The organism is Flavobacterium tructae, assembly GCF_001853485.1.
Lineage (GTDB): Bacteria > Bacteroidota > Bacteroidia > Flavobacteriales > Flavobacteriaceae > Flavobacterium > Flavobacterium tructae.
In genome coordinates this window covers 57,672-100,171 of the sequence record NZ_MIKE01000002.1, presented here as the reverse complement: position 1 = coordinate 100,171, position 42,500 = coordinate 57,672, and the positions used below count along the sequence as shown (strand labels likewise).

36 protein-coding genes and 1 rRNA gene (1 of these 37 only partly in view) are annotated in these 42,500 nt (G+C 34.2%); 32 read left to right on the top strand and 5 right to left on the bottom strand.

Annotated features, from left to right (window positions below; all coding sequences use genetic code 11):
• A 5S ribosomal RNA gene (rrf, locus tag BHE19_RS00900) occupies positions 1-86 on the top strand; the annotation flags it as partial.
• Between the two features lie 503 nt (positions 87-589).
• Here the strand turns inward: rrf and lpxA are convergent.
• The 4 genes from lpxA to BHE19_RS00875 all read right to left on the bottom strand — a co-directional run bounded on the left by lpxA (position 590) and on the right by BHE19_RS00875 (position 4,032).
• Positions 590-1,363 (bottom strand): acyl-ACP--UDP-N-acetylglucosamine O-acyltransferase, encoded by a 774-nt coding sequence (gene lpxA / locus BHE19_RS00890; RefSeq protein WP_083342433.1) that lies wholly within the window; start codon positions 1,361-1,363, stop codon positions 590-592.
• Positions 1,364-1,427: 64 nt separating this feature from the next.
• Positions 1,428-1,991: a Crp/Fnr family transcriptional regulator gene (locus BHE19_RS00885; protein ID WP_070905597.1), complete on the bottom strand. Its 564-nt coding sequence runs from the start codon at positions 1,989-1,991 to the stop codon at positions 1,428-1,430.
• Positions 1,992-2,209: 218 nt separating this feature from the next.
• Positions 2,210-3,574, bottom strand: coding sequence for a DUF5458 family protein (locus tag BHE19_RS00880; RefSeq protein ID WP_017496374.1), 1,365 nt, complete (start codon positions 3,572-3,574; stop codon positions 2,210-2,212).
• A 2-nt stretch (positions 3,575-3,576) separates the two neighbouring features.
• Positions 3,577-4,032, bottom strand: coding sequence for a hypothetical protein (locus BHE19_RS00875; protein ID WP_026109973.1), 456 nt, complete (start codon positions 4,030-4,032; stop codon positions 3,577-3,579).
• A gap of 158 nt (positions 4,033-4,190) precedes the next feature.
• Between BHE19_RS00875 and BHE19_RS00870 the strand changes: the two genes are divergently transcribed.
• From BHE19_RS00870 to BHE19_RS00725, 30 genes are all read left to right on the top strand, one after another.
• Positions 4,191-4,610, top strand: a complete 420-nt coding sequence (locus BHE19_RS00870; protein WP_017496372.1) for a GPW/gp25 family protein — start codon at positions 4,191-4,193, stop codon at positions 4,608-4,610.
• Positions 4,611-4,618: 8 nt separating this feature from the next.
• The gene (locus BHE19_RS00865; RefSeq protein ID WP_070905596.1) at positions 4,619-6,376 is read left to right on the top strand and encodes a hypothetical protein; all 1,758 of its coding nucleotides are present in this window, start codon (positions 4,619-4,621) and stop codon (positions 6,374-6,376) included.
• Between the two features lie 4 nt (positions 6,377-6,380).
• Complete coding sequence (locus BHE19_RS00860) at positions 6,381-8,813, top strand: AAA family ATPase (RefSeq protein ID WP_070905595.1); 2,433 nt, start codon at positions 6,381-6,383, stop codon at positions 8,811-8,813.
• 3 nt (positions 8,814-8,816) lie between these two features.
• A complete protein-coding gene (locus BHE19_RS00855) occupies positions 8,817-9,722 on the top strand; it encodes a hypothetical protein (protein ID WP_070905594.1) in 906 nt (301 codons plus the stop codon).
• Positions 9,723-9,756: 34 nt separating this feature from the next.
• A complete protein-coding gene (locus tag BHE19_RS00850; protein ID WP_165607894.1) occupies positions 9,757-10,641 on the top strand; it encodes a TssN family type VI secretion system protein in 885 nt (294 codons plus the stop codon).
• An 86-nt stretch (positions 10,642-10,727) separates the two neighbouring features.
• Positions 10,728-11,864, top strand: coding sequence for a hypothetical protein (locus BHE19_RS00845; RefSeq protein WP_070905592.1), 1,137 nt, complete (start codon positions 10,728-10,730; stop codon positions 11,862-11,864).
• A gap of 10 nt (positions 11,865-11,874) precedes the next feature.
• Positions 11,875-12,378 (top strand): hypothetical protein, encoded by a 504-nt coding sequence (locus BHE19_RS00840; protein WP_070905591.1) that lies wholly within the window; start codon positions 11,875-11,877, stop codon positions 12,376-12,378.
• Positions 12,375-12,845, top strand: a complete 471-nt coding sequence (gene tssO / locus BHE19_RS00835) for a type VI secretion system TssO (RefSeq protein ID WP_017496365.1) — start codon at positions 12,375-12,377, stop codon at positions 12,843-12,845. Before BHE19_RS00840 ends, tssO begins: the two co-directional genes overlap by 4 nt.
• Positions 12,835-13,773, top strand: a complete 939-nt coding sequence (locus BHE19_RS00830; protein WP_070905590.1) for a PKD domain-containing protein — start codon at positions 12,835-12,837, stop codon at positions 13,771-13,773. Before tssO ends, BHE19_RS00830 begins: the two co-directional genes overlap by 11 nt.
• A 3-nt stretch (positions 13,774-13,776) precedes the next feature.
• Positions 13,777-16,101 carry a type VI secretion system protein TssR domain-containing protein gene (tssR, locus tag BHE19_RS00825; RefSeq protein ID WP_123923566.1) on the top strand — a complete coding sequence of 775 codons (2,325 nt, stop codon included), beginning with the start codon at positions 13,777-13,779 and terminating at the stop codon, positions 16,099-16,101.
• 10 nt (positions 16,102-16,111) lie between these two features.
• Entirely contained in the window at positions 16,112-16,888 is a 777-nt protein-coding gene (locus tag BHE19_RS00820) for a DUF5457 domain-containing protein (RefSeq protein WP_017496363.1), read from the top strand.
• Between the two features lie 477 nt (positions 16,889-17,365).
• Positions 17,366-17,761 carry a type VI secretion system tube protein TssD gene (tssD, locus tag BHE19_RS00815; protein WP_017496361.1) on the top strand — a complete coding sequence of 132 codons (396 nt, stop codon included), beginning with the start codon at positions 17,366-17,368 and terminating at the stop codon, positions 17,759-17,761.
• A 177-nt stretch (positions 17,762-17,938) separates the two neighbouring features.
• Entirely contained in the window at positions 17,939-19,816 is a 1,878-nt protein-coding gene (locus BHE19_RS00810; protein ID WP_070905588.1) for a type VI secretion system Vgr family protein, read from the top strand.
• 81 nt (positions 19,817-19,897) lie between these two features.
• Entirely contained in the window at positions 19,898-20,674 is a 777-nt protein-coding gene (locus BHE19_RS00805) for a hypothetical protein (protein ID WP_070905587.1), read from the top strand.
• Positions 20,675-20,838: 164 nt separating this feature from the next.
• The gene (locus BHE19_RS00800) at positions 20,839-22,365 is read left to right on the top strand and encodes a DUF2931 family protein (protein WP_083342431.1); all 1,527 of its coding nucleotides are present in this window, start codon (positions 20,839-20,841) and stop codon (positions 22,363-22,365) included.
• Between the two features lie 69 nt (positions 22,366-22,434).
• On the top strand, positions 22,435-24,486 hold the full coding sequence (locus tag BHE19_RS00795) for a phospholipase effector Tle1 domain-containing protein (protein WP_070905585.1): 2,052 nt from the start codon (positions 22,435-22,437) through the stop codon (positions 24,484-24,486).
• 3 nt (positions 24,487-24,489) lie between these two features.
• A complete protein-coding gene (locus BHE19_RS00790) occupies positions 24,490-25,236 on the top strand; it encodes a hypothetical protein (protein ID WP_070905584.1) in 747 nt (248 codons plus the stop codon).
• Complete coding sequence (locus BHE19_RS00785) at positions 25,236-26,633, top strand: DUF4280 domain-containing protein (protein ID WP_070905583.1); 1,398 nt, start codon at positions 25,236-25,238, stop codon at positions 26,631-26,633. Before BHE19_RS00790 ends, BHE19_RS00785 begins: the two co-directional genes overlap by 1 nt.
• 2 nt (positions 26,634-26,635) lie before the next feature.
• Entirely contained in the window at positions 26,636-27,562 is a 927-nt protein-coding gene (locus BHE19_RS00780) for a hypothetical protein (RefSeq protein ID WP_123923564.1), read from the top strand.
• A gap of 126 nt (positions 27,563-27,688) precedes the next feature.
• Positions 27,689-28,390: a hypothetical protein gene (locus BHE19_RS00775; RefSeq protein ID WP_070905581.1), complete on the top strand. Its 702-nt coding sequence runs from the start codon at positions 27,689-27,691 to the stop codon at positions 28,388-28,390.
• A gap of 483 nt (positions 28,391-28,873) precedes the next feature.
• A complete protein-coding gene (gene tssD / locus BHE19_RS00770; protein WP_017496350.1) occupies positions 28,874-29,269 on the top strand; it encodes a type VI secretion system tube protein TssD in 396 nt (131 codons plus the stop codon).
• A 378-nt stretch (positions 29,270-29,647) separates the two neighbouring features.
• Positions 29,648-30,511 (top strand): glucosaminidase domain-containing protein, encoded by an 864-nt coding sequence (locus BHE19_RS00765; protein ID WP_070905580.1) that lies wholly within the window; start codon positions 29,648-29,650, stop codon positions 30,509-30,511.
• Positions 30,498-31,154 carry a hypothetical protein gene (locus BHE19_RS00760; RefSeq protein WP_070905579.1) on the top strand — a complete coding sequence of 219 codons (657 nt, stop codon included), beginning with the start codon at positions 30,498-30,500 and terminating at the stop codon, positions 31,152-31,154. Before BHE19_RS00765 ends, BHE19_RS00760 begins: the two co-directional genes overlap by 14 nt.
• Positions 31,155-31,250: 96 nt before the next feature.
• Entirely contained in the window at positions 31,251-33,020 is a 1,770-nt protein-coding gene (locus BHE19_RS00755) for a type VI secretion system Vgr family protein (protein ID WP_070905578.1), read from the top strand.
• Between the two features lie 9 nt (positions 33,021-33,029).
• The gene (locus BHE19_RS00750; protein WP_070905577.1) at positions 33,030-34,379 is read left to right on the top strand and encodes a hypothetical protein; all 1,350 of its coding nucleotides are present in this window, start codon (positions 33,030-33,032) and stop codon (positions 34,377-34,379) included.
• Between the two features lie 2 nt (positions 34,380-34,381).
• The gene (locus BHE19_RS00745; RefSeq protein WP_083342430.1) at positions 34,382-38,551 is read left to right on the top strand and encodes a DUF6531 domain-containing protein; all 4,170 of its coding nucleotides are present in this window, start codon (positions 34,382-34,384) and stop codon (positions 38,549-38,551) included.
• Between the two features lie 2 nt (positions 38,552-38,553).
• Positions 38,554-39,141: a DUF6707 family protein gene (locus tag BHE19_RS00740; RefSeq protein ID WP_070905576.1), complete on the top strand. Its 588-nt coding sequence runs from the start codon at positions 38,554-38,556 to the stop codon at positions 39,139-39,141.
• A 142-nt stretch (positions 39,142-39,283) separates the two neighbouring features.
• The gene (locus BHE19_RS00735; RefSeq protein WP_070905575.1) at positions 39,284-39,625 is read left to right on the top strand and encodes a hypothetical protein; all 342 of its coding nucleotides are present in this window, start codon (positions 39,284-39,286) and stop codon (positions 39,623-39,625) included.
• Positions 39,626-39,632: 7 nt separating this feature from the next.
• Positions 39,633-39,983 carry an immunity 51 family protein gene (locus tag BHE19_RS00730; RefSeq protein ID WP_070905574.1) on the top strand — a complete coding sequence of 117 codons (351 nt, stop codon included), beginning with the start codon at positions 39,633-39,635 and terminating at the stop codon, positions 39,981-39,983.
• A gap of 62 nt (positions 39,984-40,045) precedes the next feature.
• Positions 40,046-40,600: a DUF6939 family protein gene (locus BHE19_RS00725; protein WP_070905573.1), complete on the top strand. Its 555-nt coding sequence runs from the start codon at positions 40,046-40,048 to the stop codon at positions 40,598-40,600.
• A gap of 92 nt (positions 40,601-40,692) precedes the next feature.
• On the opposite strand, the gene BHE19_RS00720 is transcribed toward BHE19_RS00725, so the two are convergent.
• Positions 40,693-40,974, bottom strand: coding sequence for a SymE family type I addiction module toxin (locus tag BHE19_RS00720; RefSeq protein ID WP_070905572.1), 282 nt, complete (start codon positions 40,972-40,974; stop codon positions 40,693-40,695).
• A 571-nt stretch (positions 40,975-41,545) separates the two neighbouring features.
• On the opposite strand from BHE19_RS00720, the gene BHE19_RS00710 reads away from it, so the two are divergent.
• On the top strand, positions 41,546-42,500 hold the 5' portion of the coding sequence (locus tag BHE19_RS00710; RefSeq protein WP_070905570.1) for a TonB-dependent receptor. 1,442 nt of this gene lie beyond the right edge of the window; only the first 955 of its 2,397 coding nucleotides appear in the window; the start codon lies at positions 41,546-41,548; its stop codon lies beyond the right edge, outside the window.

Below are 42,500 nucleotides of genomic sequence, written 5' to 3'. Positions count from 1 at the left end.
CACCTCTTCCCATCCCGAACAGAGAAGTTAAGCCCGCCTGCGCAGATGGTACTGCAGTTATGTGGGAGAGTATGTCGTCGCCTTTCTTTTAAGAACCCTATCCAAATCGGATAGGGTTTTTTGTTTTTTAACGTTTTTTAAATCCTTGCGCGCTTTGCGGTTAAAAAATAGAACGCGGATGATACGGATTCGTTAGGTGAAAACGCGGATCAGAACGGATTTTTTTTTGATTTACAGGAGTGAAAATTGCTTTTGCCCTTTCAGGGCGATATTTACCGTCCATTTTGGTTCATAGTGCTTTGCACCATGCTCTCTGCTTTTCGGGCTTTCAGCCCTTTTTCCTTGTGTGCTTTGCGTAAACCTTTGCGGACTTTGCGGTTAAAAACTTTAGTCCTTTTTTCTTTGAATATTCTTTTTATCATGGTATGCGTTAGGGATGGAAGCGATATCCTTTTGCGATGCCCGTACATTTAAAAATCCCTTGAAACTTCTATCGCAAAAGATTTAGCGGACAGCCCGACCCAAAGGGGAACGCCATAATAATTGTTGTCTTTAATAGATTTGATGTTTAAATAAAAGATTAGTAGGATTAAATGTTATTTCCTTTTACAATTCCACGGGATGAATTTTTTATAAAATCTAATATTTTATCACGTTCATAAGTTTGCTTCATGTGCTTTTCGATAAAATCTAATGCGTGAGAAGTATTTCTCTTTTGCTGAAAGATAATGCGATATATTTCTTGGAGTTCTTGCATTTTTTCAATCTTAAAACCTCTTCTTCTTAAACCAATGGTATTCAACCCTGCAAAACTTAAAGGTTCACGCGCAACGAGTATATACGGAGGTATATCTTTGACAATACGACTCATGCCGCTAATCATAGTATGCTCTCCAATAATCGAAAATTGATGAATTGCTGTTAATCCGCTGATATTTGCGTAATCACCGACCTTTACTTCTCCTGCCATTCCCACGTTAAAACCTATAATGCAGTTGTTCCCGATGAAACAATCATGTCCGATGTGAGTGTTGGACATGATTAGATTATGATTCCCAATTACTGTTTTTTGTTTTGATTGAGTTCCTTTGTTTATAGTAACAAATTCTCGGATAATATTGTTGTCTCCTATTTCCAGCGTACTATATTCGTTTTTGTATTTTAAATCTTGTGGGGTTCCTGATAATACTGCATTGGAATGTATTTGGCAATTCCTGCCAATTCTCGCGCCGTCAAGTAGGTTTACATTATTGCCGATCCAGGTGTTATCACCAATAATTACATCATTTTCAATAGTAGTGTAATTGCCAATATGAACATTTGTTCCAATAATTGCATTTTTGCCTATAGCTATATTTTTCAATTTGATTGTCTTTATATGAAAAGCAAATGTTGGAAAAATATAATAATTTTTTCTTGATGTAAAATCAATTAATTGAAGATCTGATTCTGCTCAATGTCTCCTGACTTACACCGATAAGCGAGGCAATGTGTTTTAGTTTTGATTTTGCAATAATAGGAGGAAATGAATTTAATAAATAGAAATATTTATCCTGAGCATTCATGGATTTATAAAAATGATGAAACTCGTTCAATTTTGAAAGATAAATTCTAAGCAGCTTAATATAGAATTTAGAAAATAATGGATATTCTAATAGAATTTGTTCATCTGTATGAGATAATGAATAAAGTATGGTGTCCTCACATGCCTGAAAAAGCTCAAATGAGGGTTTCTGTTCAAAAAAACTACTCAATGAAGTAATGAATTGATGATCGGTATAAATCCATTTAGTTATCTCTTCTCCGTCATTATAGAAAAATCTTCGCACTGAACCGGATTTTATAAAGTAAATTTTTTGGCAAATTTGTTTTTCTTTTATAATAACCTCATTTTTCTTGTAGGATTCTTCTTTGAATAAATTTTTTATTGCCTTTTCGGTCTCTTGATCCAGTGGCTGAAAACTGTTTATAAATGCAAGAAGCTCTTCCATTGCCCTTATTTAGTTGGTTTATTTAGTGAAATTAAATCTAATTCAGGTTTAATTAATAACGAATATAGTTTATTTCTCAGAGGAACTATCATTATAAACGTTGAAGAGTGTATTATGCGAATTCTGTTTTGTTTAGATGCCTTTTTTATTTGGATGACCTGTAAAAAAAAGAACCCCAAAAGAGTATTTTTTGGGGTAGATTTTAGGGTAGAAATGAATTAGACCTGTTTGTAGTCACTATGCCAAACAGCTTCTTCAGGACCATCTCCTTTGTGTCCGTCTAACTGAATTACGAAACTTTTAGCCGGGAAGTATGGTGTGATGTGGATATCAAGTAAGATTCTGTCTTTTTGAGTTTTATCCTGCTCAATTTTCATTACTGTAAACTTTTCAATAAGATTAGTAGGTCCTTTGATTCCGTCAAGGAACTTAATGATTTGACTTCTTAAATCGGCTTCAGTTCTGGTAGTCCAGTTCTCGAAAGCTCTTCTGTTTAAGAAATCGAAAAGTACTTTGGTAATATGGTCGAATACACGTACTACAGAGTAGGTTTGTAAACCTAAGTTGTCTCCGTTGAACAATGTTTTAGCCGAGAAAGCCATAATTTTACTGTACTCATTAACCATTGGTACCAATCCCATTTTTTCAATTTCTGAGATTTCGCTTTTCTTTAGGTCAAAACGAACACTTTCTACCTCGTTTAAGCCTCCGAATTTTTTACCGGCAACTACCTGAGACATCAATGTTTTGTATATTTTACCTGCTAAAGAAGTCGATGGTGGTACATAAAGATTGTCCTCTTCTCCAACTTCGTTATTTTTACTTCTTCCTAACAAATAGTTACAAGTCATAATAGTGTTTGATTTGTACACATCACCACCAGTATGATTGGCATTGAAGAAGATATCGATAACATCATCCGGAGTTTCAAGATCCTGGAAGTCAGTTAGTAATACTGTTTTATTCTCGTGAGCTATTTTAGACCATTTTTCTAAAACAGCGTTAGAACCTAAATATCCCGGAACTGAAAGTATAGAGTAGTTTTTTCTCAAATCAAGACGGTCAAAATTTTGCTTTAATTCATTCGAAACATAATCAATAAACAAAGTATTGTCTAAATCTTTTAATTGCGTTATATCAGCGTTTACGATCGTTACGTTCTTGATTTTATCGCTTTCAGCATTTTTGTAGAATAAAGCGACACTACGATAAGAAGTTTCTAATTCTCTTGTAGTGTTTAAGGCGTATTTCAGGTTTTTATTTAATGTTGCATCTGCTGATGTTGCTTTTGCATTGGCTACTTCGATCATTGATTCAACAGAATCATTTCCTTTTAGTAAATCCAGCCACAAATCAAGTCTGTTATTAAGAGTTGTTCTCTCGCTTTCCCATTGAGCATCGTTAAGAAAGATATTTTTTCTGGCTTTTCTGGTTGGGTTTAAGTTTGATAATCCGTCGATTACGTTTTCTAAGAAAGCAAAACCTCCATATTCGTTTAACAGGTTTATTTTGCTTGGGGAGTCTTGTACTAATTGTTCGCTTGAAGAACCTTGAACTTTTTGTTCTTTAGTTTGAGTTGCCATATTTACTGTTTGTTGTTGTTAATTTCGTTCTTAGCGTTTTGAAGTAATTCGATTACTGCCTCTTTAACTGCCGGATCCTGGATCGCTTTTATTAAAGCTCTGTTGCTCGAAAGCTGGCGAACAATTTTATACGCTTGTTCCTTTTCAGTGTTTAATTTATTAAGAAAAGGACTGTTTTCTTTTATAGATTTTGCTCCAAAATCTCCTAAGTTTTGGAAGACCATCGATTCGTTTAAATCGGAACCTTGTTCCGTTGTAAATTCAAAGTCTACGCTAGGTTTGTACTTCTCAAAAACCGCTTCTACAGTCTGCAAATCATAGACAGCTTCGGGTCCTACCGGCTGCTCATTTGTAAGTTTTTGAATTAGTAATGTTCTGTTCGAAGGAATTTCCAAAATTGATTCACTGGCGTCAACTTTTACTTCATTGCCACCAATACCATAATTGAACATGCTCATAATTTTATAAGATTTTTAGTTGATTTTGTAAAACTAGTAAAAAAATACTTTAAAATAATATTGATTTGTAAGTATTTTATTTGGAGTTTTGTAGCAATGTGTTAAAATTAAAAATTAAAGCTTTAGTTTTATAAAAAACAACTTAATTTCGACAAAAGATGAAATACCTGAAATACCCTGTTAATTTTAAGTCTTTGGTGAGAGGTTCACAGGATAATTTTTGTAAGATAGAGGAATCGATTGCTTATAACATTATGATGATTATTACCACTTCATTTGGAGAGATTCCGGAGATCCCAAATTACGGATCTGTCATCTGGGACCTGGAGTTTAATCAGCATATAAAGAAAAGAGATTGGGAGGATTTGGTTAGAAAATCCCTGTTAAAGTCGATTACTGAATTTGAGAGGAGACTAACCTTAAGTGAAGTCACTATTTCGTTAGATGAAATTGATAATACAGAGCTGGGATCAAGCATAAGAAGAAAAGCAAACATAGTCGTAAAAGGTGATATTATCGAAAGTCTGATGCCATTTAGCTTTCACACAAAATTGAATATAAGCCCAATTTCTCAATAGTACAAAATATGAAAGACGTTAAGTTTATTGAAATAAAAAACAGAATACAAAAGAAGTGTTTAGAGATCTGGGGAATTGAAAATATTAACATGGCCGACCCTTTGGTCATGATGTTATTAGACGTTTTTGTTCATGAACTTTATTATTTGTATCACGAAGGAATCGAATCTGATAATAAAATTATTGAACGCATTGCTCAGGAAATTGTGCCAAGTCAATGGAATTTACCTATGCCGGCACACGCTTTAGCAAGTACAGCAGCAACAAATGGTATTGTGGTACTCAACAGTGATGCTGAATTTATTATAAAATCGACTTTCGCAACCAATGTTGATTATGATATTCATTTTACTCCCTTTACCAACGAAAGCATTATAGAGGGTGAGGTCGGTTTTCAGCTCTATGATTCCTTATTGATCGATTCTTTCAAAAATGTGAATCGTTTGCCGGTGCATTGTAAAATTTCTGATCACAGGATGTGGATTGGACTGGATATTTCAAGAGAAAATCTGGAGAAATTAAATTCTTTGAAATTTACATTTGTTACAGAGAATTCCTCGTTAGATGCTTTTTTACAGTTTGTTACGGTAAGAGATACTCACGGAAATACTATTGATTTTGAAAATGAAAGTTTTGCGGAAGTTCAGGACAACAAGCATTACGTTGAAGCGATAAAATCCTACTATAAAAATTTTATTTACAAGTTAAAACTCAATCCCGAGAAGTTGGTTTACGAGTCTTTACTGGATAAATTCAATATTGAAAAAGAAGCATTAAAATCTGCTAAAAAGAATACCGAACTTATTTGGTTAGAGTTCGTATTTCCTGAAATCTTTACCAAACAGGAGCTTGATAAAATTCAGATAAAAATCAACACATTTCCGATCGTCAACCGAAAACTGAACAACAGAGTTCATAATGCTCAGGTAGAAGGACGTCTGTTTCCGATGAAGGCAGAGAGAAACACACACTTTTTGGATGTGATGAAAGTTTTTAACGAAAAAAACATCGAATTCATCAATGGTATCAAGCAGCCTAACGCCATCACTTCAAATACCTATACCGTTTTTTATGGCGGATTAGAGAATTACGATTCCAGAACGGCAAAGTTTTTCCTTAAAAAATTAGCCAGAGCTTTACGTGAAGACATCAGTTCATTTTCGAATATCAATGCCGATTATATTGATGCGACAATGACTAAAATCAATGAAGAAATCAATTCAATTGAAAGTAAAATTACCAGCAGTTACAGTCAGGTGAACGAAGAGGAAGTTTATGCTCTGATTCATGAAACCGATAAATCTAAAATTTTGTACTGTTCGTATTGGACTTCAAATGGTCAGGTGGCTAATAACTTAAAAAAAGGTACTGTTTTAAAACAAACGGTCTTATCTGAATTAGTCCAGGACTCCACTGTTTTTGAAACGACTTCCCTTGGCGGAATTTATAGAAATAACAAAGTCGAGAAATTAATCAATCTTCGATATGGTTTTTTATCCAAAGAGCGACTGGTAACGAAACAAGACATAAAATCTGCGGTTCATTATCATTTAAGAAACATTACAAAAGAGGTACTGATTACAGATGGAGTGGGCATTAGCAATGAAAGAAAAAAAGGAGTATTCAGAACGATTGATGTAAAAGTTATTTTGCAGGATAAGTACGCTTTACAGATAGAAAACAAGCAAAAAATAGGATTGTTTTTAAAGGAAACCTTAGAGAAACAATCCGTGATGAACATCCCATTTCAAATTACCATAAACTAAAGTTATGAATGAATTAGATTACAGCCCCAGCTTACTATCTGCCATTAAATCTGCTAAATCGTTGGCCATTCAGGATGGACATAGCACTTATGGTGTTCCGCATTTAGCCTATGCACTGTTATATGAGCCAACGGGATTGACAGAGGTTTTAAAAACATTATCAAAAGACATAGATTACATAAGAGAATGGTTTGACGTAAGAAAGGAAGTATACACTTCGACTCAAAGCAATGATAATATTATTATTGCCGATGCAGAGATTGAAAATGTCTTTACCGAATCGAATTTCAATAAAATCAGATTAGGATCAGATTCTATCGATGCTTTTTGTGTTTTTATCGCCATTATTAAACCCGGATTGGTGTACAGTGATAAACAGATCGACGGTTTAAATTTAAGTGATAAAGAACTTTTAAAACATTTTGGGCTTCGCAATACTCAAAAAAGTTTTAGTCTCGTCGATAATGACGATAAAGAAGAAACCGTTGATATTAATTATTGTGATACGCTCTACAGAAAAAATATAATCGAAGAGGGAAGTGCCATTATTGGACGAAATAAGGAAGTTAGACTGATACTTGAAAACATTGAACGATACGAAAATCACGGAATTTTACTGATTGGAGAATCTGGTATTGGAAAAACAAGTATCATCAAAAATCTGATTTCCAGTTTACACGAAACAGACCCTAATTTTTTTGAAGAAACGCTGGTACTTTCTTTAAACGTAGCTAAACTTGTTGCCAATTGCAATGGTGAAAACGAGGTTTCGAAGAAATTGATTGAAATTTTCGAAAAATTATCCAAGAACGGAAAGAGCATTCTTTTTATCGATGACATACAGGTGTTGTTAAATTCATCAAGCTCAAAATCAAATGCGGTAATTAACATCATTAATACGCAGTTAACACAGGGAACGATTAACATTATTGCTTCTATTGATTCAGATTCGTATCGAAAATCGATTGAAGGAACGACTATTGACGGAAAGTTTGAAAATATTTTTATCGAAGAACTGGACCACGCTTTATTAGTGGAATGTCTGGGGATTTATAAAAATAAATTAGAAAAACATTATAAAATAGGGATTGACGATGAAATTATAGAAGAAGCTATTCATCTGTCTAAAAGATTTTATAAAGAAAAGAAACTGCCTTACGGAGCCATTGATTTATTAGACCGAACAGCTTCGTCGGTAATTGTTTCAAATGCCAATTCATTAGTTGAAATTGTAAAAATAAAAGAGCAGATAAATGAAGCTGACCCATCCGACGAATCAAGGATGAGTTTGCTGAAAAAAGAAATATTCAACAGAATTAGTTGTGTGGTAACCAGTAAAATTAGTGCTGCCGAAAATTCAAAAAAACAAAAAGATGAAGTAATCACTTTTGAGGAGATCGAAAAATTAGCAGCTGATATTGAAGCCATAGCAAAAGAAAAAATCATCGTGGTTAAAAAGTCTGAGATTTTGGCGGTCGTTTCTAATGCAACCGGAATTCCATTAGGAAAGATAAGTGCAGGAGAAAAGGAGAAATTGCTAACGATTGAAGACAAATTACAAGAGAGAGTAAAAGGGCAGGCACATGCTATTAAAACACTTTCAGAAGCCATAATCGAATCCCGAAGTGGTTTAAGTAACCCGAAACAGCCTATTGGTTCATTCTTCTTTTTGGGACCAACCGGAACGGGAAAGACAGAATTAACCAAAACACTTGCAGAGTTATTGTTTGATGACGAAAATGCGATGATTCGTTTTGATATGTCCGAGTTTAAAGAAGAACATTCGGCGGCGTTATTGTATGGTGCACCTCCGGGATATGTGGGCTATGAAGAAGGAGGGATGCTGGTGAATAAAATCAGACAAAAACCTTATTCGGTGGTGCTTTTTGATGAGATCGAGAAAGCGCACAGTTCGGTTTACGACGTGTTTTTGCAGATTATGGACGAAGGAAAAGTGCATGATAAATTGGGTCGTGAAGGTGATTTTTCGAATGCGATTATCATTTTTACCTCAAATATTGGAAGCCAATGGATTCAGGAGCAGATAGAAAGCGGTCATTTACCCACTTCCAATCAGTTGATTGATATTATGAGTCAGCATTTCAGACCTGAGTTTTTAGGACGTTTGACCGAAGTAGTTCCATTTGCGCCGATCAATATAGAAATCGCCAAAGCTATTTTTAAACTGCATCTTAGCCGTCTGCAGGAACAGTTAAGAACGATCAAAAATATTTCGTTTGATTTATCTGATTCGGCCTTAGAATATCTGACCAATAAAGGATTTTCTAAAAAATACGGTGCCAGACCTATTGCGGGAACCGTACGAACTTATCTAAAGAAAACCATTTCAAAACTAATTATATCCGAAGCTATTTTGGAGAACGAAAGTATTGTTCTGGATATAAAAGAGGATGAATTTATCTGGGAAAAGAAGTAAGATATGGAACAGGATATCGCAGTTTTAAAACAACAGCTTAACTTTAATTTGAGAGGAGAAATTCTTTTTTATGAATTGCAAAATATTCTTAAAAAGGAAACCGAAGTCTTTGTCAGACACAAAGGCCTTTCAAAAAGACACAATTCAAGGGACGCTATTGATCTCTCGTCGATGCTGTATCAGGAAGATTCGAGATTTACCAAAGAGGCGCTGGTGTTGCATTTGGCCAAAAACAGCATCTACCATAATTTACCCGAATTACTTTTTCATCCCTTATCGGTTAGTAATTCTACGATGTCAAATAAGGAAATTGTAGAAGCAGTTAGAGAAAATAAAAAAGCTGAAAATAATGCTTTAGATTTTTTTATGCCTTTTGACAATGAACTTTTTGCAGCAAATTCAAATTTTGCGATCAGAAGTCTTCACTTGTTTAATGATAAGATTGATTTGTTTCTGAAAATAGTAGATGAATTAGTCGCCATTGATTTTGACTTGTCTCATACACAAAAAAAGAATCTCTTTATTTATCTGTGTGAAGCCGATAGACTGAAAGAGAATCTTCCGGAACTGGAGAAAGTACTGGAAACTTTATTGGGTAATGTAGTCAAATTAAAATACAAGAAGCATGTTTTCACCGATTCTCCTTTTTTGGAATTAAGTGAAGGAACATTAGGATTCAATCTGGGACTTTGCGGAGCGGTAGAAAGTGAGATAGACGATGTAGAGGTTGCGCTATATTTTGAAGGAAATATAGATTATAAGATACTAGAACGTAAGATGAACCTAACGCGTAAAGTATTAGAGTATTTTATCATTAGTAACAGAAAAATTGATATCGTCTTTTTTAATAATTATCAGTTAGGCATCAAACTAAACGAGAACTATTTGGGCATAAATACCATTTTATAATTTTTAAACCATAATAATGAGATAACATTCAGATATGAATACAATACTACCCTTTTTCTTAAAATACCTATTAGCTCCGTTTTTGATTTTAATCATAACGCTGATTATGAGCCAGTTTTCAAATGTGAAAATCAAAACAAAAGCGGCCATAATATTTACTTTATGTTTTTCGATTATAGCAGCTTTGCCCTGTTTATTTGCTTTCTTTAACAATGAATTTATCTGGTTTGGCTTATTATTTTCGGTGATCTACTACATCATACTTGGAATCGCACTGGTGTATTTCATGAATACAGCTTTATTTCAAAAAGTAGGGATACAGAATAATGTTCTGGCCAAAGTGTTTATGTTTTTAATAATAGCGATTCTCTCTTCCTGGATTTATTATCTTGTTTTCAACTACATCGCCATATCGAGTTACGCTCACATTAGTATGCTTAATATTTTGTGGCTGTTTGTACCTATCTTTTTTCAGGAATCAAAGAACAAATACCTGCAAATTCCTGAGCCTTTCTACGAATACTGGAGAGTGGGAAAAGAACGCAAGGATTTCGAATATTGGGATAATATCGATAAGTTCCGCCTCATGCAGGTGTCCATACACATCAGAAAAAAAGCGAATTCTGAATTCTTTTCAAAATTTGATGTAAAAATTGCTCAGGACGTCAATCTGGGGAGTTGGTTTGATAAGTTTATAGAAGACCAGAATTACAGATTCCCTAATGATGCTATCGAATCCAGTGCAGAAAATGAAGATACGGGCTGGACTTTTTATACGGCAAAATACTTCAGCTTTCCTTTGTTTATCAAGAATTTGAGTCCTTACAGAACCATTTCTGAAAGTAAATTGAAAAATAAACAGACGATTTTTGCTAAAAGAGTTGCTTTAAACAGACATGAAAACGGTCTGGATGAATAATTTAATACCATATCTTTTTCTTTAAAACCATTTGGACTAAAAAGGGAAAAGAGATTAACAAATACCATAAAACAAACTTCAGGATTATGAAATCAAACATTCATTTACCAATCAACTGGACAGACGGTGTAAAACTTACGAAAGACCATTTTATCAATAATTATTTCAATTACGTAACAATTGTCAGCGATTATAACAAAGTTCAGCTAAACAATTTTAATTATGGCTGTATCCAACCGGCGGGAAATAAATCGATAGACATTGAGATAAAAATTGAGGGAGGACAGCTGGTTGCCTACCTAAAAAAATGCGAAGTAATTGCTAAAAATGGTCACATCATTTCTTTTAATCAGGATATTTATGGCACCAAACTTCCGGAAGTAAGTATTAATGCAAACGACTTAGATCGAAATTCTTTTGAGCATTACTACGTGATTGTTTCCGTTAATCCTTATGATTTAATTCCTGTAGGTATTCCTGATCCGGAAATCATTCCATTGCACCATCCGCATGCCCTTCCGGAAATCAAATTACACATCATCAATAAAAAAGAGGTAAATGATAATTTTTTATCGGGTTACTTTTTAATTGTCAAAAAAATAATATTCCAAAACGGAACTTTTATCGAAGACAACAAGTACATCGCTCCTGTTGTTAAGACTAAAAACAATGAAATCCTGAATCAGTTTATAGCGAAAGTAAACACTGAATTGTATCAGTTAAATGATTTCTCGATTAAAATTCATAAAAAAAATGTGCAAAACTCTTCTAATAACAGACTGGTGTCGAACACGTTTAGTTTATGTACTAAAATAATCGGGTATTATTCAGAAAACTGTTTTTATCTTAAAAATGTCGCTCCGGAGGAATCTCCGGTGTATATGTTTGACAGAATAATTGTTTTGGCGAATCATCTTATTTCGACATTGACTTTAATGGATGACAAAGAAAAAGAGGTGCTGCTGCAGTACTATTATGAATGGATTGATGTAAAACCTTCGGAGTTATTAAGTGTATTGTTTGAAGCAAAAAGTGCCGTATACGACCACAACGATATCGCACAAACACTTGAAAAACTGAATCAGTTTCTAGGAATTTTGAAGCGCTTATGGCAAAAATTAAGTGAACTGGAGTATATCGGAATCAGAAAAGAGAACATTGTAATTAGTGAGGAAACGAAAGTGGCAGCACCAAAGAGCAATACATGGTCAATATTAGATTAAACATAGCGCTATGAAACCACTTAATTCTCCTAAAATAGCGACTCAAAAACGCAGGTTTTTAATCCTCTTTTTTACAACGTTTACTTTTATTTTCGGCTGTCTTTTTATTACGCTGATAACGGCCAATAAAGGTGCTGCCGAGTTAGAGCAAAAACACAAATACTACAATGATATTGCAGTAAAACAGGGCGAAATGAACTTGCTTCTGGGTGAAATCCTGATCGAAATCAATGACTTAAGATTTAAGGACCGAACTTTAAATGAACGTAAAAACCTTCAGTCCCTGATCAACGAAAAAAGATTTGCAATCAATAATGAGATTCAAAAATCAAAAACAAATCTGACCAATTCTTTTGGTTTGTATGAGGAACTTTTGGTTGAATTGCAGCGCATACAAACTAAGATTGATGTTTTAAAAGAAGCAGCAACAAGCTACGAAATCAAAAGTAATCAGCTTAAAAATTGTATTGAAAAACATAAACTCGAAAATAAAAAAAATAGCACCAAATCATGAAGAAGGCAATAATTTTTGACGAAACCTATTGGAAGAAAGCCAAGTTCAATTTATTATTTATCATTAGCGCCTGTGTCATATTTATTGGTCTTACCAAGTTTTTACTGAAGACACCGGATTTTAATAATACGGATATGCTGAACAGAATTAATGATTATGAAAAAATGCAGAAGATTAAGGTAGACTATGCCAATAAATCGAAGTTAATTTTCAAAACCATTGATACGATAAAATACGACATTAATCAGGTACAGCGTATTGATGAAGTAAAAAGAAATATTTCAGAGTACAAACAGCTTTATAAAGACAACGAATTTCATTCGTCCTATAATTTTTGCTTAATCGGCGGGAACTTATTAAATGTTTTTTTAGAGATAAACCTGGAAGAAAGTACGGTAAAAAAGAACGATACTCTGGTACAGACAAGTCTTAACGAATGTAAAGCAGATTTTAAAAATGAACATTAAAAACAGAACAGTAGTTATCCTTTTGTCTTGCATTGCGGTAATTTTAGTGATAGTAGCACTGCTATTTCCTTATAATAAACGATTAAGTAATCTTGATTTTTCAATTGTTGACGACAATAGTAATCACCAGTATGAATTAAACGAGGAATTATCTTTTAAAATAAATGACAGTACTCTAATATCAGATAAAAAAGCCGTTTGGTATTTTGGAAACGGTGATTCAATTGTTAGTAAAGGAAGTGTAAACTACACTTATGACAAAGCCGGAAAATATTTAGTTACCTTAAAAATTGACGACAAGTTTGATTTTTCAAAGCAAATTAATATCGTAAACGGCAGAAGATTGACGGCAAGAGATTCTATCACCAAGATATTTTGTCCGGAGTTTGGTTATGTAGGTGAGGAAATTGTGTTTACCGGATATTCTCCGAGTTCTAATAATTGGTATTGGGAATTTGGCGAAACGGGAACCATAGATTCTTATGAAAAACAAGCCATTTATATTTTTACCCAGCCAGGAATTTATACGGTAAAGCTCGAAACAGACAAAACGAAGTATCCGATAACAAAAGAAATTGAAGTGCTTCAATTGTACGAACCTTTTAAAGAACCGGAGGCTGTAGATTCATCAGGTATTGTATTAAACGATATTAAAAAAAGACTGCAGACCATTGCTAATTTAGGAGCAAGAGATACCAGAACGTACAGAGAACAGGTTAATTATCTGAAAAATAAATACATCTGTAACGATTTGTCTGATGTTGTGGTAGTAGTCAACGAAGAAAAATACAACGATTTTTTAAGTTACTGTCAGGGACTTCACTATCTGGAAGGCAATGAGACTATAATTGAGGATGTAAAATTAGATAATATTAAGTGCTTTAAGCAGATCAATATTACCCAAAAAACTAAAAATAAAACAAAGTAATAGATGAAAAGCAGCATTTTACTTCGATATACGTCTTTAATTTGTTTATTGATCACCAGTACCCTTTTTTCGCAGGTTAAGAACAGTACAAACGTTCTTAAAAAAACAGGAGAAACAGTTAATACTTACGATAACCAGGAGCAAAAAGAAAATAAAAAACCAGAACTAAAAATGGTTTTTTCAGATCGAAATGAGAATAAAATTTACGAGGAACCTTATAGCGCTAAAGTAAAAAACAAGGCCGCTATTTTGACTCCCATGTATGTTATTGATGAAGATAAGAATTACTACGAAGTGGTCGTTGCGGATAAAAAACTGATTGGAAAACCTAAAGGAACATTCTCTGCTTTAAGAAGTAAAGACAACCATTTCTCTAAAGCTAAAGAAGTACAATATCTGGGATGGATTAAAAAAGACAATGTACTGGAATACGGCAGAGCCATTCAGAATCAGGTTAACTTAAAATATGTAAAGTATTTTGTGGCTTGTAATACGCTGGATAATTTAGTAAACAGTAACAATAATGTCAAAAAAAGTACTCTTCTGTTAAAGGGAGATCCTAACTTAGAAACCGCAACAAAAAAGGGGATTAAACTAAATGACTTCGTTTACGTTTACAACATAAACAAAACGGCAAATTCAGCTTTTGTGTCCAATTCTGATGATTTGATGCCAAAAGACACCGCTAATTTTAAGTTTGGTTGGGTTCCTTTACAATATCTGAATCCCATAACAGACAATGTGGTGGTGAAACTGAACCCTGCCGATACGTTGAAGTTTTCGTCGGGTAAAATCAACTTTCATGCAAATGAATTGTACAGGAACACCTTTTTCGTAAATGAAAATCAATCCAGTAATGCTGCCAGATTCGATAATACTACTAAAATTTTATTACCTGTAAATGTATGGAACCACGACAAAAATAAAATTACAAATTTAAAGGGGGATGATATTACCATAAAGACAATTGAACAGATTGATCTGCAAAGTAAGACCATTAACTTTTTTTACGTTTTTGAGAACAACGGCAGTACCAAACAATACCTGAAAAAGACACTTTCGGCATTGCAAAATCTAAAACTAACAACAAGCAGTGATTTGTACGCCAATTATAATTTTACTTATTCGTTTATAGCAAAAGGCAAGTCCAAAAGTTATTATTTGCTCAGAGCATCCTCATTTTCGAAGTGGTTTGATTTAATTGAAAAAAGTATCAAAACACCGGAAGAAATTACAAATGAAAATATTTTACCCAATAACAACATAAATATTACGCAGTTTCTGAGTGCGGGACCCAATTACGAAAACAATTTTTTTATACTCGCAGGATTAGACGGATCTATAAATACCGTTTTACAAGACAATATGAGCGCATTGGCGAAGAATAATGCCAAGTTATTGTACATCCTTTTTAGAAATGAAAACAGTTCGGATAATCAGGATTTTATTTCGCAAAGTAAGGCCTATTTAAGTGATGCCAGTAATGCCAATAAAAAATACATTCAGAACTATTATGTAGATCCAAAACTGGTTCCTAAAAATGATGAATTTGTTTACAATGGCGAAGCCGATAATGAGTACATCTACAACGCTCCTTTAAAAAGTAACTTTAATGGCGGAATTGTATTTCCTAAGTTAAACGGGGAGCTTACTCCTGAAACGATAAACAAGGCCATTGATACCGTGATCAGTAAAACGATCAAGACAAACAATGCATTGCTAAAATCACTGACTCAGTATAAAAATGAATTTAGTTTTTTAAGAAGTCAGCCGAGTATAACCGTAAAAAATATTATCGAAAATTCTCCTTTAAAAGACAGCGTTAGTACGGATGTACCTAAAAAGTATAAAAACGAAACGTTTGCGATAAATGCAAAAGATTCGCTGGATAATGATTTAGAAAGTAAAGTACATATTTTACTGACCGAAAATGAAATTAAACAGCTTATTGAAAATTATCGGGAGTTAGTAAGTAAAGAATACACCAATGAGAATATTGATAAGGTAGAGATTCTGAATTTTAAAGACAGGTGCTATACATTTGCCTCAATTATCAGAAGGACAGAACCATTGAGAAACAGAAATTCTTTAGCAGATCTGTTTTATTTTAAGACTAGAGTATTTGTAAACAGTTCTGATCTGCATACTATAAGAATTAAAGATATCAGAAAGTTTAAGAGAAAACCGGCCGAATTCAGGGCTCTCTTTATAGGTTTAAATGCTAAAGTTGAAGCCTTAGAGAAAATGGTCAGAAATAGTGCTTTTGAGGTTTTTGATGAGGAGTCTCAGCTCAAACACTATTATATATCGAAAAATATGCTACTATAAAATAACGATTATGGAACTTATCAATACAATAGAAATGACGAAACCTTTGCATGAAATAATTTTAGAGTTATTTTATTTTGAAAGCAAAGGGAAGCCGTGCGAGTTTACAAAAAAAGAAATTTTGTGGAGACTTAAAAATCCCAGTATTACAGAATATCAGATAGAAGAAGTACTCAATTGGATGGTACATCATAAAAAACTAAATGAGAATTTAGGTTTGTACAGCCTCGATCGTTTTGAACTAATTGATTTAGAAGAAAAATTTAAAACCGAGAGATTGCACAAAGAAAAAAAACAAGAGCCCATTTTTTTTACCAATTACAGTACGATAAACAATATACACAATGCCGCAAAGCCTAAAGCGCTTGAAATATTTATTCAGTACATACTGCCTACGTTTTTGCTTTCTTATATTGTGTTTATTTTTTTCTTAGTAAACAAGTTAAATGACAGTTTTGCGGTAAACAATAATAAAATTGAAGACGTTAGCGAACTGACACTAAAAGAACCTAAAACAGGAGTGATTAGAAAAAAAAGAGCGCTGTCTGACAAAGAAGTGAAAAGACTGTTTTCTAATCAGCATCAGAATATTTTGTATTTGAACAAGACTATAGATTCATTGCAAAAGCAGGTGAACAAAATTAATGAAATTCACACCACAGCAACTTTAGACTTAAAAAACCAGGTCAATTCTTTACAGCCACAGGTCAATTCAATAGTCCTGCACATAACCGTTGTGCTGTTGGGATTTATTCTGTTATTTTTTATGAAAAATGTTACAGATTAAAAGTGAATTAGTAAAAAAACAGATAAAAGAGGTATTCTAAAAATTATGCAGAATATCTCTTTTTGTGTTTATGGGAGGTAGGTGAAGAAGTAAAATGAATGTTGAAAAAATATTTTTTGACTATTAGATTGTTTTTTGCAGTTGCTATTTGTTTTTTTAAAACAGATGAATTTTCTGTCAGCCCTTGTGAATGCTGGATTCTTACATTTGTGAATTAAAAACGGCTCATTTTTTTCTTAATTTTTATGAAAAAGATTACGAATTGACTTGTTTTTTAAAATTGTATTTGTATATTCGTACAAATATTGATTGCGAATCACCCTCATCTTCCTACAAGAAGCAATTAAAAAAAGTACGTTAGTACAAAAAGAGGTATTCTAAAATCATGTAGAATACCTCTTTTTTTTTGTTCATACTAGTCACACAAAAAGAAAGAGGATTCTGAAAAACTTTATTTAACAACTTAAATTTTTTATTATGGCATTTAAATCAATTTTAGAATTCGAAGGAAACGAGTACCAAGTATTATTTTCAAAAGTTGATATGTTGAGACATACTGACGGTAAAGGAGCTGTTTCTTCTGAAATTAAAGGAGGAAGATTAAACTTAAGAGTAAAATCTACAGACAACACTACAGTTATCGAACAAGCGGTAAACAGCCAGCACAAACCGGTAAGCGGAAAAGTAAAATTTTTCAAAGCTGACTCTGAGCAGGTAATGAAAGAACTTACTTTTGAAAACGCTTTCATTGTGTTCTTTAGTGAGCAGTTAGACGCTTTGGCTGAAACTCCAATGACTACTGAGATTACATTCTCTGCAGAGAAAATTACTTTAGGTAATGCTACACTAGACAACAACTGGGCTAAAATTTAATTTTTCTCATAAAACAAGAAGCAGTTACGTACTGCTTCTTGTTTTTTTATTTTCAGAATATGACATCTTTTAGCTTAAAATTGAATTCGGCGCAAAGAACTTTAAAATAAAGGGCTTTGACTATACTCTGTTTAAGTTAAAAATTTTAAAGAATTAAACTTAAAACTAGACAGATTTATGGTCATTCCTAAAATAATCTTTGGTATAGACGGCAAAGAAATTTCTCATTTTACTAAAATCGATTTAAAGCAAACCATTAATGCTCACCATGAGTTTTCAATAAGTATTCCACATTCTGTTATAGAACGACCTCGGGCCTATACGATGGAAAGCGCCCAGGAATGTCTTGGAAAAGTGCTGCACATCAGGTTAAGTGGTAACAATAACTTTCTGGGAATTATAACAAACGTTCGCTACCAACAGGAATTGGGACATGTAGGCAGTCAAATTGTTATTTCAGGGTATTCTAAAACTATTTTGTTAGACTACGGTCAAAAGTTGCATTCCTGGGAAAATCTCAATTTGAAAGATATGGTGCACGATCTCATACAAACTGCTGCAGGAGAACAGCTGCAATATGAAATCGAACCCGAATTTACTTCTAAAATAGAATATCAAACGCAATATCTGGAATCGGATTTTAAGTATATCCAGAGATTAGCCAAACAATATAACGAATGGTTATTTTATGACGGAGAAAAACTTTTTTTTGGAAAACCACAACAAGAAAGCTCTCCCATAAAATTAATTTACAATAAAGACCTGTTTAATTTAAGTATATCGGTAGAAGCAAAACCCCATCAGTACAGCGGTTATACTTATAATGAAAATATCGATCAGCTTTATCAGGCACAAACAGATGACAGCATCGTAGAGGGATTACCGAAATTAGGAAAAGACGCCTTCGAAGCTTCCAAAAAATTATATAGTACAGCTTCTTACGAGTTCGGACAATTTAGTACCGGAGATGATGTATATTTTGAGAGTATCCTGAAAAAAAAACAGGAAAGTATAGCTGCAGAAGGAAACTACATTTCGGCAACAAGCTCAAATCCAAAACTAAGAATCGGCTCTATTATTAATATCGAATCTCAGCAAATATTAGATAAATCAGAGGTTCTTCAAAAAGGATTGAGTACGAATAAGACACAATTTGAATCGAATGAAATTGGTACTTATATTATTACCGAAATCACACATAAAGCTACTGAAATTGGAGAGTACGAAAATAGTTTCAGAGCACTTCCGGCTAAAATAAAAAAACTTCCCGAGCCTCAGGTAGGCATGCCAATAGCACAGGAACAAAGAGCTGTGGTAGTGGCCAATGATGATCCTAGTGGTAATGGAAGAGTTCGCGTAGAATTATTATGGCAAAAGAAACAGCAGTCCCGTACACCTTGGCTGTATGTATTAACTCCTAATGCCGGAACCAGCGATGTGGTAAATAGAAATCGCGGATGGGTTACGATACCGGAGGTAGGCGATCACGTAATGGTTAGTTTTCGATACAATGATCCTAACAGACCGTATGTAATTGGTAGTATTTTTAACGGAAAAACAGGCGAAGGCGGTAAGCTGGACAATCATATTAAAAGTTTCTTTACCCGTTGCGGGAGTACCATCACTTTTGATGATAAGCAGAAAAGTATTCTGATAAAGGACCCGTCAGATAACAGTGTTTATTTGGATGGTGAAGGTAATATTACTGTAAATGCACCTAAAAATATGACCATCAATGTTGGTGATAATCTGGATATTACCGTTGGTAAAAATATGACTGTAGGGGTAGGCGGTAACAAGAAAACTACTATCGACGGTAACAACAGCTTAAAAGTTGGAAAAAGCAGTACAGTCGATATTACAGAACTCTACAAACTTATTACAAATATGTACGAGCAAAAAGTATCAGGTGATAAAACTGTAAAGATTAATGGTAATTTAAATAAAACTACAGCAACAACAACTCATAAAGCCATAGGAGGAGATATTTTGATAAAAAGTTCGGGAATCTCAAAAGTACTGGGTGCCATTGATGCCAAAGTAAATAAAGGATAACGCAAGCACACTGGTAATGATTTATCCTAATTGAAACAAAATGGTACAGGCAAAGAAACGTAATCGTAATATCAAATCAGAATGAAGCAGCTATTATTTTTTATTTTTCTATTGACAAGTGCATTCTCTTTTGGACAGGCGGAAGAGGTACAAAAAGCAGAAATAGAAGGCGGTACATTATCTAAAAAGTATATTGACGGAAAACTGGAAAGTTTTATTGTAGAAATGTACGCGGTAAATTATGGAAACATCTTCAGTTTTACTAAAGAAAAAGATACCATTACAGTGAGTAATGGAGAAAAATCAGCTGCTGTTATTAAGATATATTTTAAAGATCAGATGCAAATAAGTGAACTATTTTGTAAGAAGAAAATAGTAGGCTATTTTGAAACTATAAATTTGAATATCGATCATTTACCCAAAAGCAACAGCATTTATAGTTTTCTTGTAAATAATAAAATAAAGAGCTCTATATGCAGTTTTGATCTCAACGATCTCGATGAAAATTTTGACCAAAATCTGATAAAACTTTTTACTAGTTTAAATCATGCTGCAAATGCTGAAAATTTGGATTCCGCCTTTAATTCAATAGCCCATTTTTTTTCCAAAGAAGATGCTCTTTACAGAATCTATTTAAGAAGTTATGCTGAAAAATTTGCCCCTCCAATAATTACCTATTTGAAAACCAATGAATCCGGAAAGATTGAATCCGGAATTGTCTGGACAGGAAAAGAGACCGGAAATGGAAAGTATGAAATTTACAGTAAAGAGAAAGTAATACAATCAGGAGTTCAAAACCTATCCAATTTTAAAAAAACTTTTAGGGAGTATTTTAATAAAAATGGAATTGAAAACTAGATAAAACATTCTTACCATAACGATAATAGAATAAAGAGTTGACAACTATGTATAGCATACGGAAACAGGTTTAGTTAAAGAAAAAATATGAGATGTATCTTACTTTTGATATATTTACAAGTAGTTCGTTAAGACAGTACCAGTATGCATAAAACTTAAAAAGCATGAAGAAAATAGCCCTTTATTTACTATTATTTCTTATAACAAATACGTTAACAAGCTCTTGCCAGGAGAAAAAGCAAACCGATAAAAAGGTTAATAACTCTGCAATAAAAGCCCCCCTTAGTAATATGGAAACAAATTTTAAATGGCAGGAAGGTTTAAGTTGTCCTTCAGGATACCCAATACAAGTCTATAGAGGCTGGCTTGAAGGTCCGTTAGTATCAAATGGTGTAAACGAAGAGCCCAACAGTACAACCAGTATATACGGTTTTGGTACAACCACAGGTATAGGAGATTGGGGAGAAAATTCCTCAGGGATGAGTCAGGGCGAAAAACCAATTCCGCAAAGACTTAACTGTACGTGGTATTCGTATGTTGAAGATGTGATGTATCATATCGATACAGAATTGGACTATCCTAAAATGGTAAAACTCTTCAACGAAGGTTTTCAGAGCAACGTTCAAAAAAAGGGAAAAGTAATGACAACTTATAAGCACATTACGGTAGGTTTTGCTCCGGGAGGTGTTGTAGTAGTCTGGTTGAAAGGCGGACAGAAAGATGTTGAAATAGGACGTTACCAAGGAAAAAAGGCAGAGATAAGTGCTAAGGAAATTGCTTCTTTAGACAGTCATGAACGCTTGTTGTTTGATCCTGCTGACAGAGAGCGAACTTTAAAAAATCCGAAAATTATAGCGCCTGAGGTTCAGGAAGCAAATAAAAACAAACCCATACCTTACGGACTTTGGGACAGCTACCGCATAAAATACAACTGGCGCCCTACTGCCGTATTCGTGAGGGAAGGAAAGGTACAGGATGAATTGTCATTTGCCTTATTTAATGGAGAACGCGAAACACTATTAGAAAAAGAATTTGCCAAAAATGAGTATCAGGAAAGAGCAATCCCAAGAAGTTTAGGAATTCGCTGGTGGGATAAAAACGGACAGGGTTATAGTGGTTCATTTATTTTCGATGAGAAAGAAATTTTTGATGCCTTCAAAGAGTTGCGTAAAAAGAATCCTGAAGCAAATATTGATTTAGAAGTTAAAATAAATCCGGGGAGTGATTATTTGGGAGCCACCCTAAAAAACGGTACAGCTGTTATACCACTGAAAAAAAGTAAAACAAACGTTTTTGAATCAAGCATAGTGACAAGAGAATACAAATACAATTGGCATCCTGTTTTTACGTTTCCCGAGGGAGAAAAGATGCCGGATAAAATTTATTTTTTGAGTCACACTTTGGGGCAGTCTCTTGCTGAAAAAAAAGAGATGAATCTACCGCTTCAGGAAAATGCGGCACCTTCCAAAATAAGTTTTGATTACAGCAAAGCGGATGGAGAAACCAGTTATTTAGAGTTGATATTTAAAGATGACGAAGTTCGTGAAACGTTTAGAGATATTGAAAAACTAAAGCCCGGAGCACCCATAGAAATGCAGGTAAAAATTGGTAAATCCTATAATTCCTGTACTATTACACTTAAAGGAAACGGAAAAGAATTACCAGTGAAATTCACTACTTATCAAAATTAGTCTTGTACAAAAAACACCAGTTTTCGAATCGTATTTATTAAAAGAATATACAAAAACAGAATCATTGTTATGGGAAAAACATTTGTATACAATACAGGAGCAGCGGCCGATGATATAAAAAAAGAAGACCTACGAGTGACTTTTGGAATTTTTATAGACGGCACACTCAATAATAAGACGAATACCGATATGCGTAACAAGCATAGCCGAGGTAAAGATGCAGAGGGAAATATTGATTATTCAAAAGATAATGCGACGCTGGAAAGTGAAGACGAAAAAAAATATAAAAAAATAAAGAATAAAGGACGGATAGAAGAACTTCTTTCCAAGAAAAATAAAACGCCAGCTGAGGAAGCGGAGTTTAAAGCTATTGATGAAAGAGACAAATATCTCGTTGCCTCCTATAGAGTCCCTTTAAACGAGTTTGGTCTGGATCGTATGGGAACAGACAACAGTTACAGTAACGATTACACCAATGTGGCACGTATGTGGCAATGTTGTGAACAAAAAAAATATGCCATTTATGTACCGGGTATGGGAACAGATCACCTCATGCGCGACAGTACAGACGGTTTTGCCTTTGGTTCAGGACAAACAGGTATACGTGCCAGAGTGCGTAACGCTTGTGAGCAAATTGCAGATAAAGTAGCACTGAAGATGGCAGAGAGTGATGATGCGACAAAACTTGCTCAAATCACACTTGATGTATTTGGATTCAGCCGAGGTGCTGCTACGTCCAGAAATCTGGTCTACGAGGTAAACCATGATAGTGGTTACGCAAATGCAGTGAAAAAACAAATCCCTTGTGGAGTAGAATACATTGAAAGACCCTATTCGGAATCCGGTAGTGTACGCATACAAAAAATGCGAAATGCCTTTGTAGATGTCGATAATTACGAGATAGACAACAGCTATTTAATAAGAGATCAGCTCCCTAAGATGGGGCATTTAGGATACAGTTTGCTAAAAAAAACCAGCCTTGATTTTGATGATTTGAAAAATGTAGAGATTGTTGTCCGGTTTGTGGGGATTTATGATACCGTTTCGTCTTACTTTGAGGAAAATGGTGTTCGGGATCATTATGACGATTATGGAAATGTGAAAGACGAAGGAGGCAAACTCATAAAAGAAGCCTGGTCAACACATTTTAATGATGATATTGCCGAGCTGCATCTGAATAATTTATACTGTCAAAAAGTAGTACACTTTACAGCAAAAGACGAACATCGTCAAAATTTTGCTCTTACCCGAATCAATCAAATTCCCGGCAGATACATCGAAAAAAATTTTCCGGGAGTACATTGTGATATAGGCGGAGCTTACATGACCGAGAAAGAAGTTGTCGATGAAATCGGAACTCAGATGAAAGACAGACATTATGTTTCTGTTTTTCCAAATGGTTTTTTTGATGATAAAATAGGGTTAGAAGCGCTGAGAAGAGATCTGATCAGACAGTATTGGTATAAAGAAGATCAAATTGAAACGAAAATTCAATGGAGTTTTCCGCCTTATAGTAAACTTACAGGCACCCGTGGAAAAAAAATAGAAGGCACCGAAGATCAGTATGAAGGAGTCAAAAAAGAGTACAGTTATATTCCGCTGCACTTTATGGAAACGTATGCCAGAAGTACTGAAATGAAGGAGTATTTTGTAGAAGAAACAGCTGTGAAATTTCCATTAGATGATTTTCTAACAGATGTAGAAAGCTATTTAACACCTTATGCACTTGATGAAACCAACGAGGTGAAAGAATGGGATTTCATCAGTGACGAAGTAATCGAACAAAAAAGACTGGAAAGGATAGAAAAGGAGAGACGAGATGCTGAAATGTTGGATATAGAGCAAAAACTCAAAACTCATAATTATGAATTCGAAGAGCTCAAGATAGCAGTCGACAATTTACGGGTAGAGCAATATAAACCTAAATTAGACTTTGAGAAGCTTAAAATGCCGCAAAAAGAACCTGAAATGAAAACATATACTATAGAGGGAGTTACTGTTGTGGGTTACAGTGGACAAACCATGCTGAGAAAGTTAAGGAATGAATACCTGCATTGGTCTTCAACGAGAGATTGGTTCGGGATGCAGCCCAATGAAGGCAGAAAAAGAAAAATACATTAAAGTATGACCTATTTAGATTACGATGTTGTATTCCCTGAGCTTGATAAAATAAATGAGTTTGCATTTGAAACGGTAACAACAGATTTCTCGAATCCAAAAAAGATAAAAAAAATAAATTACACCCGAAAGATTGCTATCACGAGATACAAAGACAACGGAAATGATAAGTTGTTTCAGTTATTTCTTTCCGAGATCGAAATCACAAGTAATTTATCTACAGAGAATATTATTTTTCTCAAAAGAATAGGAGCTGCTTTTGACGAAGTTGAAGTAGAAGTAAATAACTATGGCAAAATAATCAAAATAGTAAACTTTGAGGAACTGGGAAAGCGATGGGAAATTGTTCGTGCCAAATTGGCCATAGATAATGTTGGTTTTGTTGTAGAATCATACCTGCAGGATATTAGCAGTTCGGTAGAAGACGAACAAAAAATGATAACCTTCTTCTCCGATTATAAAATGTTTGGTTTGTATTTTTTTAGTTTATATCGAAACCCGTCCCCTGTTGAACGGCAAAAAAAAATAATGGATTGTGGGAGCGCTGTAATGTTGGAACACGTTCGTCCAAAAGATGAAAAATTGGATACCTACTTTGTATCAGGAAAACCTTTTGAAGAGGGTACAGAGACAGATAGCATAAAATATGATGGTACTGTAGAGTACAGAGAACATCAGATAGAATTGGCAACATTAGAAATAGAAAAAGAAGGATTGAGCATTTTGTATAACATTAATAAAACATCACTCTAATGGCAAAACCAGATAATACTCAAAAACGAAAAGAACGCGAGGAAAAAGAGGAAGCCGAGGATGGCTTAAAATTTGTTATCGACGGAGCCAAACTAAAATGTGACTTATGTACCGTTCCGGAGGGCGACTTAAAAGTAAATTTTGATACTCCTACCATACAAGACAAAAAAGTAGCAACGATTGTCGAGAAAGACAAAAAGAGTGTAATCTTTAAAGGCAACTGCAAAAAAAGCCCGCAGAGTTCAAGTCCCTGCGCTTCAGTAATGCAGCTTGCCGACTGGAAAGATGTGGGTACGGTGTATTTTCAGGAAAAATTTCCATTACTTCTTAAAAGTACAATTAAATGCAATTATGGAGGAGTAGATATTAAAATCACAGACTCTGCGCAACGCAATGCACCGGAAAAAATTGATACCACAGCAGCGCCTGTGCCGCCAGCAGAAATTATATATGTAAATGGACATTTCTACAATACAAATGGCGCTTATGAAGGAAAAGTAAATGAAGCTGAAAATTCTGGAGATATTGGAGATGTATACACTTGCACGGGGAAAAGTACCCAGAAGGATAAGAATGGAAAAGAGGTTACGACTTATAATGATATAAAATTATTGAAAGAGAATGATGAAAATATAAGTCATTCAAATTTTTGTTATATAGCTTATGTGGTAAAAATGGAAGCGGGAGAGAACGATTTAAAAGAGTTAAAATGTATTGCATATACTAGTTTTAACAGATCTAAGAAGTTAAAAATAAAATGGAAACAATTATTAGCAACTGCTTATTCGTCTGTTGGAGATAAAAAAGAATTAAAAGAAACAAAGAATGATGAAAAATCTAAATTAACAAGACAAGCGCTTTTTTATGTGTTAAATTCAGAAGACGATTTAACTAATGGAGCAGAATTTTGGGATGGCACAGATTTTCTTGCTTGGGGTAATTCAGAGACAAATCCATACAATAAACTCGGGCAGAATAAATTTGATGAGTATAAGTTTATTGAAATTCCAAAAGATGTCTACGACGCTTTTGTGGCTTCTAATGGTACGTCTACGAAATATGGAGACAAAGGAAATCATAATAAGAAGAATGATGAGGGGACACATGAACATATTACTAAAAAGGAGAAGAGAAAAGTACTAGACAAAGATAAAAAACCGGTACTAGGAAAAGATGGTAAACCAACTTTTGAAGAAGTGGATGTTCCTTCAAAAATTAAGTACGAAATACCCGCAAGTGACTTTAAGGATAAAGAATATTGGAAATCGGGTAGTTTTTATTACGAAACGGGAGTAAATGAAACATACGGAATTTCGGGAACTATAAGTGCAGGAAAAAGTATTTTTTGGAAAAAAACGAAAACAAGATTAACAAGTGAAACTGCTTCAAAAAAATGATTATGAAAAGAATGTTTGTTTTAATAATTGCAAGTAGTCTGTTTTTATCTTTTTGTATTTCAAAGCCAGAAAAAGATAATTCTGATTATACATTAGCCTTCGCAAAAGAGATCTACGTTGAAAAAGGAATTGATAATGATGAGAAAGATGTTAGAAATTTTATAGGTGTTTTTCCTAAGAGCAATGATACTATAACTGTTTATCAGTTAAATTCAGATTTAACAGAAACGCCTCAAGTGTTTTCCTATTGGATTTCAAACAGGAGCAATAGTTCAATTGTTATTAAGTGTTCTGAATCCGGACAGAATATAAAAGTTGGTTTCAATAAGAATAATGTAGTTACAGTTGATAATGATATCTATGTCATAAATAACGAATATTATACGTTTTTGAAGCAAAAAATATTAATTGAAAATTCAGTTTTGGATTTGGTTTTCTTTTTAAAGGATGGCTATGGTGATTATTCCCAGGTACTTGATCCATTGAATAAAAATTGGAGAAATCAAAAAGAAAACCGCTCTCATAAGATTATTTCTGTAAAAGTTAAAAATAGAAATTATCAGACAGATAATGATTTTTTCCAGTATAAAATAGATTATGCGTATAGAGGAAACGGTCAATTGAAAAGTATTTCGGGCGCTAATAGATATCATAAAACATTTGTAGAAGAAAATGATACTTATAGTAAATATTCCATTGAAGATGAAAAGAATGAACGAAGCAGTTCTAACGAAGAGCTTTATAAAAATAAAAAAACTTTGTTTGATTCGCTATCGGGCAGTTGGACTCAAAACTCAACGGCAAAAACATTTAAGTTCTTAAAGTATCAGTCTAAACTGAAAGTTATCGATGTAACCCAGAAGCCTAAAAATCTTGAAGAAGTTATCAAATTATTAAAAGTCGAAAAAATGATTTCTAGTAAAGATTGAGTTGAAATTGAACAAGAACAAGCAAAAATTCCAATGGAACTAAAATGAAATTATCGTTATTAGTTATATGCTAATGCATAAAATTTAGTATTCTCAGTCAAAAGAAGAAGTAAAATCTAAATAGAAATGGGAAACAAATTTATAACAGTAGTACTTATTTTTTTTTCAATTTCACTACATAGTCAGAACCTTAAAATTTTAAAAGATTCTGTATATGTAGATTCTGGCTTTTTGATAATTGAAGAGTTAAAAATCAATTCGAGTAATGAAAAAGTAAATCATAAAGTTTATGCAATTACTCAGAATACTTATGAAGTATTTGACAAATCTTTTGTTGGTAAACCTGAGGATAGAATCAGAATGAAAAAAGATACGCTCTCTAAACGTATTTTGAACAATACTTTACGAGAGTCAAATTCGGGATTTGAACATTATGAAATTTACTATGATAAAAATAAGATCGTTAGTTTTTCGATCGGAATTCAATCTTATGGATCACCGTGGGAAGCAATTCAGTATTATTGTTTTGATCTGAATAATGGTAAACGAGTTGGAGTAGATTTATTTGTAGATAAACCCGGACTGTTAAAAAAAATTAGAAAAAAATTAAAAGACCAGGACATTAATTTACCATTAAAACCAAGTGATTTATTAAATTTTAGAATAATCATAGATAAAAGTAAAAGCGTTCCGGACTTTTATTTTTCAATTTTTGATACTAAAAATTATAGGAATAGTGGATATGAAGAGTTTAGTGTTCATTTCCAATGGAGAGAAATTGAAAGCTATATCGTGCCGGTATTCAAAAAGAGATTATTGACTAAATAAAAAAAATAAAAGAAGGAATAGTTTTTAATAGTTGTATTGTTTTTTGTAACTGTTTTGATTTTTATGAATCCAAAGAATAGGATAAATTCATAAAAAAAGTACTGAAAAAATAAGAAAGAGTCCGGTAAGATTTTTTTTATACGACTATTTTGGACGTAGAAGAAAAAGATGAATTTTCTGTCAGCCCCCGTAAATACTGGATTCTTACATTTTTGATTGGCTTAAAGCAATATTTTTTCTTTATTTCTATGAAAAAGATTACGAATTAACTTGTTTTTCAAAATTGTATTTGTATATTCGTACAAATATTGATTGCGAATCACCCTCATCTTCCTACAAGAAGCAATTATAAAAAGTACGTTAGTACAAAAAGAGGTATTCTAAAATCATGTAGAATACCTCTTTTTTTTGTTCATACTAGTCATACAAAAGGAAAGAGGATTCTAAAAAAAAAACATTTTTTAACAACTTAAATTTTTTATTATGGCATTTAAAGCAGTTTTAGAATTCGAAGGAAACGAGTACCAAGTATTATTTTCAAAAGTTGATATGTTAAGACATACTGACGGTAAAGGAGCTGTTTCTTCTGAAATTAAAGGAGGAAGATTAAACTTAAGAGTTAAATCTACAGACAACACTACAGTTATCGAACAAGCGGTAAACAGTCAACACAAACCAGTAAGCGGAAAAGTAAAATTTTTCAAAGCTGACTCTGAGCAAGTAATGAAAGAACTTTCTTTTGAAAATGCTTTTATTGTATTCTTTAGCGAGCAGTTAGACGCTTTGGCTGAAACCCCAATGACTACTGAGATTACATTCTCTGCAGAGAAAATTACATTAGGTAATGCTACATTAGATAACAACTGGGCTAAAATCTAATTTTTGCTAGTTGTGAAAACAAGAAGCGATATGGTATCGCTTCTTGTTTCCTTAAAAATAAAAAGATACTGATTTTTAACTCTTAAATTTAGCGGTTCAGCTGAAGGAAAATCTTAGTAAAAGATTTTCGTTCGTACTGTTTTTAGTTCCATTATCTGAAAGTTGAAATATTTTTTTCTTTTTATGCAGTAGATAAGTGTATTTCTAAAATATACTTTTCTAAGGGATTTTATATTAAAGCAATTTTAATAGGGAAGCCTTCTTAATAAAATAACCCCCAAACCCCAATGATACCACAAAAAATAACCTACAAAATAAATCCCCAAAAGAGATATTGTTTTATGACTATTGAGGTGTCTCAATCTAATCAGCAATCTCATGGCTAAAACTTCATCTTCAGGAAAACATAAGAACGCCAGTTCATTAGGTGTCAAAGGACCTCAGTATAATAGACAAACAGGTCAGTGGGAAAATACGGATAAAGTGGGCGCAATGATGCAAAGAAGAAGCCCGCAAGGGAATCGTGTAGCCGAAGATGTTAAAGCTAAAGCTATAAGTGCACCACCTAAAAAAGAAAAACCGGTTCACCATCAGTTTTTAACCACAATTGCAGTCGAAATATATGATTTTGCAAAAGCAAAAGGTGCATCCTCCCAAGGTGCATTATTGGTATTGGCACAGGCAAGTTTAGAAAGTGGATATGGAGCATCCGCAATAAAACATGGGGACTATAACTTATTTGGAGTTATGGGAAAACCCTTCAAAAGAAGTACCAGTCACGGTACTGTTAAAGATTATTCCAATTTGGGTGGTTATCAGGCCGCTTTGACGGATTATTTTAACAAAATTGACAAAAACTGGAGCCATTTTTCCAGTATAATAAAAAATGACACCATAACCGCGGATGACATTGACAAGGCTTTTAATACAGGAACATATTATCCTACAGCCAAAGAAAGACATGGAGGAAAGTACGCCTATAATGCTGATATGGACAGCAGTGGTGCCAATCATTATGGAGAGCATCTGCTCAAACAAATCGGCGGAGTAAAGAAGCGTTTCAAAAATAGTTTAGACTTTCAGATAGAGGCTAATAAAGAAAGGTTAAAGGAAATAAATACAATCCTGACAGGCAATTCACTTTTGTTTACTGATCCCGTAAAAAGTACACTGGAAGAAGAAAAAAGACAGTTGGTGATTCAGAACGAAAAATTTAACACCGTTTCAAATGAAATTAACTAGCGAACTTAAATTACTTATAATCTTAACTTTTTTTGTTTTTCTTGGATGTAATTCGAAGAATAAAGAAAATGTTATTTCGATAAATGAAATTAAGAAGGAACAGGTAAAATTTGAAATTGACAGTTTAGAAGTTAAAGATCGAAAGGGACTTTTATATACCATTAAATATTATAAAGATAGTATTTATGTGAATCAGGGCAGACATAACATTATTAGAATCGCATATCCAAATCGATTCGATAATGTATTTCCCATAAATGGTCTCATTGCCAATGATAAATCGACAAACGTTTATATCACAAACAATCATATTCTTTTATTGCCCCTGAGTGAGGTAAATAATAGAATAAATCTGATTGCAATTGATTTAGTTAATAAAAAAGAAATTAATTATCAGTTCAAACAAAGATCTGATATCATTACTACCGGGATTAATTCTTTTTATTTTAATGAAAAAAGCAACATAATTATAAGCGCGAACAGCTTAAATTATGAAGGAAAAACAACCGTTCATTATTACAAAATTGGTAAAAATTTAATTAAGCATCAAGGCACTAAAGAGTTGAATTTAACCCCCGAAATGTTAGAGAACAATGAGACATTGTTGAAGTTTTTAAATACAGATAATAATAACATTCCTTAAAAATATAATAATCGATACAAGATTTATAAAAATTAAATAACACCACACTGATCCGATAGACATAAATAGTTAGTACTAACTAAAAAGATTAAAATAATGATACCACAAACCATAATTTTTGGAATAGATTCCAAGAGAATAAGCCATTTTACCAGTATAGAATTGGTACAAGTGATAAACGATCATCATCGATTTGAAATTCGTGTTCCTCATGCTGTTGTCGAAAGTCCTTTGGCCTATACGCTTGAAAATGCTCAGGCCTGGCTGGGTAAAGTGGTACACATCATTCTTGAAGACAAAAACAACTTTTTAGGAGTAGTGACCAATATCGATTTTGATCAGGAAATGGGACATTCGGGTAACCATATTGTCGTATCGGGTTATTCAAAGACCATCTTGCTGGAGTCCGGTGAAAAGCTGCATTCCTGGGAAGAAATGAATTTAAAAGATATCGTTAAAGAAGCCATAAAAAATGGAGCAGGAGAGCAGTTGCAAAACGAGGTAAACCCTGAATATTCCAGCAAAATGGACTACCAGAATCAATACCTTGAAACCGATTTTCAGTTCATTCAGCGATTGGCAAAACAATACAATGAATGGTTGTATTATGATGGAGAGAAGTTAATCTTCGGTAAACCTAAAAGTTTCGACAAGCCGATCTCTCTGACCTACAATAGTGATATCTCAAAACTAAAAATATCCGTACAGGCGGTACCAAATAAATTTAGTGCTTTTACTTATAACGAAAGCGCTGACAAACGCTATACCGCAAAATCGAAAGACACGGTAGGCGGTTTGCCAAAATTAGGCAATGAAGCTTTTGCTACTTCAAAAGAGGTATTTGCAACACCGGCATTTACACACGGGATAGTGAGTACAGGCGACGATTTGGTTTTAGAATCTTTCTTAAGAAAGAAACAGGAAAGCGCTGCTGCCGATACCAATTACGTTTCGGCAACTACTAAAAATACCAAATTAAAAATAGGAAGCATAGTCAACATAAAATCTAGTGTTTTAGAAAACGAAAGTATGATAACACAAGAAGTAGGCTCCTATATTATTACCGAAATTAGCCACTATGCGACCCATTTAGGAGAATACGAAAATAACTTCAGAGCGATACCTTCAAAAGTATTGAGTCTTCCGGAACCTGATGTAGCTTATCCAATAGCACAGACACAGCAAGCTTTGGTAGAAAGCAATACAGATCCTAAAAACAAAGGAAGAATTAGAGTGCAAATGCTTTGGCAGCAAGGTACTTCTATGAAAACAGCCTGGCTTCGTGTTCTAACTCCTGATGCGGGAAGCAGCGGAAAAGTAGCAAGTAACAGAGGAATGGTATTTATTCCGGATGTAGGGGATCATGTTATGGTTCATTTCCGTTATGGAGATCCAAACAGACCTTTCATTTTGGGAAGTGTATTTCATGGAAAAAGTGGCGGAGGCGGTGGCCAGGATAACAACAAAAGGAGCTTTGCGACCAGAGGTGGTACTTCTTTAGTTTTAGATGAAGGAGATAATAGTTTTACCGCAACAGACCCAAGCGGTAATATGGTAAAACTTAACGGTGACGGGACCATGACCATTTATGCTCCAAACAAAATAGACGTTTTGTCTAAAGAGATTAACATTCTTGCTGATGAAAAGGTAAATATAAATGGTATAAATGAGGTCAATGTCGACAGTAAAAAAATAGTTGCTGTTGGTACGGATGAGGTGAGTGTGAAAAGTGACACTCAAATCGGTAATGAAGCGCCAAGTATCAATATAAAAGGTAAAAATACCATTTTGGCAGAAGGAAAGGTTGTTGACATAGACGGTAAAACAATGACCAATGTTAAAGGTGGAGTGGTGAACTTAAATTAGAATTTAAAAATGCATAATACGCACAATCCTATCGCTGTAAGAGTCGAGAACATTCAGAAAATCTGGAACAAAACCCGAAAAGAAAAGCCAAAAGCTAAAGTATTCAGTATGGTTTGTTTTAAGGATGATTTTCCTTTATTGGATGCTTTCATTCACTTAGAATCTTCCGCTTATGGTAAATCCGAAGATTCGTTTGTTGCTTTTGTTGTTGATTTTGATGATAAAAAAGATTTTTTCAGCACGATCATAGAGCAATGGATTGTAACTTTTGAAGAAGATCTGAAAAAAAATCCCAATTGGAATTGGAAAGATTTTGCCACTTTTAAAGAAGTACTTCCGGAAATTAATCAGCTTAGTATTGAAAGTCTAAAGGAATTCTACATCAAAATGCTCATTAGTTTTAAAGAATTTGAAGCAAAAACAGGAAATCTTTTGATCGTAAGTTTATTAATCAAAAAAGTTAGCAATGCCGATTTGTTGACCGAAAGTCTCAATGAACTGGCCGTTTTATTGCCGGAAAATATAGGTTTTCTGTTTTTGGATTATCAGGAAAGACAGCAGTATCGCGATGTAGTTTTTGCAGCAAAGGAAAACGGAACCATCATAGAAATTCCAAATCAGGAAATAAACAAAGCTTACAAAGAAATAGCTACACAAGGAAATCCAAATGATCCACAGGTACGTTACCGAAAATGTTTGTTTGAAATTGGTGAGGCAGCAAAAAATAAAAAACAGGAGAAAGTAAAAAAACTGGGTAATGAGCTTATCGACATTAGTAAGAGTACCGGAGAAACCAGTTTTTGGGCTTCGTCTTATTTAATTTATGCCAGCTTTTTATTCCAATTTAAAGACGAGAAGGAACTTATTCATCAACTACTGGATAAGGGAATTAAAATAACGACTCCATTTTATAAAGAGAAGGATGATGTCGCGGGAATTTTAATGCAATTATTAGTTTATAAAGGCTCTCATCACAGCATTATTGGAAATACAGATACTGCGATTGATTATTTTTTAAAACAAGTAGCAATTGCTAAGGAAATAAATCAGGAAATGCAGGTGATCAACGGGTACAATTATGCATTACTGCTGGCTGCCAAGAAAAGAGGCAGTCGATATACCGAAATTTTAAATGATGCTTTTGAGTATGGATACGCACTAACCGACGAAATCCTTAAAATTGTCAACTTTACTTTTATTGCTGACAGTTATTTAGAGAGTGATCCTAAAATTGGGTATTCAGAAAAAGAAGCTGTTTTTAAACGAATGGTACTCATTTTTGGAGAAAACTGGAACGACAATCCAAAGCAAATAGCCAAACAGATACAAGAGGAATATCAATTAAGCAACACCTATTAATTATGTTACTAACCGATAATCATTTGACCATTGTGGTGGGGATAGACATCCATTTTACTACCCTGCCACCATTTAACCCGTTTCATCCTTATATAGGTATTGTGATGGATCCTTTTGATTACGTTCCGTTTTTAGGTGCCACTGTGCATGTAAATGGTTTTAAACGTGGAAACTCAGACACCAGCGGGATCATAATTCCGTTGGTGCATATTCCCCTTTTTACACCACCCTGGCTTATGACACCTATCATAGGCCATGAAAGTATGAATTTTTTCGCCTCACAAACCGTTTTTTCAGACGGCACGAGGATGAGTCCCAAAGGACATATGCTAATGACCTGTAATGATATCGGCATCCCCCTATCGATGTCTTTAGGGAAAACCAAAATAGGCAAGAAGATGCTACCGTTTGCCCCAACCCTTTTTGCCCCAACCTCGTTTTCCTTGCCTATCCCAACGGGGAAACCCGTAATGGTTGGTGGACCCTATCCTCCCGATTGGGGAGGAGTCCTTACAGGCTTATTAGCTAGTATTGGTTTTAGTACCTTGATGAAAGTCGGAAAAAAAGCATTCAATAAACTTCTTAAAGGAGCGATAGGCCCTAATAAACTTAGTCGATTATTGTGTAAAGCAGGATTCGAACCCGTTAACCTTATTAATGGCGCCGTGATTTATGAAGGAAGCGATTTCGAACTCGCCAGTCCGATTCCTTTAAACTGGGAACGCAGCTGGTATTCAGACTCCCAATATGTAGGATGGCTGGGTCATGGTGTACATTGCGTATACGACAGAGCGGTAGAGTTGTACCCAGAAGACGATGCCCTTGGACTTCGTATGGATGACGGACGAGTTGTGGCTTTTCCAATGCTGTTGCCCGAAGAAGAATTTTATTTACGTCAGGAAAAAATAACCCTGAAAAGAACACAAGAAGGTTATACAGCCTACGAACATAAAAGTAAACTCTTGTATGAGTTTACCCTTTTTAATGGTAAAAAATATCAGCTTACCAAAATAAACAATCCAAACGGACTTTCTATCATTTTTGAATTTACAGCAAACCGTTTGAAAAAAATAATCGATGCTGCAGGCAGAGAGATCAAAGTAAGTACTAAGGACAGATTTATTCAGAAGTTAGAACTTGTTGGACCGGAAGAAGACGAGCTTTTGGTAGCCTACGAGTACGATCAGGACGGTAACATTAGTGCTATTATCGATGCGCTTCGAAAAGCTACTATGATCACTTACGAGAACCATTTGATGGTAGAGAAAACAGATCGAAACGGACAAACTTTTTATTGGGAATACGATAATCAAAACCGTTGTATCCACACTTGGGGTGATGGCGGATGGCAGGAAGGATGGCTGGAATACCATCCGGAGGAAGGTTACAATTTAGTAACTGATGCCAATAGGGCCGTAACCACTTATTATTATGAGCCTAGCCAATTGGTCACACAGATAAAAGACCCAATGGGCAACAGTACCTTTTACGACTACACCGAATTTATGGAACTCTATCGCGAGATTGATCCTGAAGGACGCATTCTTGGCTTTAACTACGATGACAGAGGGAACAAAACCGGTACCGTTTACCCAGATGGGACAGAAGAAATCATGATTTACGATGAGGAAAACCGTCCATCGATAGCCATAGATCCCGAAGGCAATAAAACTGTTTATTTGTACAAAGAAGATAGACCAGATCAGCTCAAAACGATTATTACTCCTGATAAAACCACTAGTCATTTCACTTATCACGATAATGGACTACTGGCGACAGTGGCTAAAAACAACAATAAATTCGAAATGATCTATGACGATCAATACAATCTTATAGAATGGTGTCAGAATGGTGAAAAGTTAAAATCATGGGAGTACGACCATCGTGGACGCGTACAAGCGATCTACACCCCAATGCAGATGGCTGATTACTTCAGCTACGATGCGCTGGATCGGGTAAGACAAATTGTAGAAAAAGACAGCAATGTCATACAGTTCACGTACAACAATTATGACGAAGTAATAGCTTTAAAAGACAATAAAAATAGCGTTAAGTTTAGTTATACCCCAATGGGAAGCCTTGCCACACGCGAACAAAATGGTGTAAAAGTGCGTTTTGATTACGACAAGATGGAGCAATTGCAAGGGATCAAAAACGAAGATAACGAGGTGTACTATTTTACCCGCAACAAGGCCGGACAAATAATCAAAGAAACTGCCTTTGACGGTATGGTCAAAAAATACCAACGTAATTTTGCGGGTGAAGTTACCAGAATTGATCACGGCAACGGAAAATTTACCGAATACGAACAGGACGTTTTGGGGCGAATTACCAGAGCTGATTATCACGATGGCAGTTGGGAAACTTATAGTTACAACAAAAACGGACTTTTAACGGAGGCAGTTAATCAGAATGTAAGTATATTTATAGAGCGTGATGAAATGGGACGTATCGTAAAAGAAACCCAGCAACAGCAGCTAGATAACACCGAAAATGCAATTACCCTTACCTTCATTTACAACAAACAAGGACACCGTATAGGTATAAATAGCTCATTAGGAGCAGAGATCAATACTCATTACGATTCAAAAGGACAGTTGGAGCGCATAGAAGCTCAAAGCAGCGAGCTCAAAGAACAGCACCAGAAGTGGGAAACTACACTGAATCGCGACGAACTGGGAAGAGAAATAGAGCGCTTTACCACAGGCGGACTCCATATTAAAACCAGCTACAACAACAGCGGGAAACAAAAAGAACAGGAAGTATTTGCCAATGGCAAACGCACCGGATCACGTTATTACAATTGGGATACCAACCAGCAATTGCGCAGCGCGGTAAACCAAATAACCTCCAATATCACCTATTTTGATTATGATGATTTTGGTAATTTGGCAAAGGCAGATTATAATGGTAAAGAACAGCTTTACAAAACCCCGGACGCAGTAGGGAATCTTTACAAAACTCCGGATCGCAGTGATCGTAAGTATGGTAAAGGCGGTAAGCTGTTACAGGATGAAAAGTACCATTACAAATACGACGAACTGGGCAACCTGATACACAAAAGCACCAGAAACATCAACGAAGAATTAAAATTCGAAGAACCAACCAACTGGATCGACAAACTGGCGGGCAACGAAACCGAAGAAAACAGATTACAGCAGGAACACGAGCAGTGGCAGGACGGTGATACCACCTATAGCTGGTTGGCCAACGGCATGCTGGAGAGCATCACCAACCCCGATGGTAAGAAAGTATATTTTGAGTACGATGCCCTGGGCCGACGTACCGCAAAAATTGCAAACCAAAAAATAAATCGTTATGTTTGGGATGGAAATGTTCTTATTCACGAATGGAAGTACGATTTAAAAGATCGCCCTAAATTAATTGCCACTGAGGATGACTTAGTCTATGATAAACTTGAGCCAATTAAAGATCTGGTAACTTGGGTGTATGAAAGAGGTTCTTTTGTACCAAGTGCCAAAATAATTGGAGAAGAAAAGTTCTCAATAATTAATGATTATATTGGGAGACCTGTACAAGCTTACAACGAAGTTGGGGAGCTAATTTGGGAAACCGATTATGATATTTATGGAGATGTCCGTAATTTGAAAGGCGATAGAAACTTTATTCCTTTTAGACAGTTAGGACAATATGAAGATATAGAGACTGGACTTTATTATAATAGGTTTAGGTATTATAGTCCAAGAACTGGACGATATATTAGTCAAGATCCAATTAGACTTTTTGGTGGTAGTAGATTATATGCGTATGTACACAACACAAATAGTTTTGTTGATATACTTGGATTAAATAAATGTACAATATCTGAAGGCGATGGTATTACACATGATATAGTTGCAACAATCAAGAGAAGTGATTACCCGGAAACGACTAAACATATAGAAGATGCAATTGCAGCAGGTCATCCAGATATTGTAACGATCGATAGATTGGGAGCAGCGGCAAATAGGAAAGCATCTTTAGAAGGAACTCCAACGAAAAAAGGATTTGATAGAGATGAGTGGCCTATGGCGATGTTTAAAGAGGGAGGTGCAGGAGCAAGTGTTAGATATATAAATCCTTCAGACAATAGAGGTGCTGGTTCAGCAATTGGTAATGCCTTATCTGAATACGACCCTGGAACAAAAGTAAAAATTAATATTATAGACTAAAAATGAAAGAAAGAATAGAACAGATAATTGACATACTTCCAAAGGATAAAAATGTATATAAAGTAGCCAATCTGCTAATTAGTAATTCTGAGGATTTAGATGAAGCCCAAATTCAAGAAAATTTAAATGATTTGTTGTTTACATTGTATATTTTAAATGAGAAAGAAACTGTATTACAATTTCAAGAATATTTTTTAGGATACGAGATAACTTCTAATAAAAATATTTGGACTTGGATTGAATCCTCATTAACGTTAATGTCAAGAATTAATAGAGATTTCTTAAAAATTGAGGATAGCGTTAGAGTTATTGAAAAAATTAAAACGGCATTTAATATTGGAAGTGAAATGGCTGTCAAGATAAATTCGAAAGCTAGACAAAGAAGGTTAGATGGAGATGATTTATTATATGATAGAATTGAAGAAGCAATTGCAAATAAAAATATTGAATTAGAGTATGATTATAGAATGGTCCAATTAAAAAAATTGCTTTTTATTAGTGAATTAGGCTTTAGTGAAAGTATGCCAGAGTCAAAAGTTGAAAATGAAATAATAGAAAATATGACTTTCTTGAATAAAAATATCTATTAAATTAAGTTGAATTCTTAATGGCTGTGTAGCTGACGTGAGTGTTTTGTTTGTAAACATTAGAAAATTTGATGAAAAGTAGAGAAAAGACCAAAAGCTGCCTTAATACAGGGGCAGTTTTTTATTTGTAATTTATATAGAATAAATGAAAGTTTACAGTGCAGCACCAGAAGGAAATCAAATGGCAGATTTAGAGCCGGCTCGTTATTTTAATTTGGCAATAAAACAAATCTTAGAGGTAGAAGAATGGTTAAGAACAGCTGACGAGGCTAGCCAAGCTCTATTGGTTCATATTGATGTTTTTGTATATTTAAGTAAGAAATATCCTGAAATGGCGAATAGAAGGGTAGCAAAACTAAACAGAAACCAAATTAAAGAAACTTTTTATGCCTGGTTCGAAAGGTGTGGAAAAAAAATACCTGCTAGTTTTAGGGATGGTGTTAAAGAATCAGCTGATTTATTATTTTCTGAACTAGATAAAATTTAAAAATTATATGAATTTGGATGATTTTATGGAGTCAATAGATCCTTTTTTTTGGGTTGAACATGAAAATAGTGTTTCGGTATGCCTTAATGTTGGGGAGTATAAAACCGAAATTTTTGAAACCAGAGAAGAAGAAGGTTTTGAAGGGAATGGATATGATTGGGCTTCTTTAGCGCAGGTATTTTTGCAAGAACAAAAACCTGAGTTTGTTGATGTCGTAAAGTTTGATCCCGAAGGAAGCATGTTTTGTGCCTATTCTTCAGATTCCGAAGCATTAAAATCTTTTATTATTTCATTTAAAGAAGCTTGCGAAAACAAAGTGTTAATTCTTGATCTGTTTTCAAGAGCAGAATTAGATTAAGTGCTTTAGGGAATTGAATAAATTATTGATATTATAAGAACAAGCAAATAAATTATTTAACGATGAATAATCAAATTATTATAGAAAGTAAAAGAAAAAAAATAGATACATTAATAAAAAACTATCCAAATTTTGAGATTATTGATGTTACTTCAAAGGCTCAAAATCCATGGGTAAAATTCAGTCCGTTTTATCCGTTAGAAAATATACCAATTCCTTTCACTGATAATAAATTTTCGAAAAGTGTGGAGGGAATCTGGCAAGGATTAAAGGTATTTGAAAATTCCGACATTGACCCTGCTAAATTTGATATAGAAAACATGAAAAATATCAAACGAACAGTCAGAAAGTATGGGAAAGTAAAAGGACATAGAAAAGGGATTAATGGAGAAGATATTTTAAGTTATTCTGATTCAAAAAAACTTATTTATTTACCAACTTATAAATGGATATTAGACAATAAGTTAAAGAATGAAATAACTGAACTAAAGAAAATTTTGGATCAGAAATCTATAATTTTATTAGATTATGAAACAAGTGAAGACATTTTTTCGTTCAAACCAATTTCACATGCTTTTTTAGTTAAATTATTTTTAGAGAATAACTATCCTATTTAAAAAAGACTTCAGTTGAGATGTGGATCTCACTAGTGAATGTAGAAAAAACTAAACCCCGCTCATCTCAGCGGGGTTTGTTGTGAATATTAGAATCAATTTTCGATTTCTTTCGCTGGTCTGATAATCAGCATGTTTTTCATTACGGTAATGGTCAAATTCCTGTCGATAGTGAATCCCGCATTTTGTAACCAATTACCGGAAAGACGAATTTGTGGAAGTTCTTTAGGCCGGGGCCTGAAAATAGATGGGCAACGCGATGCTCTGTAAAAAGAATACGTTTTAACGTGACGAACAGTCAATATCTTAGGGGTTCGTTTTGTGGCAGAGATGGCATCTTTTGCCTCTGCGTGCTTTGTTTTTTCTGTGTTAGTCATTGCAGAAAGTTTTTTAGGGCCAAAAAAAATACGGTTTCAGCCTTTCCCGTTGACTAACACCTTTTCGAAGGCTGTGGGCGCATTAACGCTCCACACGGAGGTACCGAAACCGCGTATAGTGACATGTACGGGCATAAAAAAGCCCGCAATGTTCATAGCGAGCAAAGTCGCCTTCGTAAAAATGTTAGTCGGGGCAAAAGTACTAAAAGTATCTTTGTGTTTTGATAACGAAGAAAGAAAAATCTGCTTCCTGAACCTGATACGAGTAGTGATCCATTAAACGGATTGCAAAAAGCGATGTTAATCAGTTTATTGCATATTGAAAAGGAGAGAGGACTTGGTAATACTCAAAAAGAAGATATAAAAACCATCGGGGACATGATGGAGTTCATCAAAAGATTCTAATTTAATTTTATTAGAAAAAATGAATATTGCTTTTTTTCTAATAAAAGAATGAAAAATAGTACTTAAAAGTATCAAAACAGGGTTGTTATCTAGAATAAATCAAAATAATTTGGTTTGATTTGATACAAATAATACATTTGCGTTATTAAAAATAATTCTAAATAACATGAAAGTAAAAGTACTATTGCCACTTTTGGGCTGTTTGATGATGCTGCTTACGGCTTCTGCATCATTTGCACAGACGGGTACAATAAAAGGAACGGTTTCATTGTCTAATGATGAGGCAGCAGATAATATCTCTGTAACACTGAAAGGAACAAAGATTGGAACTACCACTGACGCTCAGGGAAATTATGAGATCAAGAACATCAGACCCGGAAATTATATTCTGAAGGTTTCGGTAATTGGGTTTTCATCTAAAGAAAAAAATGTTGAAGTTTCAGCAGGAAGTAATCTTGTTGAAAATTTTACACTGCTAACTACATCTGAAGCACTTACGGAAGTATTTGTAAAAGGGAATGCTAATAAATATACCAAATCTGAAAGCCAGTATGTGTCGAGAATGACGATTAAAAACCTTGAAAATGCACAGGTTTATAATGTGGTTACTAAAGAGTTGATCAAAGATCAGTTGGTAACCAATCAGGATGAGGCATTAAAAAATGTACCGGGTTTATATCAATTATGGGCAGCAACAAACCGTGCCGGTGACGGAGCTTCATGGTATTCTTTACGTGGGTTTACTACTCAGAGTTTAGTGAGAAATGGTCTTGCCGGAAAAGTAAACAGTAACACTGATGCGGTAAATTTAGAAAGAATTGAAGTGATAAAAGGGCCATCAGCTACACTTTTTGGAAATGTGGTTTCTTCTTACGGTGGATTAATCAACCGTGTAACTAAAAAACCTTATGATAATTTTGGTGGAGAAATTTCATATCAAAACGGAAGTTATGGTTTTAACCGTTTAACGGCCGATATCAATACTCCAATTAATGATGACCATACCGCATTGTTCAGATTGAATGCTGCTTTTGGAAATGCGAATACTTTTCAGGATTTCGGTTACTCAAAGAGTTTCTTCGTAGCGCCGTCTTTTGCTTATAAAGTAAACGATAAACTTA

Coding starts and splice junctions, on each gene's coding strand:
- BHE19_RS00785 (WP_070905583.1), top strand. CDS start 25,236: ATGGCAAAACCAGATAATACTCAAAAACGAAAAGAACGCGAGGAAAAA.
- BHE19_RS00765 (WP_070905580.1), top strand. CDS start 29,648: ATGGCTAAAACTTCATCTTCAGGAAAACATAAGAACGCCAGTTCATTA.
- BHE19_RS00850 (WP_165607894.1), top strand. CDS start 9,757: ATGAATACAATACTACCCTTTTTCTTAAAATACCTATTAGCTCCGTTT.
- BHE19_RS00865 (WP_070905596.1), top strand. CDS start 4,619: ATGAAAGACGTTAAGTTTATTGAAATAAAAAACAGAATACAAAAGAAG.
- BHE19_RS00750 (WP_070905577.1), top strand. CDS start 33,030: ATGCATAATACGCACAATCCTATCGCTGTAAGAGTCGAGAACATTCAG.
- BHE19_RS00845 (WP_070905592.1), top strand. CDS start 10,728: ATGAAATCAAACATTCATTTACCAATCAACTGGACAGACGGTGTAAAA.
- BHE19_RS00800 (WP_083342431.1), top strand. CDS start 20,839: ATGAAGAAAATAGCCCTTTATTTACTATTATTTCTTATAACAAATACG.
- BHE19_RS00820 (WP_017496363.1), top strand. CDS start 16,112: ATGGAACTTATCAATACAATAGAAATGACGAAACCTTTGCATGAAATA.
- BHE19_RS00730 (WP_070905574.1), top strand. CDS start 39,633: ATGAATTTGGATGATTTTATGGAGTCAATAGATCCTTTTTTTTGGGTT.
- BHE19_RS00740 (WP_070905576.1), top strand. CDS start 38,554: ATGAAAGAAAGAATAGAACAGATAATTGACATACTTCCAAAGGATAAA.
- BHE19_RS00795 (WP_070905585.1), top strand. CDS start 22,435: ATGGGAAAAACATTTGTATACAATACAGGAGCAGCGGCCGATGATATA.
- BHE19_RS00870 (WP_017496372.1), top strand. CDS start 4,191: ATGAAATACCTGAAATACCCTGTTAATTTTAAGTCTTTGGTGAGAGGT.
- BHE19_RS00760 (WP_070905579.1), top strand. CDS start 30,498: ATGAAATTAACTAGCGAACTTAAATTACTTATAATCTTAACTTTTTTT.
- BHE19_RS00745 (WP_083342430.1), top strand. CDS start 34,382: ATGTTACTAACCGATAATCATTTGACCATTGTGGTGGGGATAGACATC.
- BHE19_RS00790 (WP_070905584.1), top strand. CDS start 24,490: ATGACCTATTTAGATTACGATGTTGTATTCCCTGAGCTTGATAAAATA.
- BHE19_RS00755 (WP_070905578.1), top strand. CDS start 31,251: ATGATACCACAAACCATAATTTTTGGAATAGATTCCAAGAGAATAAGC.
- BHE19_RS00840 (WP_070905591.1), top strand. CDS start 11,875: ATGAAACCACTTAATTCTCCTAAAATAGCGACTCAAAAACGCAGGTTT.
- tssR (WP_123923566.1), top strand. CDS start 13,777: ATGAAAAGCAGCATTTTACTTCGATATACGTCTTTAATTTGTTTATTG.
- BHE19_RS00810 (WP_070905588.1), top strand. CDS start 17,939: ATGGTCATTCCTAAAATAATCTTTGGTATAGACGGCAAAGAAATTTCT.
- BHE19_RS00860 (WP_070905595.1), top strand. CDS start 6,381: ATGAATGAATTAGATTACAGCCCCAGCTTACTATCTGCCATTAAATCT.
- BHE19_RS00735 (WP_070905575.1), top strand. CDS start 39,284: ATGAAAGTTTACAGTGCAGCACCAGAAGGAAATCAAATGGCAGATTTA.
- BHE19_RS00875 (WP_026109973.1), bottom strand. CDS start 4,032: ATGAGCATGTTCAATTATGGTATTGGTGGCAATGAAGTAAAAGTTGAC.
- BHE19_RS00880 (WP_017496374.1), bottom strand. CDS start 3,574: ATGGCAACTCAAACTAAAGAACAAAAAGTTCAAGGTTCTTCAAGCGAA.
- BHE19_RS00885 (WP_070905597.1), bottom strand. CDS start 1,991: ATGGAAGAGCTTCTTGCATTTATAAACAGTTTTCAGCCACTGGATCAA.
- BHE19_RS00855 (WP_070905594.1), top strand. CDS start 8,817: ATGGAACAGGATATCGCAGTTTTAAAACAACAGCTTAACTTTAATTTG.
- BHE19_RS00725 (WP_070905573.1), top strand. CDS start 40,046: ATGAATAATCAAATTATTATAGAAAGTAAAAGAAAAAAAATAGATACA.
- BHE19_RS00780 (WP_123923564.1), top strand. CDS start 26,636: ATGAAAAGAATGTTTGTTTTAATAATTGCAAGTAGTCTGTTTTTATCT.
- BHE19_RS00720 (WP_070905572.1), bottom strand. CDS start 40,974: ATGACTAACACAGAAAAAACAAAGCACGCAGAGGCAAAAGATGCCATC.
- tssD (WP_017496361.1), top strand. CDS start 17,366: ATGGCATTTAAATCAATTTTAGAATTCGAAGGAAACGAGTACCAAGTA.
- tssO (WP_017496365.1), top strand. CDS start 12,375: ATGAAGAAGGCAATAATTTTTGACGAAACCTATTGGAAGAAAGCCAAG.
- tssD (WP_017496350.1), top strand. CDS start 28,874: ATGGCATTTAAAGCAGTTTTAGAATTCGAAGGAAACGAGTACCAAGTA.
- BHE19_RS00830 (WP_070905590.1), top strand. CDS start 12,835: ATGAACATTAAAAACAGAACAGTAGTTATCCTTTTGTCTTGCATTGCG.
- BHE19_RS00775 (WP_070905581.1), top strand. CDS start 27,689: ATGGGAAACAAATTTATAACAGTAGTACTTATTTTTTTTTCAATTTCA.
- BHE19_RS00805 (WP_070905587.1), top strand. CDS start 19,898: ATGAAGCAGCTATTATTTTTTATTTTTCTATTGACAAGTGCATTCTCT.